Raw genomic sequence first — 56,112 nt, 5'->3', positions numbered from 1 at the left:
GTCGAAGGAACGCGCCAGCCGGAATGACAGCGCGGTCGCCGCGGCGACATCGAGCGCCATGTCGGCCAGCACGCGCTGCATAAGCGGTTGCTCGATCAGGTTGGTTCCGAACACCTGGCGATGGCGGGCATGATGGATCGCTTCGGCCAGCCCCGCCCGCATGATCGCCGAAGACGCCACCGCGCAGTCGAGCCGGGTCAACGTCACCATGTCCATGATCGTCTTGACGCCGGCGCCGGGCTCGCCGACCATCTCGCCGATGGCGTTGACGAACTCGACTTCGGAAGACGCGTTGGAGCGGTTGCCGAGCTTGTCCTTCAGCCGCTGGAAGCGAAAGCCATTGCCCGACCCGTCACCGAGCACACGTGGCACCAGGAAGCACGACAGCCCCTCCGGCGCCTGCGCCAGCACCAGGAAGGCATCCGACATCGGCGCCGACATGAACCATTTGTGTCCCGACAGGCGGTAGAACCCGCTTCCGACGCGTTCCGCCCTGGTCACATTGGCCCGCACATCCGTGCCGCCCTGCTTCTCGGTCATGCCCATGCCGAGCGTCAGTCCGGTCTTCTCGACCGGCGGCTTCTGGCTCTGGTCGTATTTGCGGGTCGTCACGCGCGGCGCCCATTCGCGAAACAGTTTTGGGCTGGCCATCAATGCCGCCAGCGAGGCGCTGGTCATGGTGATGGGGCACAGGTGCCCGGTCTCGAGTTCCGCCGTCAGGTAGAAACGGGCGGCCCGCACCTGATGGCGGCGGCCAATCTCGGCGTCGCCATTTTCCCAGACCGAGGAGTGCAGACCGTTGGCCACCGAACGGCGCATCAAGGCGTGGTAGGCCGGATGGAACTCGACCAGGTCGATGCGCCGTCCCTGGCGATCGTGCGTCCTGAGTTTTGGCGTCTCGACATTGGCCAGGCGGGCCAGTTCCTGCGCTTCTTGCGTGAGCACGAAACGGCCAAGCCCGTCGAGATCCTTGCGCACCGGATCGGAAAAGCGCTCGGCAAGCTGGATCAGCAACGGATCGCCTCGCCAGGCGTTGCCGCCCGTCAGCGGCGGCGGCTGGTTCGTTACGTCGTCGGTCACGCCCAATCCTTCTAGAAAGGCCTTATCGTCGGAAAGCCTCGAATCCGAGGCCATCGGCTAGATATAGCCAAGCGTTGCTGCGCGCGCGACGAAAATACCGGGGAGAACGGCGTCAATGCAAAGCGGGTGCTTGCGGGCGCGAAATCCGCACCCTATAGCAGCCCCTTGAGATGACCGACGCTTCGTCCCTGCCACTCTATCCTCACCGCCATCTTCTGGGCATCAGCGATCTTTCGCCCGCCGACATCGAGCTGTTGCTCGACAGGGCGGATCGAGCGGTCGCGATCTCGCGGCAGTCCGAGAAAAAAACCTCGACGCTGCGCGGCCGCACCCAGATCAACCTCTTCTACGAAGCCTCGACCCGCACGCAGTCCTCGTTCGAACTGGCTGGAAAGCGGCTTGGCGCCGATGTCATGAACATGTCGGTGGCGAGTTCCTCGGTGAAGAAGGGCGAGACGCTCATCGACACCGCGATGACGCTGAACGCCATGCGGCCCGACATATTGATCATCCGCCACCAGTCGGCGGGCGCCGCGGCCCTTCTGGCCCAGAAGGTCGGCTGTTCGGTTGTCAATGCCGGCGACGGCGCCCATGAACACCCTACACAGGCGCTGCTCGACGCGCTCACCATCCGCCGCGCCAAGGGTCCGTTGTCGAAGCTGATCGTGGCGATCTGCGGCGACATCCTGCATTCGCGCGTGGCGCGCTCCAACATCATGCTGCTCAACGCCCTTGGCGCACAGGTGCGGGTGGTGGCACCCTCGACGCTGCTGCCCTCGGGCATTGACAGGATGGGCGTGATCGTCTGCCGCTCGATGGCGGAAGGCCTGAAGGACGCGGATGTGGTGATGATGCTGCGCTTGCAGCGCGAGCGCATGGAAGGCGCCTTCGTGCCGTCGGTGCGCGAATATTTCCGCTATTTCGGCCTTGATGCCGAGAAGCTGAAGGCGGCCAAGGATGACGCGCTGGTCATGCATCCCGGCCCGATGAACCGAGGTGTCGAGATCGCCTCCGAAATCGCCGACGGCCCGCAAAGCGTCATCCAGGAACAGGTGGAAATGGGTGTCGCCGTGCGCATGGCGGTGATGGAAGCGCTGCTTGATCCCCGTCGCAATCAAGAGAGCCGCAATCAAGAGGGTCGCGGCGCATGAGCACGACTGTCTTTGAACGCGCCCGCATCGTCGACCCTTCGCGCGGCATCGACGAAGTCGGCTCCGTCATAGTCGATGGCAAGAAAATCGTTGCCGCGGGCAAGGCGGCGCTGAACCAGGGCGTCCCCGAAGGCGCCACGGCAATCGACTGCGCCGGCAAGGCGATCATGCCAGGTTTGATCGATGGCCGGGTCTTCATCGGCGAGCCGGGCGGCGAGCATCGCGAAACCATCGCTTCGGCGAGTGTCGCCGCGGCCGCCGGCGGAGTGACGTCGATCGTCATGATGCCCGACACCGACCCGGTGATCGACAATGTGGCGCTGGTCGAATTCGTGTTGCGCACCGCCAAGGATACGGCCGTCGTCAACATCTTTCCGGCCGCAGCCATCACCAAGGGCCTCCACGGGCGCGAGATGACGGAGTTCGGCCTGCTGCGCGAGGCCGGCGCGGTCGCCTTCACCGATGGCCGGCACACCATATCGAGCGCGCTGGTGATGCGCCGCGCGCTGACCTACGCGCGCGATTTCGGCGCCACCATCGTCCATGAAACGCAGGATGCCGACCTTGGGTCATCGGGCGTCATGAATGAAGGCCTGTATGCCAGTTGGCTCGGCCTTTCCGGCATTCCGCGTGAAGCCGAATCCATCCCGCTCGAGCGTGACCTTGCGCTGGCGCGGCTGACGCGGGGTTCGTACCATGCCGCGAAGATCTCGACGGCAATGGCGGCAAGCGCCATGGCACGGGCGAAGGCCGACGGAGCGGCAGTGACATCGGGCGTGTCGATCCACAATCTGTCGCTCAACGAAAACGACGTCGGCGAGTACCGCACCTTCTTTCGCCTGACGCCGCCGCTGCGCGCCGAGGAAGACCGGCTGGCTGTCATCGAGGCGGTCAGGGACGGTACGGTCGATGTCATCGTCTCCTCGCATGATCCGCAGGATGTCGACACCAAGCGCCTGCCTTTCGCCGACGCGGCAGCCGGTGCCATCGGACTCGAAACCCTGCTGGGCGCTGCCTTGCGCCTCTACCACAATGGCGATGTGCCTTTGCTCCGGCTGATCGAGACCTTGTCCACCGCGCCGGCGCGGCTGTTCGGATTGCCCGGCGGCACGCTGAAGCCAGGCGCGTTAGCCGATCTCGCGCTTGTCGATCTCGACGAGCCCTGGATCGTCAGTGAAAGCGGCATCCGCTCGCGCTCGAAAAACACCTGTTTCGAAGGCGCACGCCTGCAGGGCAAGGTCTTGCAAACGCTGGTGGCGGGCCGCACAGTGTTTTCCGCCTGAGCCGGCAATAGCCATGCGACATCGAGCATGGCCGGGGGAAATGCGGGGGAAACAATGACGTATGGCCTGATCCTGGCGTTGGTGTTCGGTTATCTGCTAGGCTCAATTCCGTTCGGCCTGCTGCTTACCCGCGCGGCCGGCCTCGGTGACGTGCGCAAGATCGGCTCCGGCAATATCGGCGCCACCAATGTGCTGCGCACCGGCAACAAGGGGCTTGCCGCCGCGACCTTGCTGCTTGACGCGCTGAAGGGCACGGCCGCCGTGCTGATAGCAGGCCATTTCGCGCCTGAAACAGCGGTCTGGGCCGGCCTTGGCGCTTTTCTGGGGCACCTGTTTCCGGCATGGCTGGGGTTCAAAGGAGGCAAGGGCGTCGCGACCTATCTCGGCGTGCTGATCGGCCTCGCCTGGCAGGTGGCGCTGATCTTTGCCGTTGTCTGGCTGGTGATGGCTTTTCTGTTTCGCTTCTCCTCGCTTGCAGCGCTTGCTGCAGCCGTCGTCGTCCCGATCGCCCTCTACGTCATGAGCACACCCCAGGTTGCAGCGCTGTTCGTGGTGATGAGCATCATCGTTTTCATCAAGCATAGGGCCAATATTTCGCGGCTGATGGCCGGCACCGAAGGCAAGATCGGAGCCAAGGGGTGAGCGAACCGGCCGCCGGGCCGCGTCTCACCGATCGCCAGCGGCTGAGCTGGTTGCGGCTGATCCGCACCCAGAATGTCGGCCCGGCCTCCTTTCGCGACCTGATCAACCGTTTCGGTTCGGCCGAGGTCGCGTTGGAAATGCTGCCGGAACTGATGATTTCCGGTGGCGCCAACCGGATCGTGCGCATCCCTTCGCTGGCCGAAGCCGAGGCCGAGATGGAGGCCGCGCGGCGGATCGGTGCACGCTTTGTCGGCATCGGCGAGGCAGACTATCCGCCGCTGCTGCGCAGCATGGACAATCCGCCGCCGCTGCTGGCGGTCAAGGGTAACGCCGCGGTGTTCCGGTTGCCGGGGATCGCGATCGTCGGCGCCCGCAACGCATCGCTTGCCGGCATCAAGATGGCGCGCATGCTGGCAGCCGATCTCGCAGGAGACGGCTATGGCATCATCTCCGGCCTGGCGCGCGGCATCGACACGGCGGCGCATCAGGGCAGTCTCTTGACCGGCACGGTCGGAGTGCTCGCCGGTGGCCTCGACCTGCCCTACCCGCCCGAAAATACCGGCCTGTGCGATGACATTACCGAGCGTGGCGCCATCATCTCGGAAATGCCGTTCGGCTGGCAGCCACGCGCCCAGGATTTCCCGCGCCGCAACCGCCTTGTCGCCGGTGCCGCCCTTGGATTGGTCGTGGTCGAGGCTGCGCAGCGCTCCGGCTCGCTGATCAGCGCCAGGCTTGCCGGCGACATGGGCCGACTGGTCTTTGCCGTGCCTGGCTCCCCGCTCGATCCACGCGCCGCCGGTACCAACGGCCTGCTCAAGGATGGAGCGACGCTGGTCACCGAGGCTTCGGACATCTCCAGGGCGATCCTTCCGCTGACCGGCATGCGAACACCTGATCCGCCGCCGTTTGAAGACCCGCCCGACTTTTCGGCCACGGCGCCACCAGGCGAGAGCGACCGGGCCAAGGTGATCGAAGCGCTGGGGCCGACGCCGGTGCCGGTCGACGAGATCATCCGTCACACCGGCCTGCACCCCGCCCAGGTTTTCATGGTGCTGCTTGAACTCGACCTCGCCGGCCGCCTTGAACGCCACGCCGGCGGCAATGTTTCGCTGGTTTTCGGGGACGGCTAACCCGCCCTCAGTGGCGGTCGGTCTTTTTATCCTCCGCCTCGGCGTGATCCTGTGTGTCGGCGCCAAAGAGATCCTTTTGGACAAACTGGCGCCAGACCTCGTCCGCGTCCCGCGGGCGCGACGGATCCAAACTCGGCTCGCTCTCGTGCGCATTCGGGACCGAGCGCCGGCGTAGCCAAGCAGGCATCATCTCCTGGATGAGACTGGTGAATTGGGTCATCGCCGACTCCTTCGGTTCAAGGGATGGATCAGACCGGTCGATCCATCCAAGTTGCTCTGGCTCACCGCACCCAGCCAAGCCAAAGCCTCGCCGACGTCGGCCAGCGCATGGCGCGCCGCTGTCGGTCCGCGCGGTTTTATCCGGATCGAAATGCCGTCCATCTCATTGACGGCCTCGAAACCATTCTCGTCGGATGTGTCGTCGCCCAGAAACACTGGCCGCCTCCCCTCGAAAGCTGGCAGATCCAAAAAGCGCCTGATTGCCGCTCCCTTCGCCGCCTCCAACGGCATCAATTCGACGCCGGCATTGCCGGCCAGCACCCGATACCCCACGGGCAACCTGTCCAGCGCCTGCTCGATCAGTTGCGTCGCGCGCTGCAACAAGTGCGGTGCCGCTCGTGTGTGGATTGCCAGGATCGGACCCTTGCGCTCGATATAGACGTCCGCACTATCCAGCTCCGCTTCGATCTCCTCGGCAAGTGCGGCGATGTCGGCGGGCTCTCCCGCCGCCTCGACCGGCCCATCACGCGCGAGCCTGTGCTCAAGACCGTAAAGCCCGGCGGCGCGCAATCTGAGGGGCTGGAAAAGATGATCGACAGCAGCGATCGACCGCCCCGTGATGAACGCCAGAGCTCCGTCCAATTGCAATTCGAGCCCCACCAACAGCGTCCGCAACTCATCGCCGACAACCACCGCATCGGGATGCGCGGCATGTTCGAGAAGCGTGCCGTCGATATCGAGGAACAAGGCCCACGCACCCTGCGGGACTTTGGGTACGGTCAAGTTTGACAATGTCAACATCACAGGGCCGCCACGCGCTTGCGGTCGAGCAGCGATATCACATTGCCGGGAGAACTGGGACCAGGAGAACGTGGGGCGGCGCTGACGGCACGATCGACCGCATCCCGCTTGCGCAGGCGCGCCGCATCGAACAGCATGCTGCCCGCCCATCGATAGACATTGTTTTCGCGCACGACCTCGCGCATGCGTCGCATGCGCTGACGTTGCTCTTCCGGTGACATGGTCAAGGCCTGCAGCAGGGCGTCGCCCATCATCGCCGCGTCGTAGGGATTGACGATCAGCGCCTCCAGCAATTCCTTCGACGCGCCGGCGAACATGCTGAGCATCAGCACGCCCTGTTCATCCTCGCGGGCCGCGACAAACTCCTTTGCAACCAGGTTCATGCCGTCGTGAAGGCTGGTGACCATGCAGACGTCGGCGGCCCGGTAAATCTCGTACACCTCCGTTTGCGAGTGATGTTCGGTCACCAGCACCACAGGGGTATAGTTTTCACGACCATGGCGCTCGTTGATATCCTCGGCATGGCGCAGACATTCCTCATACAATTGTTGATAGGCAGGCAAGGTGCCGCGGCTGGGCGCGGCGATCTGCAGGAACGCGACCTTGCCGATCCATTCCGGATGCAGTGTCAGCAGCTCATCGAGTGCGTTGAGACGATCGAGGATGCCCTTGGTGTAGTCGAGGCGTTCGACGCCGACGCACAGCCTGACGTTCTCGGCCAGGCCGAATTTCTCGCGAATGAGCTGGCGACATTCTGCAACGGCAGGCAGTTTGCTCAGATGCGGCGGCTCCCATTCGATTGAAATCGGATAGGCGTGAACCAGGCTGATCTGGCCGCCATAGGAGATGGCGGAATCCTCACGCTCGATCCTGCTCTCCAGGAAGCGGTCGACGCTGTCGATGAAGTTGTTGCAATGGAACTGGGTGTGAAAGCCGACGATTGAACTGCCCAGCAGTCCTTCGAGAATCTTCTCGCGCCATGGACAGATGCTGAACACCTCGGAATTCGGCCACGGAATGTGCCAGAAGGTGATGATGATCGCTTCCGGCAGGCGCTCCCGAATCATCCGCGGCAACAGCGCGAAGTGATAGTCCTGGACCAGCACGATGGGCCGCTCGTTGCGGGCCTCCGCCACGACGGTGTCGGCGAATTTGCGGTTGACCGTCTCATAGGCCTCCCAGTCGGAGGCGCGGAATATCGGCCGGGTGAAGGCTATGTGGCAGAGCGGCCAGAGCCCTTCATTGGCAAAGCCGAGATAATAGCCCTGCTGTTCTTCCTCGCTCAGCCAGACACGGCGCAACGTGTAGGAAGGGTTTTCAGGCGGCACCTCGACGCGGTCATTTTCATCGACGACAAGCGCATCGGCCGAACCGCCGCCATAGGCGATCCATGTGCCGGCGCAGGCGCGCGTAATCGGCTCCAGCGCTGAAACGAGCCCGCTGGCAGGCACGACCAGCTGGATATCGTCCCCCTTGCGGTTATGAATGTAGGGTTCGCGATTTGAAACCACGATCACCTGCGCATCGGGAAGTTCCTTCGCCAAAATGTGACGCAGAGTTTCCGGCGACCATTGGACGAGCGCGGCGGTCGCGGATTGCCCGTTCTTTTCGAATTCCGGCAATGGACCGCGAACGGGTCCTGGTTCGAGACTGGCGCGCTTCGTGTTTCTGGCCCGATGCGCCCGTGACACCACCACCGCAAGCGCGATGCATAAGATACCGACAATTGCGAGAATGAATAGCCACGGTGCGGCCGAAGGGACGACCAGGTACGAACTGTTGTCGGGCATTTCGAATTGATTACCTTTCAATGGGATGCGGCAGATCCACCGACAGGAACTCCGGCATCCTTGGCGTGGTGATCCAACGTTCCGCACACATGATGGTTCCGATTTTTCAACTCCTGACCACCAGAGGCACCAGTCCCTCATGCGCATCCGCAAGGAAGGCGCCGACACGATCTCCCACGCGTTGAAACGTCAGATCCACCGCCACATGTCCTACCGAGAGATGACGAATGACGAGATTGTCGATACCGATCGGCAAGCGCGGCTGGGTCACGTGAATTTCGTTCGTCCCACCATCGATCTGAAGGCCGAGGCAGGCCTGCATGAGCATGAAGGCGGAACCTGCGGACCAGGCCTGCGGCAGGCAAGCCACTGGATAGGCAATCGGCGCTTCGCCGGCCGCGCGCGTGAACCCACAGAACAGTTCGGGCAGCCGCATGTTGAAATGAACCGCGGATTCGAAAGTCCCGCTCATCAACCGCACCACGCTGTCGCGGATGCCGTAGCGCGCCAGTCCGGCGGCGCAGATCGCGGTGTCGTGCGGCCAGATGGACCCGTTGTGATACGACATCGGATTGAAGAAGATCGCGTCGTCAGCCAGCGTCCTCAGCCCCCAGCCGGAATGGAATGAAGCCGACAGCAGCTGGTCGGCGACCATGCGTGCGCGATCCGGATCGGGAAGGCCGACATACAGCAGGTGACCGGCGTTGGACGTGCGTACCTTGCAGGGTTGGCCATCGCCATCGATCGCCAGCGCATAGTAGCTGAGGTCCTCGATCCAGAAATGGCGTTCGACTTGTTGGCGAATGACATCGGCGCGCATTTCCCAATTTTCGGCCCGCTCCTCTTCGCCGCGCAGCCGTGCAAGCTTTGCCAATCCCTGGAACGCTGCAAAGACGTAGCCCTGCACCTCGACCAGAGCGATCGGTCCTTTCGGAATGCGGCCATCGGCATGGAAGACGGAATCGAAACTGTCCTTCCATCCCTGGTTGGCAAGGCCGGACTCGGCGGCGCGCTGGTAGGTAAGGAACCCTGTCGAACGACTGGCTGTCTCGATCCACTCGGCGGCGGCGCACAGCGATGGCCACAGGCCATCGATGAAAGCCGTGTCTCCCGTGCGGTCCGCATAGGCGCAGGCGAGATGGATGTAGAGCGGCGTCGTGTCGACGCCGCCATAATAGCGGCCGAACGGCAACTCACTCAGCGCCGCCATCTCGCCCTTGCGGGTCTCGTGCATGATCTTGCCGGGCTCGGAATCGCTGAAGGGGGAGGTCTCGGTCGCCTGGTGCTGGGCGAGAAAGGCAAGCACACCACGAGCCAGGCCGGGATTGAGCCAAAGCATCTGCAGAGCTGAAATCACGCCGTCCCGGCCGAAGGCGGTGGAGAACCATGGAATCCCGGCGTATGGGTAAGGGCCGGTCGCCAATTCCGTCGTGAGCAACGCCACATCGGCGCGGGCCCGCTCCATCCAATCATTGAAGACGCGGCCCGAACTGTGGAGTGTCGCCCCGTGCCGGCGCTTGGCGCGCATGCCGAAACGGGCGCGGGCGGCGGCAGCCCGGAACCGCCGGCTTTCGGGGCGGTCTGACGTCTCGCCGCCCACTTCCACGTAAAGCGTCTGGCTGCTTCGCTTGGTAATCGCGATGAAGAAATCCGCCCGCTCGGAGGTCAATTGATCGGGCGTCTGCGAAAACGATATCGCGGATGTTCGTACCACCTTGTCCAGGCCTTCGTAGCGGAGCACGACCGAGTTCCCGTCGATCTCGGCCGTGTGGGCGGTGCCGCGTTTGGACCGGGTCGAGCCCCGGACTTCGAACATGTCCCGAAAATCGGCACCAAAGCGCAGCGACACCAGGACCGTCGAATGCTCCCGACTGTAGTTGGAGAGCGTGATGCGTTCATACAGCCTTTCCTCCCACAGAAGCCTGGCGCGCTCGATATGGATCGCGCCCTGCGGAATCTGGCGGCTTGCGGTGCTCTCGATCGGCAGATTGGTCAGGTTGGTGGTGAACAGGACGTTGTCCTGGCTGAGCGATGCGCCAAGCAACGACAGCGACCGCCCGCCAACTGTCAGGCGAAATTCTGAAAGCACACGCGTGTCGTCGCGGAAGAAGCCGTCGCCGGCGCCACGTATGTCGCCATAGGCATCGGCGACGGCAAAGCAATCGCCATGCTTGAGAGCATAAAGCCGATGCGGCTCCCTGGGGGCGGTTTCGTCCAGCGAAGCCAGTGCTATTGCAGGATCGAGCTTTCGCTCGTCGAGTTGGGTAATGGTCAAGAAGATTGTCCCGTGCTGGTTTCCGAACGGGGTGACGGTCTACGAGGCTCTGCTCTCCTCGACGCCATTGGTCAGCCGCGAATACGCCGCGACATAATCCCTGGCCATTCTGTCGGCGGAAAACCGCCTTTCGAAGACCGTTCTTATTCTTCGCCTGTCGAGTTGCAGGAGATCGGGCATCGAGGCGACGGCATCTTCGATGGTTTCGACGACAAAGCCGGTGACCCCATAATCGATGATCTCGGGCATGGCCCCGCAACTCCAGGCCATGACTGGGGTTCCGCAGGCCATGGCCTCGATCACCGCAAGCCCGAAGGGTTCGGGCCAATCGATGGGAAACAGCAAAGCGGCCGCATTGCCCAGAAACCTGCTCTTCTGGTCCTCGCCGATCTCGCCGACAAACTCGACCCGGTCGCCATCGATCAGGGGCTGCACGACTTCCTCGAAATAGGCGCGGTCGCCATCGCCGACCTTGGCGGCGAGCTTCAGTTTCAGGCCGGTGCGGCGAGCGATCTCGATCGCCCGGTCCGGCCGCTTGTCGCGCGACATCCTGCCGAGGAACGCCAGATAGGCGCCATCCGTGCCTGCCTCGAAATCGGGCTCATAAAGCCCAAGCGGCAGCCCATGATGGATTGTCGCCAGCCAATTCGCGGACGCGAACCGCGCCCGCTGGCTGCGGGATATGGAAATCATGGGAAACCGCGGAAACCGGTCATAGGCCTGCGCGAGGTCCGCGTAATCCAGCCTGCCATGCGGCGTCGTCACGGTGCGCTGTGGAATATCGCGGAAAAAAGGAAAATGCAGGAAATGGCTGAGATGGAAATGGACGACGTCGAAGTCGTCGGCCCGTTTCCTCACTTCGTCGAGCATCGACAGATGCGCCGCGATCTCGGATTTCAGCGGACGGGGATCGAGACGAAGCGCCCTTTCGCGGCATGGCACCAGTTTGGCGGAAGTCTTCGTGTCGCCGCTGGCGAACAATGTCACGTCGTGGCCGAGGTCGACGAGCGCCTCGGTAAGATACGAGATGATGCGTTCGGTGCCCCCGTAGAGTCTTGGCGGCACCGACTCGTAAAGCGGTGCGACATGGGCAATCTTCATGTCCCGGCGTCCCTCAATGAGCTGGTCATAGAGCCAAAATGCATCAGCGCCGGGATCGTTCCTGAATCATTGGAAGATGCGTCGAATGAGCCGTCCCCTGTTTGATTCGACCGGCCGCTCTATTTCCTGTCGGTAATGCCGGCTTGCGCTTTACGGCAGCCGAAGGAGGTCCAGATGCAGCAACCCAGGGATATCGCAGCCCGGCGTCTGAGCATGATCGTCGAACAATATGTCGAGGCCAGAAAACGGCACTTTGGCTTTGTGTCGACGGACCAGGCTGCCCGGGTGATCCGCAGAACCCTGAAACCCGATCCTTCGGAGCCAGCACTTTCCGATCACGACCTTGACGACATGGTCGCCGCACTCGCCGTAAAGAACGGCCTGGCCGTCCTCTTCGATCGGGGCGTGCGGGGACCAGCCGGCGGCGCCGAGGCCGACTTGAACAGAAAGGAACCGATCATGCGAGCACCGACGGAAACCCCGGATGTTGCCGGCGCGGTGGACGCCATCCTGAGCGGTCGTACCGCCCAACTTTCGATGAGCGCGGTGATCTCCCTGCTGCGCGAACGGACCGGCACCAAGCGATCCGATGCGGATCTGGAAGGACTGATCGCCAAGAAAGCCGCCGTCTTGGACGTGCACCTGTCACGGAGCGTCTAAGGGGTCACTGCTCGTCGGGGCGTCGTCATCATAACGAAACCCCGTCACCCTAAGTCGGTTGATCGTCAGGACCACACGGCCAAGCTCGTCGCTTATAGCGCAAGTCCAGTCCTTGACCGCGATCACCTTCTTTCCGGCCATATGCCTCCGGGGGCTTTACGCGATCTGAAGCCGGTTCACGGAACCTTCGCCGGATATTACAACCAGCCGTGCAACGGCAAACGCGGCCAGAATTATGAAAAACGCCGTGATGTTCAAGAACATCGTTGCCGCAAAGATGCTCGCGCTTTGGTCATAGCAGCTTGCGAATTCCATGACGCTTTACCCCCTTCAAACCTGTTGCATCATGATCCTGCTTCAGAAGAAATTCAAGCAGATGCTAAAATACATGGACGGGGTTCAAATGCGCGACAGCCAATTGCTTGTCCCCCAGCGACTAGTGCAAGGCTGCACGGGGCGCTGACGGTCACAATGCCGTACGCCGTGGCCCCTCAGTCCCTGGTTAATGAAAAACCCGCCACAGGAGCGACCTGCGACGGGCTTTTGGAGTGGCTACATCCCTGAAGGAATCGACCGCTTGTAGTTCTATTGTGAACTGTGTGATCGCGTTAGCCTATGGTGTGATCGCGGAAAGCCTTGGGCCTGCCCGCCTCAATTTTGCGAACACCGAGCGGACACAGATTTACGGATACTGAGACCTGATTTGGTGAGCGCGATGGGATTCGAACCCATGACCTACTGATTAAAAGTCAGTTGCTCTACCGGCTGAGCTACGCGCTCCCGCGGGCTCGAAAAGGCCGCCCCCGAAATTGCGCGGAACATAGGGAGAGTGCCGCGACCGGTCAACCGGAAAAGATGGGTTTCAAACCCGCTCTTTGCCCTAAATCGCTGCCCCTTGCTTTTGTTCCCCGGGTCCAGGTGAGCAGCCCGCGGTTTCGGTTTCGGTCCGGCAACGGCTGCCAACACGGCGGAACAAATCCGAAGCACCATCGTTTTCCGCCAAAGGGACGTTCGCCAAACCTTCGAGGAGAAGACCAATGAATAGAGTGACAACGGGTCTGCTAGCCGCCACGCTCTCGGCCACATTCGTCGCGGCGGAGGTGGTGCCGGTCAACGCCCAGCCGGCCTACGTGCCATTGTCCCAGGCGACAACGTCGGACATGCAGACAGTGCAATACCGGGAATGGCGGAGAAACCGCTCCTTCGACCGCAATTTCTCGCGCAATCGCAGCTTCAGCCGCAACGGTGACATGTATTGGAATGGTCATCGCGGCTATCGGGAATATCGCCGCGGCTATCGCCGTCATGGGGATTACTGGTTCCCGCTCGCTGCCTTCGCGACTGGCGCCCTGATCACCGGCGCGATCGTCAATGAGAACAACCGCGTCTATGAAGGCAATGCCCATGTGCAGTGGTGCTACGATCATTATCGGAGCTACCGCGCTTCGGATAACACCTTCCAGCCGAACAATGGTCCTCGTCGGGAGTGCCGTTCGCCTTACTGAGTGAGTATGAGTGGCCTAAAAGTGTGTGAGCCGAAGGCCCGCGTTGGAAACGGCGCGGGCCTTTCCTTATGCGCTCAGTGTCCTGCGCACTGCATCACGCCAGCCTGCTAGTTTCGCAGTACGATTGGACGCGTCCATATCAGGCTTGAACCGCCGCTCGAGCGCCCAGCTTTTAGCGAACTCCTGCGCGGCGGGCCACACGCCCGCCTTCGAGCCGGCGAGCCAGGCCGCCCCCAGCGCGGTCGTCTCCAGGATTGTCGGCCGATCGACCGGCGCGTCGAGGATGTCGGCGAGGCGTTGCATGGTCCAGTCCGAAGCCACCATGCCGCCATCGACCCTGAGCACGGTCTTTGCCTTGGCGCCCTTCCAATCCTTGTGCATGGCGTCGAGCAGGTCGCGGGTCTGGTAAGCGACTGATTCCAAAGCCGCCCGGGCAAACTCGGCAGGACCGGAATTTCGGGTCAACCCGAAGATAGCACCCCGCGCCCCGGCATCCCAGTGCGGCGCGCCAAGTCCGACAAAAGCCGGCACAAGGTAGACGTTCTGCGTCGGATCGGCCTCGGCAGCCAGCTTGCCGCTCTGCTCGGCCTTGCCGATCACCTCGATGCCGTCCCGCAGCCATTGCACCGCGGCACCCGCAATGAAGATCGAGCCTTCCAGCGCATAGGTGGTCTTGCCGTTCAACCGGTAGGCGATGGTGGTCAACAGGCGGTTCTTCGAACGCACCAGATCGCTGCCGGTGTTGAGCAGCGCAAAACAGCCGGTGCCGTAGGTGGATTTCATCATACCCGGCTCGAAACAGGCCTGCCCGATGGTCGCGGCATGCTGGTCGCCGGCAACGCCGAGTATCCTTATCTCGGCGCCAAACAGGTTTTTCTCTGTGATTCCATAATCATCGGCGCAATCCTTTACCTCCGGCAGCATTGCGGCCGGGATGCGCAGGATGGAAAGCAGTTCGTCGTCCCAGGCATTCTTCTCGATATTGTAGACAAGCGTGCGTGAGGCGTTGGTGGCGTCGGTGGCATGAACCTTGCCGCCGGTCAGCCGCCAGATCAAAAAACTGTCGATGGTACCCGCCAGCAATTCGCCTCTCTCGGCGCGCCGCCTTGCCCCTTTCACCTTGTCCAGCATCCAGGCGATCTTGGTGCCCGAGAAATAGGGGTCGAGCAGCAGTCCTGTCTTGCGGGTGAATTTCTTCTCGAGCCCCTGCTTCTTGAGCTTCTGGCAGAGCGGTGCGGTGCGCCGATCCTGCCATACGATGGCGTTGTGGACCGGTTTGCCCGTCGCCCTGTCCCAGACAACGACGGTCTCGCGCTGGTTGGTGATGCCGATGGCCACGACATCAGCAGCCGTACGGCCGGCCTTTTTCAGTGCAGCCTTCACGGTGGTCACGACGCTTGCCCAGATCTCTTCCGGATCATGTTCGACCCAGCCGGAGGCCGGATAGCGCTGGGTGAATTCCTTCTGCCCGCTACCCACGACCTTCATCTGGCCATCGAACAGGATCGCCCGGGTCGATGTCGTTCCCTGGTCGATGGCCAGCACAAAACCACTCATTCCGCATCCTCCGCCTCGATACAAAGAAGGGAGACGGCAACGCGCCGCCTCCCTCAATTTCACACGGGCGCGAACGCCCGCATGGACAGTCTCACTTCTGCCAGCTCTTGACCAGTTCGTCGTAATTGATGGTCTGCGGCTTTTCCTTCTCGTTCTCGAGCTTCAGCTGAGGCGCGAGATTGCCGGCCTTGACCGCATCGGCGTTCCAATAGGCCAGGTCGTGCTCTTCGGCCATCTTCGGACCAATGTCACCCTGGACACCGGATTTCTCGATACGGCTCAGGACCTTTTCCTGGTCGGCACAAAGCGAATCCATGGCTTCCTGCGGCGTCTTGGCACCAGAGGACGCGTCGCCGATGTTCTGCCACCAAAGCTGCGCCAGCTTCGGATAGTCCGGCACGTTGGTACCGGTCGGCGTCCACTGCACGCGGGCCGGCGAGCGGTAGAACTCGATCAGGCCGCCGAGCTTCGGCGCACGTTCGGTGAAGCTCTTGTCATGGATGGTGGAGTCGCGAATGAAGGTCAGACCAACCTGGCTCTTCTTCACGTCGACGGTCTTCGAGGTGACGAACTGCGCATAAAGCCAGGCGGCCTTGGCGCGGTCGGTCGGTGTCGACTTCATCAGCGTCCAGGAACCGACATCCTGATAGCCGAGCTTCATGCCGTCTTTCCAGTAGGAGCCGTGCGGAGACGGCGCCATGCGCCATTTCGGCGTACCGTCGTCATTCATGACCGGGAGGCCCGGCTTGACCATGTCGGCGGTGAAGGCGGTATACCAGAAGATCTGTTGGGCAACATTGCCTTGCGACGGCACGGGGCCGGATTCGGAGAAGGTCATGCCCTGGGCTTCCGGCGGCGCATAGGCCTTCAGCCAATCCAGATACTTCTGGATGGCATAGACCGATGCTGGTCCATTGGTGTCGCCGCCTCGTGCCATGCACGAGCCTACAGGTCGCGAATTCGCATCGACCTTGATACCCCATTCGTCGACCGGCACGCCGTTCGGCAGGCCCTTGTCGCCGTTGCCGGCCATCGACAGCCAGGCGTCGGTGAACCGCCAGCCGAGCGACGGATCCTTCTTGCCGTAGTCCATGTGGCCATAGACCTTCTTGCCGTTGACGTCGCGGCCGGTGAAGAACGCGGCGATGTCCTCATAGGCCGACCAGTTGACCGGCACGCCGAGTTCGTAGCCATACTTGGCCTTGAAGTCGGCCTTGTTCTTCTCGTCGTTGAACCAGTCGTAGCGGAACCAGTAGAGGTTGGCGAACTGCTGGTCGGGAAGCTGGTAGAGCTTCTTGTCCGGCGCAGTGGTGAACTTGGTGCCGATGAAGTCGTCGACATCGAGCATCGGATCGGTGACATCCTTGCCTTCGCCCGCCATCCAGTCGGTCAGGTTGCGCACCTGCTGGTAGCGCCAGTGCGTGCCGATCAGATCCGAATCGTTGACCCAGCCGTCATAGATGTTCTGGCCGGTTTGCATCTGGGTCTGGATCTTCTCGACGACGTCGCCTTCCTGGATGACGTCATGCGTGACCTTGATGCCGGTGATGGCTGTAAAGGCCGGCGCCAGCACCTGAGACTCGTACTGATGGGTGGTCAAGGTTTCCGACACGACTTTGATGTCCATGCCGGCGAAGGGCTTGGCGGCGTCGATGAACCACTGCATCTGCTTTTCCTGGTCGGCGCGGGAAAGCGTCGACACGCCGCCTATCTCCTTGTCCAGAAAGGCTTTTGCTTCATCCATGCCGGCATAGGCATTGCCTACGCCGAGCAACAGGACAAGGGCCGTTGTTGATGTTAAAAATTGCCGTCGCATGTGTTTCCTCCACTGTTTTAGGTTTCAAGTGCGATCTGGAGCGACCGCCGGCACGCGGCCGCTCCAACAGTTTCCCCCTCTATACGTAGCGGAACACGCCGATGGCGTAGACCACGGAGAGAGCGAGAGCCCACCAGAGGCTCGGTCCGACAAGACCCAGCCAAGCGAGATGGATAAAGGCGCTGCCAAGCAGCGATAGAAACAGACGGTCGCCGCGCGTCGTCTCGAAGCGCAGCACGCCGACGCGCGGATTGCCACCCGGCGAAGCGTATTCCCAAACGCCCATGCCAAGCAGAAGCAGCGCGATGACGGTGAAGAACGCGGCCGTCGGCCAGGTCCACGCCATCCAGGAAAAGTCGAGGTTCATGTCACACCCTCCCCAGCGCAAAACCCTTGGCGATATAGTTGCGCACGAACCAGATCACGAGCGCGCCGGGGATCAGCGTCAAAACGCCGGCGGCTGCCAGCAGCCCCCAGTCCATGCCCGAGGCCGACACCGTACGCGTCATGGTCGCAGCGATCGGTTTGGCGTCGGTCGTGGTCAGCGTGCGGGCGATCAGCAGCTCGACCCATGAAAACATGAAGCAGAAGAAGCAGGCGACGCCGATGCCGCTGGCGATCAGCGGCATGAAGATCTTGAGGAAGAAGCGCGGGAACGAATAACCGTCGATATAGGCGGTCTCGTCGATTTCTTTCGGCACGCCCGACATGAAGCCTTCCAGGATCCACACCGCCAGCGGCACGTTGAACAGGCAGTGCGCCAGCGCCACCGCTATGTGCGTGTCGATGAGGCCGAAGGCCGAATAGAGCTGGAAGAACGGCAGCGCGAACACGGCCGGCGGCGCCATGCGGTTGGTCAGCAGCCAGAAGAACAGATGCTTGTCGCCAAGGAAACGATAGCGCGAGAAAGCGTAAGCCGCCGGCAGAGCCACCGATACCGAAATCACCATGTTCATGACGACATAGGTGATCGAGTTGATGTAGCCGGAATACCAGGCCTTCTGCGTGAAGATGGTGACGTAGTTGGCGATCGTCGGCGCGTGCGGATAAAGCGTCAGCGAGTTGACGATCTCGGCATTGGTCTTGAAGCTCATGTTGATGAGCCAGTAGATCGGCAGCAGAAGGACGATGATGTAGAGCGTCGGCACGATCCACCACCAGCGCGACTCCTCGCCGCGCCGGCGCATCCGCCTGTCGAGTTCGCTCTGTGACAGCGAACTGGCGAGCCCTTCGGTGGCGGCGGTCCCGTTCATTGCATTGCGCTCGGTGCGTTCGTTGGCGCCAGCCATGTCAGCGCTCCGCGTCGTAATTGGTCATCACGGTGTAGAACACCCATGACAACAACAGGATGATGAGGAAGTAGACCAGCGACATCGCCGCCGCCGGACCGAGGTCGAACTGGCCGAGTGCAGTCTTGACGAGGTCGATCGACAGGAACGTCGTCGAGTTGCCCGGACCGCCGCCGGTGACGACGAAGGGCTCGGTGTAGATCATGAACGAGTCCATGAAGCGCAGCAGCACGGCGATCAAAAGCACGCGCTGCATTTTCGGCAGCTGGATGTAGCGAAACACCGCCCAGCGCGAGGCGCCGTCGATCTTGGCCGCCTGGTAGAAGGCATCCGGGATCGAGACCAGTCCTGCATAGCAGAGCAGAACGACAAGGCTGGTCCAGTGCCAGACGTCCATGATGATGATCGTCACCCAGGCGTCGAACGGATCCTGCACGTAATTGTAGTCGATGCCGATCGCGTTGAGGTAATAGCCCATCAGACCTATGTCGTTGCGTCCGAACACTTGCCAGATGGTGCCGACCACGTTCCACGGTATCAGCAGCGGCAGCGACATCAGCACCAGGCAAACCGGCACGCCCCAGCCTTTTTTCGGCATGTTGAGCGCGATGAAGACGCCAAGCGGCACCTCGATAGCCAGGATGATGAAGGAGAAAGCGAGGTTGCGGACCATCGCTTCCCAGAAGCGGCTGGAGGAGAGCAATTCCTCGAACCATTCCGTGCCGGCCCAGGTGAAGACGTTGTTGCCGAACGTGTCCTGCACCGAATAGTTGACGACCGTCATCAGCGGGATGACGGCGGTGAAGGCCACCAGCACCAGCACCGGCAGCACCAGGAACCAGGCTTTGTTGTTCCAGGTCTTGTCCATCTATGCCCCCATCTCGACACGCCAGGAATCGGCATAGATGTTGATGCCGGCCGGGTCGAAACGAACTTTCGGTTCGGCCGGAACGGTCTCGTCCTCGCCGATGACGGCCGCGATCTCTCGGCCCTCCAGCTTGGCGCGCACCACCTTGTGGCGGCCGACATCCTCGACCTTACTGATTGAAACGGCCATGCCGTCGCGGCCGAGCCGTACATATTCCGGGCGGATGCCAAGCTCGACGGCCCCGGCGCTGGCCTTCGGCACCCCAGGCAATTCGATCCGTTGCGAGCCGAGCGTCGCCGTCCTGCCTTCGATTGCCACCGGCACGACATTCATGCCTGGCGAGCCGATGAAATAGCCGACAAAAGTGTGGCGCGGCCGTTCGAACAGTTCCGCCGGCGTGCCGATCTGCACGATGCCGCCATCATACATGACGACGACCTGGTCGGCGAAGGTCAGCGCCTCGGTCTGGTCGTGCGTGACATAGACCATCGTGTAGCCGAAGCGGCGATGAAGCTGCTTCAACTGCGAGCGCAGCACCCATTTCATGTGCGGATCGATAACGGTCAGCGGTTCGTCGAACAGGATGGCGTTGACGTCCGAGCGCACCAGGCCACGGCCGAGCGAGATCTTCTGCTTCTGGTCGGCGGTCAGGCCCCTCGCCTTCTTCTTCGCCCATGAGGCCAGGTCGATCATCTCCAGCGTCTCGCGCACCTTGCGGTCGACGTCGGCCTCCGGCACGCCGCGATTGCGCAGCGGGAACGCCAGATTGTCGTAGACCGTCATGGTGTCGTAGATGACCGGGAACTGGAACACCTGCGCGATGTTGCGCTCCTGCGTCGACAAATTGGTCACGTCCCTGCCGTTGAACAGCAACTGGCCATGCGAGGGATGAAGCAGCCCTGAAATGATGTTGAGCAGCGTGGTCTTGCCGCAGCCGGACGGCCCAAGCAGCGCATAGGCGCCACCATCCTCGAAGGTATGATGCACTTCGCGCAGCGCGAAATCGGCATCCGTGCGCGGGTTCTGCAGATAGGAATGCCTGACATGGTTGACGTCGATGCGTGCCATATCGCCCCTCCTAAGCCGCCAGCTTCGGCGCGGTCATAGCCCGGCCGTGCTCATCGAAGACCATGATGTGACGCGGATCGATGAACACTTCGACCACCGCGTCTGTCTCGAAATCCCTGATGCCGTGGGTCAACATCACCCAGCGGGCATCGGCAAAATCGAGATGGATGAAACTCTCGGACCCGGTGATTTCGGTGATGGTGACCTTTGCCCGCACCGGCACCGCGGAAGCATTGGGCCGGTCGAGCGAAAGATGGTGCGGCTGAAAGCCGATCGTATAGTTCGTATCGGCGATGCCGACGAGTTCGGCGGGCACCGGCAGCTTGACGCCGCCCTCGAGCAGAAAGTCCGCGCCCTTCTTGGCCAGCACGATGCTGTTGAGCGGCGGATCGGCGAAGGTCCTGGCCGTCACCAGATCAACCGGCTTGCGGAATACGTCGATGGTCGGCCCGAACTGGGTGATGCGGCCTTCCGACAGCGTTGCCGTGTTGCCGCCGAGCAGCAGGGCCTCATGCGGCTCGGTGGTGGCGTAGACGAAGATTGTGCCGGCAGCGGCAAAGATCCTCGGCAGTTCGGCCCGCAATTCCTCGCGCAGCTTGTAGTCGAGGTTGGCAAGCGGCTCGTCGAGCAGCACCAGGCTGGCATTCTTGACGATGGCGCGCGCCAGCGCGGTGCGCTGCTGCTGGCCGCCCGACAGGCTGAGCGGGGTGCGGTCGAGATAGGGTGTCAGCTTGAGGAGAGCTGCCGCCTCGCGCACCTGGCTGTCGATCTTGCCTTGCTCGACACCAGCCACCCTTAGCGGCGAGGCGATGTTGTCATAGACCGTCATCGCCGGATAGTTGATGAACTGCTGGTAGACCATGGCGATCTTGCGCTTCTGCACCGGCGTGCCGGTGACATTCTGGCCGTCGAACCAGACCGAGCCGGAAGTCGGCACATCGAGGCCGGCCATCAGCCGCATCAGGCTGGTCTTGCCGGAAAGCGTGGGCCCGAGCAAAACGTTGAGCGAGCCGTGCTGAAGCGTCAGCGACACGTCGCGGATGTGCTCGACCGCACCGACCGTCTTGGTGACGTTCCTCAGTTCCAGCATGACGCCTCCTCCCAGGCTTTCCGCATCAGCTCAAAACCTCTTCATTCGGCGGCCGCGACATGTTGCCGGCTTATGCCACGCATGAATTCATCGAGTGCCGAGACCTGCTCGCGGCTAAGATGCAGACCGCGCTTGGTCCGTCGCCACAGCACATCTTCCGCCGTGACGGCCCATTCGTTTTCAACGAGATAGCGCACCTCGGCCTCGTGCAGATCGCCGCCGAAATTGCGGCCGAGATCGGCAATCGACTTGGCCAAGCCGAGCAGAACCTGCGCACGCGTCCCGTAAAGCCTGGTCAACCGGCGCGCCAAACGCTGGTCGAGGAAAGGGTAGGCGCTTTTCAGCTTCGCCACCTGCGCATCGAAACCGGTGGCCGGAAAATCGCCGCCCGGCAGCGGCGCATCAGATGTCCACGGCTTGCCGCGCTTGCCGAGAAAACCTTCGATCTTCTCCAGCATTGATTCCGCCAGCCGGCGGTAGGTGGTGATCTTGCCGCCAAACGCGTTGACCAGCGGTGCGGCGCCCTCGCCGCCATCGGCCTTCAGCACGTAGTCGCGCGTCGCTTCCTGCGCCTTGGAGGCGCCGTCATCATAGAGCGGACGCACGGCCGAATAGGTCCAGACAATGTCCGAACGCTTGACGGGAACCGCGAAATACTCGCTCGCCGCGGCACAGAGATAGTCGATTTCGGTGTCGCTGATCTTCACATCGTGCGGATCGCCGGGATAATCCCGGTCGGTGGTGCCGATCAGCGTGAACTCGTCCTCGTAGGGAATAGCGAAGATGATGCGGCCATCCCTGTTCTGGAAGAAATAGGCGCGCGGATCGTCGAACTTCTTGGCGATGACGATGTGGCTGCCCTGCACGAGGCGGACGTTGTGAACGTCATTCTGCCCGACGACGCCGGACAGCACGTGGTCTACCCAGGGCCCCGCCGCATTGACCAGCAACCGTGCCTTGACCTCTTCGGTCTCGCCGGTTTGCAGGTTCTCGATCTTTATCGTCCAGATCCCGCCTTCGCGGCGGGCTCCAACCACTTTCGTGCGGGTCCGGATGGTTGCGCCCCGGTCAGCAGCGTCACGTGCATTCAGCGCCACCAGCCGCGCATCGTTGACCCAGCCATCGGAATATTCGAAGGCCTTTTTGAACAGCGGCTTCAAAGGCTTGCCCGCCGGGTCGCTTGCCATGTCGAGCGTCCTGGTCGCCGGCAGCAATTTGCGCCCGCCAATGTGATCGTAAAGGAACAGGCCAAGCCGGATCAGCCAGGCGGGTCGCAGGCCCCTGGCGTAGGGCAGCACGAAGCGCATCGGCCAGATAATGTGCGGTGCGTTCTTCCACAGAACCTCGCGCTCCATGAGCGCCTCGCGCACCAGGCGGAATTCGTAGAATTCGAGATAGCGCAGCCCGCCATGGATCAGCTTGGTCGAACCGGACGAGGTTCCGCTGGCGAGGTCATTCATCTCGGCGAGAAAGACCGAAAACCCGCGGCCAACGGCATCACGGGCGATTCCGCAGCCGTTAATACCGCCGCCTATGACGAAAATGTCCCGGACTGAAGATGGGTCCACTTAATTCCTCCACGATTTCGCACTGCACCATTTTGGGTCTTTTGCGAAACCGTAGCGGAATTATTTCGAACTCATAACGAATGTCAAACGAAATATCACAAGCCGGTGAACAAGCCGGCGAGAAGACGATAAAAGACCTCAGGCGGGCGACGTCTCGATCAGCTGAACCTCGGCTTCCTGGCAGATCTTGCGCACCGAATCGATCTCGCAGCGATCGGTGATGAAGGTGTTGACCTGCGACAGATGACCGATGCGTACCGGCGCCGTACGCTCGAATTTGGTCTGGTCGGATACCAGGATGACATGCCTGGCATTGGCGATGATCGCTTGCGCCACCTTCACCTCGCGAAAATCGAAGTCGAGCAGCGCTCCATCATGATCGATCGCGGAGGCACCGATGACAGCATAATCGACCTTGAACTGCCTGATGAAATCGACCGCCGCCTCACCGACGACACCCCCGTCCGAGCCGCGCACCACACCACCGGCAATCACCACCTCGATCGAAGGATAGATGCGCATCCTATTGGCAACATTGATGTTATTGGTGATAACCATCAGGCCGTTATGATCGAGCAACGCCTTGCTGACCGCCTCCGTCGTGGTGCCGATGTTGATGAACAGCGAGGCGTTGTCGGGGATCAGCCTCGCCGCCGCACGGCCAATCGCTTCCTTCTCGTCGGCCGCGATCTTGCGCCTGGCTTCATACTCCATGTTCTCGATGCCGGAAGGGAACAAGGCGCCGCCATGGATGCGCGAAAGCAGCCGCTGGTCGCACAAATCGTTGAGGTCCTTGCGTATGGTCTGCGGCGTCACATTGAAATGCGTGGCCAGATCGTCGACCAGCACGCGGCCGTTGTCCTTAGCCATCTGGATGATCTCGGCATGGCGCGGCGACAGATACATCAAGCAAGCTCCCGTTTTCGTTTTTCTTGCTTATAGTCGAAAACGAAACCGATGAAAAGGCACAAGCCGGCTAACGAAATCCGATGATTGTAGGGGAACCTCGGCGCGACCTTGATCCAGCCTTTTTCAGGCCACGGCGCGTGCAATTTCGGTAATGGCGGTGAAAGCCGCGTCGACGTCTTCCGCCGTCGCATCGAACTGGCCCACCTGGAAGCGGATCGCCACCCTTCCATCGACTTTCGTTTGCGTCAGGTAGATGCGGCCATCGTCGTTGATCGCATTGACCAGCCGCAGATTGTGCTCGTCGGCATCGGTGTCCGAAGCCGTCTTGTGCCGGAACGAAAACAGCGACAGCATCGGCTCGCTGACGATCTCGAAATCCACCTCCCTTGCCAGACGCGTGGCGAGGCCTTCGCTCCAGGCGACATGGTTGCGGATCATGGTTCGCAGGTTTTCCAGTCCATGGGCGCGCAGCAGGAACCACAGTTTCAGCGCGCGGAAGCGCCGGCCGAGCGGCACCGACCATTCCGAGTAGTTGATGATGCCGTCATGGCCGTGCGTCTTGAGATAGTCGGGCTTGATGGCCAGCGTCCTGACATGGCTCGAGGGGTCGCGCAGGAACTGGATCGAACAATCGAACTGCGCGCCCAGCCATTTGTGCGGATTGAAGACGATCGAATCGGCGCCTTCGACGCCAGACCAGAAATGCCGGTATTCCGGGCAGATCATCGCCGACCCGGCCCAGGCGGCATCGACATGCAGGTAGAGCCCGTGCCGCCTGGCAACCTCCGCAACCGCTGCAATATCGTCCGTGCCACCGGTGCTGGTGCCGCCGACACAGGCGATAATACCAGCAGGCAGCATGCCGGCTTTCCGGTCGGCAATGATGGCTGCTTCCAGGGCTGCCGTGTCCATGGCGCGAAAACGGCCGGTGACCGGAACGCGCACGAGATTGTCCTCGCCGATGCCCGAGACCCAGATCGCCCGGTCGATCGATGTGTGCACCTGGTCGGAAGAATAGATGCGCAACCGCCCCTGCCCGGCCAAACCCTTTTTGTTGCCTTGCCAGCCGAGCGCCCGCTCGCGCATGGTCAGCACGGCGTTGAGTGTCGCCGACGAGGCCGAATCCTGGATCACGCCGGAAAAGCCCTCTGGCAGGCCGAGCGCCTGGCGCATCCAGTCGACGGTGCGGGTTTCAAGCTCGGTCGCCGCCGGTGACGTTTGCCAAAGCATGCATTGCGCGGCCATCGCCGACACCAGGTATTCCGCGACGACCGAAACCGGCGCCGCGTTGGCCGGGAAATAGGCGAAGAAGCGGGGGTGCTGCCAATGTGTCATCCCCGGCACGATCTTGGCTTCGAAATCGGCGAAGATTCTGTCCATCGGTTCGGCGTCTTCGGGCGGCGACACCTCGATGCTCCTGAAAATGTCGCCCGGCTCGACCAATGGCCGCACCGGCCGCTCACGCAAATTGTTGCGATAGTCGGCACCCCAGTCGGCGGCGCGTTGCGACCATTGCCGGAAATCGTCATTGTTCATCTTGTCTTCCCGACATGATCTTTCGTGGCCGGCGGCAGCCGCCCGATCTTCAAGATCATATTAATTAACATGTGAAATATTTGCAACCACCGTCGAATGGCGAGATAGGCAAAACTAGCCGGGGAAATCCGGCAGGCTGGCGAACGCCGTCTTCAGGGCATTCGACCATCCATCGGAGATCGTGCGGTAATACTGATCGTCCTGGCCGATCCGCTTTTTCAGGCCGACCTGAAAGGCGTCCCGTTCCAGGAAAAGCAGGTCGAGCGGCAAGCCGACCGACAGATTCGATTTCAACGTCGAATCGAACGACACCAGCAAGAGTTTAACCGTCTCGGCGAGGCTCATCGTCTTTTCATAGGCGCGGATGATGATCGGCTTGCCGTATTTGGTCTCGCCGATCTGGAAGAACGGCGTGTCGTCGGTCGACTCGATGAAATTGCCTTCGGGATAGATCATGAACAGGCGTGGCGGGCTGCCCTTGATCTGCCCACCGAGGATGAAGGAGGCATTGAAATAGGAATCGGCCTTCTCGCCGGCGGGCGACGATTGCGCGATCACCTCTTTCACCGTGTCGCCGACCAGCCGCACCGTCTGGTACATGGATGGCGTTTCGAGCAGCTTCTCATGGCGGTCGGTCACCGCCTTGGTGCGCTCGTCGAGTAGGCTGACCACGGCCTGTGTCGTCGCCAGATTGCCGGCCGACATCAAGACGATGACGCGCTCGCCCGGCTGCTCCCACACATGCATCTTCTTGAAGGTCGAGATCGAATCCATGCCGGCATTGGTGCGCGTGTCCGACATGAACACGAGCCCGCGATCGATCTTGAGGCCGACGCAATAGGTCATAGAATCTCTTGAGGCAGCAATCCTGGGGGGGATTACTGCTCTACCGTGACGGTGACCGCAAGCAGTTCTTCCGCCTGTCCCATCCGAATTCCCGACACCGGCGAAGCGTCACGGTAGTCGCGGCCGGTAGCCACCTTCACATAGCGTTCATCGGGAGAAATACCGTTGGCGGGATCGAAGGCAACCCAGCCGAGGCCCGCGACATGGGCTTCGGCCCAGGCGTGGCTCGCCGCCTGCTCCACCGCCGCATCCATCATCAGATAGCCACTGACATAGCGGGCCGGAAATCCCATGGCGCGCGCGGCGGCGGCAAAGATGTGGCTATGGTCCTGGCAAACGCCGGTCTTCAGCGCCAAGGCTTCCTCGGCCGCGGTCGTCGCATTGGTGGCGCCGGGCGTGTAGGCGACGCGCTCACCGATGGCGGCCATCAACCTGTGCAGCCTTTCGAGGTCGGTGCCCTTGCCGACCGCCTCGGTAAGATCACGAATGCCGCCGCCTATGGTGGTCAAGGCAGTCTCCTGCGCGAACAACCAGAGCGGCGCGAAGCCTTGATGCGGCCCGCAAACGCCTGATGTATCGCGCGTCACCACCTCGCCCAAGGCCTCGACGGTGATGAAATCGTGGTCACCTTCGACGCTCAACAGCCTGTTATCGTTGCCGTAATGGTCGGTAAATCGCACTTCCTCGCGCGCGCCTTCGACCTTCAGCGCCCAGGACAGCACTGTCTGTGTCGGCCCGCTCATGGGAAGCAGCCGCAGCCTCTGAAGTAGATATTGCACCGGCGCGTCATAGCGATATTCGGTCCGGTGAGTGATTTTCAGCCGCATGGCTTCCTCAATAAAACCTGTAGTCCTGCGCGATCTCGTCGCCGAGCCTGGTGTTGTCGCGAATGAACCCGGCCAGGAACTCGTGCAGGCCCGCGTCGAATATGTCCTTGATCGATCCCGCGCGCAGCATCGTCTGGGTCTTCTCCGCGGTCGCGTGGCAGGCATGACGCTCGCCATAGTCGTCGCCGAGGAACTTCAGATGCTCGGCCAGGAAGCGATAGCAGAAGGTCAGCGACCTCGGCATGCGCACATTGAGGATCAGGTAGTCGGCGATGTTGGTGGGCTTGTAGTCGGCATCGTAGACCCAGCGATAGGAGCGATGCGCCGACACCGAACGCAGGATCGATTCCCACTGGTAGTTGTCCAGACTCGATCCGACCCATGAAATCGACGGCAACAGCACGTAGTATTTCACGTCGAGAATGCGCGCCGTGTTGTCGGCGCGCTCGACATAGGTGCCGAGCTGCGAGAAGTCGAAAATCTCGTTGCGCAGCATGGTGCCGTAGAACGAGCCACGGATCAGCGCTGTCTCGCGCTTGATCGCATCGAGCACATTGGGCAGGTCGCGCTCGTCGATCGGCCTCGCCAGCATCCGTTTCAGCGCCATCCAGGCTTCGTTGATGCTCTCCCAGGTCTCGCGCGTCAGCGCGGTGCGCACCATGCGCGCATTGTTGCGGGCGGTCTCGATCGACGACATCGTGCTTGAAGGGTTCGACGTGTCGCGCAGCAGGAAATCAGCGACATTCGCCGCCGAATAGTCCGAATACTTCTGCGTGAAGGCAGCGTCGGAGCCGGCGCTGAGCAGCACGGAGTTCCACTCCTCCGAGGCGCTTTGAGTGCGGGTCAGCGCCATGCGCAGGCCGGCATCGACCAACCGCGCCATGTTTTCGGCCCGCTCGATATAGCGGTTCATCCAGTAGAGCCCGTTGGCGGTGCGGCCGAGAAGCATGGAATGGCCCTTCGGGCTAGTGAGCAGGGAATAGCGAGTAGGGAATGGCAAGCGACTGAATCTCAACGGAATATGGCATTTCCCTGTCCCCTCTGCTTCCACTATTCACGACTGACTATCCCCTACTCACCCATCTCAATCATCCAGCACCCAGGTGTCCTTGGTGCCGCCGCCTTGCGAGGAATTCACCACCAGCGAGCCTTCCTTCAGCGCAACGCGCGTCAGCCCACCAGGCACGATCTGGATGCGATCGGAAACCAGCACATAAGGCCGCAAGTCGACGTGGCGCGGCGCCAGGCCCTTGTCAGTCAGGATCGGACAGGTCGAGAGCGCTAGCGTCGGTTGGGCGATGTAATTAGACGGCTTGGCCTGCAGCTTCTTGGCAAAATCCTGGCATTCCTTCTTGGTTGCAGCCGGGCCGACCAGCATGCCGTAGCCGCCGGAACCGTGCACTTCCTTGATGACGAGCTCATCAATGTGTTCGAGCACATATTTCAGGCTGTCCGGTTCCGAACAGCGCCAGGTCGGGATGTTGCCGAGGATCGCCTTGCGGCCGGTGTAGAATTCGACGATCTCCGGCATGTAGGAATAGATCGCCTTGTCGTCGGCAATGCCGGTTCCCGGCGCATTGGCGATGGTGATGTTCCCGGCGCGGTAGACATCCATGATGCCGGGTATGCCAAGAGCTGAATCCGGCCTGAAGGTCAGCGGGTCCAGGAAAGAATCATCCACGCGGCGGTAGAGAACGTCGATCTGCTTGTAGCCTTCGGTCGTACGCATCGCGACATGGCCGTCGACGACGCGCAGATCCTGTCCCTCCACAAGCTGCACCCCCATCTGGTCGGCAAGGAAGGCGTGTTCGAAATAGGCAGAATTGAAACTGCCGGGCGTCAGCACCGCGATGGTCGGCGCCCCCTTGGTGCCTTGCGGCCGCACCGCCGCCAGCGACTGGCGCAGCAGCTGCGGGTAGTTCTCCACCGGCCGCACCTTGATCTTCTGGAACAGCTCGGGGAACAGTTGCATCATCGTTTCGCGGTTCTCCAACATGTAGGAGACACCGGACGGCGTGCGTGCATTGTCTTCCAGCACGTAGAACTCGTCCTCGCTGATGCGCACGATGTCGACGCCGATAATGTGGGTGTAGACGCCGGCCGGTGGCCGCACGCCGATCATTTCCGGCAGGAAAGCCTCGTTCTTGGCAATCAAGTCCCTTGGGACGCGGCCGGCGCGAAGGATTTCCTGGCGATGGTAGATGTCGTCGAGGAAGGCGTTCAGCGCCTGTACGCGCTGCTCGATGCCTTGCGTCAGGCGGCGCCACTCATTGCCTGAAATGATGCGGGGAACGATGTCGAACGGGATCAATCGCTCAGATGCTTCCTGCTCGCCATAAACGGCAAAAGTGATGCCGGTCTTGCGAAAGACGCGTTCGGCGTCCTGCATCTTTTCGGTAAGTCTGGCTGGATCCTGCTCCTTCAGCCAGCGATCGTAAGCCGAATACGGTCTTCTAAGTCCGGAGACCTCCGGAAGCATTTCATCGAACGCTGCCAATCGCATACTCCCCTGTGACGCCATTTCACTGGCGTCGCCGGAGAAAATCAAGCGCAATCGGCGATTTGGAAGAACCTGACGATGAGTATGTCGCGGCTGCCTAAAATTGAGGCAGCTGAAATATGCGCTTGATCAGGCTTTGCCTCGTGCCCGGGCAAATCCGCTTCGCGACTAGAAGGCGCGGAAGGTGACGACGGTGAAGGTGTCCTTGATGCCGGGAAGAATCTGCACCTTCTCGTTGACGAAATGGCCGACGTCTTCCTCATCATCGACATAGAATTTGGCGAGCAGATCGTAATTGCCGGCGGTGGAGTAGATTTCCGAAGCAATCTCGGCGTCGGCAAGCGCGCTGGCAACCTCGTAGGATTTGCCCAGCTCGCATTTGATCTGCACGAAAAACGCCTTCATGGCTTCGTCCCGCTAAACGTCCACGTTCAAGCGGCCCTTCTGGCAGACTGGAGGCGGGCTTTCAAGCGCTGGAATGCGCACTTAGCCGGCGCGGGCCTTGGCCACGGCCTCGCGCATCTTCGCAACCGGCATGCCGCGCTCGAGGAATCCGCCTAGCCGGGACGAATATTGGCGGCCGCTGAAACCGTGAAGCGCCGTCACCCGTATGTTAGGATGCCTCCGCAACAGCTTTTCTGGAGGCGGCTTTTCGAGGGACGGTGGAGACAGGCCATGCGCCGCGGCTTTTTCGCATTCGCGTTCGTTTCGCTCATGCTGGCTTCCCAGGCGTTTGCCGGCGATGCCGAGATCAAGGCTGGCCAAGCCGTCATCGACGGTCAATTGAAGGCCCTCATCGCCGATGACGGCGCCAAGGCCTACAGCTTCGCCGCTCCGAACGTGAAGCAGGTATTCCCGACCGTCGATGCTTTCATGAACATGGTGACCAACGGCTACCCGCCTGTGCGCAAGCCACGGTCCTACTCTTTCGGCAAGGTCGAGCAGACGGGCCCGGGTTCGATCGTCCAGCAGGTGCTGATCATTGGCCCCGACGGCAAGGACTATGAGGCGGTCTACACGCTTCAGCAGCAGCCCGACGGCACATTCCAGATCACCGGCTGCAGCCTGCGCGCCTCGAATTCGCTGAGCTCCTGAACCAGTTCGCTCACTTCAATCCTGGCGTTGATAGAGCGTCCAGCCCTGCCCCGACAGTCCCCAACTCGTCGAGGCATCGACGCGATCATAGGTCAACAGGCAGCCGGACGGGGCGGCGACATGCTCCGGCTGCTGGTCCACGGCGCCCTCGAGGATCAGCCAGGACGGACGCTCGTCACATATCTTGTCGGCCGCGACGAGCAATGACTGGCGTCCCAGCCGTTTGGCAAAATAGTTGACAATCACCGCGATCCGAAAATCTTGATTGCTGGCGTAGCTCGTTGCGCCATTGCGCGTCATCTCCTCAACGATGACAGCATAGGATCCGCGTCCCTTTTCGTAGAATGGCAACAGAAACGTCATCGTGCCGGCTAGGATTGCCACCAGCCCCCCGACGGCAACAAGCCGATATATGCCAGCGGCGGCGAACCCGAGCGCAAGCAACTCGCCCGCGCAAAGCAACAGCAATGTTGCACTGACAAGAAAGTAGCGCGGGAAATCGAGGGTCGGCAGCTGTGCTGCCGCCATCAGAATAGGCAGTCCGATAATCCCGATGACATAGAGACTGGCCCGCCGATCGCGCCGAATACCGGCAAAGACGCAGACAAGGCCGCAGGCCAAGGCAATACAGGCCAAGTTGCTGATCCAAGGCGGCAAGCCGAACAGACAGCGGATCATTCCGCCGTAGCCTTGGACGAAGGCCTGGAGCGAGAACGGCGAAACGCCGCCGACCTTGAAGCCAAACGTCTGGCTGCCGATCGTTACGCAGGCGGCTAGCGGCAGCAAAGCAAGGAATGCCGGCGTGAAAATCTGCCCCAGTTCGACATTGACGCGACCCAGACTGCCGGTGCGCCGCCAGATGAGCCAGGCGCTCCAGGCCACCAGAACCACCACCGTTTCTACCATCGTGAGGTGGGACAAAAACCCGAGAAGGACGATGACCGCGAATGCGATGCCTGAACGGCCTGTGTCGAACCGGCGTTCCAGGAACACGACCGAGAGGAGCGTGAACAGCACCAGCCCGGCATAGCCTCTCGCCTCGGAGCCGTAATGGACCATCGGATAGCTCACCGCAAACAGCATGCTTGTGATGACACCAGCCCATCGGCCTTGCGCAGCCACGGCTGCGGCAATGATTGTGCCGACGCCGAGCGCAATCGACAAGCCGCGCTGAAGCAATGGCGAGGCATAAGGACCGATCAGGTACAGGTAGATCGAATTGAGGAAATGATTGTTGTCGTGGTTTACGCGCCAGAATATCTGATCGATCGAGGTAAGCGGCTCGAGCAGCAAGAAGCTCCAGATCTCGTCCAGCCAGAGATCGCCGCGCGCACCCATCAATCGCAAGAAAAGGCCGATTGCTGCGATCGCGGCAATCGCCGGGCCGACACCACGATGCTTGCGCGTTGCCAAACGCAGGACACTAGCATGCGAATTATGCAGTGCTAATTTAGAATTGTCGACAGATGGGTCTGCTGTTGCGGACAGTTTCTTGCCCCTTGCCTGAATATAGCTCGGAACAATTACTCTTGGTTATGTTTAGAAAGAGTGTGCTCGGATCCCAATTCAAAGTACGGGCAGGTCGCCTTTGGCCCAACCCTCGGATATCTCGCCCGAGCGCAGTTCGAAGGTGCCGCTCTCGATCGCGGCCCGGATGTCCTGCATCAGCTTCTGGTAGTAGGAAAGATTGTTCCAGGTCAGCAGCATCGCCCCGAGCGCCTCCTGCGAACGCACCAGATGGTGCAGATAAGCGCGCGAATAGTCGCGCGCAGCGGGGCAATCACTCTCTTCGTCGAGCGGGCGCGGATCGTCAGCGTGACGGGCGTTGCGCAGATTGACCTTGCCGCGCCTGGTATAGGCAAGACCATGCCGGCCGGCTCGCGTCGGCATCACGCAGTCGAACATGTCGATGCCGCGCGCCACCGATTTCAGGATATCGTCCGGCGTGCCCACGCCCATCAGGTAGCGCGGCTTTTTGTCAGGCAGTTCCGGGCACGTGATGTCGAGCATGTCGAGCATCACCGCTTGCGGCTCGCCGACAGCCAGGCCGCCGACGGCATAACCCTTGAGGTTCATCGCGCTCAGCGCCTGCGCCGAACGCACCCTGAGCGCGGCGTTGTCGCCACCTTGCACGATGCCGAACATCGCCTTGCCGGGCTGGTCGCCGAACGCCGTCTTGCAGCGCTCCGCCCAGCGCAGCGACAGGTCCATTGCGCGCTCGATCTCTTTCAACTCGGCCGGCAGCGCCGTGCATTCGTCAAGCTGCATCTGAATATCGGAATCGAGCAGGCCTTGAATCTCGATCGAACGCTCGGGTGACATCTCATAAGCCGCGCCATCGATGTGCGAACGGAAGGTGACGCCTTTCTCTGTCAGCTTCCTCAGCTTCGACAGCGACATCACCTGGAATCCGCCGCTGTCGGTCAGGATCGGGTGCGGCCAGCGGGCGAATTCGTGCAGACCGCCAAGCCGCGCGACACGTTCGGCGCCAGGGCGAAGCATCAGGTGATAGGTGTTGCCCAGGATGATGTCGGCGCCGACGCCGCGCACCTGGTCCATGTACATGGCCTTCACGGTGCCACCGGTGCCGACCGGCATGAAGGCCGGCGTGCGGATTTCGCCGCGCGGCATGTCGATCAGGCCGCGCCGCGCCTTGCCATCGGTCGCCAGCACCTTGAAGGTGAACGTCTCAGCCATTGAATTCCTTGTCGTGGACCGGCGCACCCGGCGCCTGCCTGTCGAGCGACTGGCGGTATTGGATGCAGCCGCGCATGAATTTGGGCCAGGGTGGCACGGCGATCGCCGGCTCGGTCTTTTCAGGCAGCAGATCCCACAGATCGGGGTGATGCCAGCACAGATCATGGCCTGATGTATCGCGGTGCGCGCGAATACCGGCGCGCAGCTTTTTCACTTCCGCGACGAGGCTTTCGCGATCGAGGGTTTGCAGATCATCGTCCATCGCTCATCTCCGCTCGGTAAAGCAGGCTTGCGTCGCCATAGGAGTAGAACCTGTAACGGTTCGCAATGGCATGCGCATAGGCGGCACGCATCGTATCGAGACCGCTGAAGGCCGAAACCAGCATGAACAGTGTCGAGCGCGGCAGATGGAAATTGGTCATCAGCATGTCGGCGGTGCGAAAGCGGTAGCCGGGCGTGATGAAGATGTCGGTCGGTCCGGACCATGGCGCCACCGTACCGTCGTCACGCGCCGCGCTTTCCAGCAGACGCAGCGAGGTGGTGCCGACGGCAATGATGCGCCCACCCCTCGCCTTCGCGGCGTTGAGCGCGCTGGCGGTCGCCTCGCTGACCGAGCCGATCTCGGCATGCATCTTGTGGTCGGCGGTGTCGTCCGCCTTCACCGGCAGGAACGTGCCGGCGCCGACATGCAGCGTGACGAAGCGGCGCTCGATCCCCTTGGCGTCCAACGCCGCAAAAAGCTCGGGCGTGAAATGCAGGCCAGCGGTGGGCGCCGCTACCGCACCTTCTTCCCGGGCATAGATGGTCTGGTAATCGGCATGGTCGCGCTCGTCGTCATCGCGCTTCGAGGCGATGTAGGGCGGCAACGGAATGTGGCCGACCGCGTGCAGCGCCTCGTCGAGGAAGGGCCCGGATAGATCAAAGCCGAGCAACGCTTCGCCGCCCTCGCCCTTTTCGATCACCGTGGCATCGAGCTGGCCAAGGAAACAGGAATTGCCGTCATGACCGAAATGGATGCGGTCACCGGCGGCGATGCGCTTTCCCGGCCGCATGAACGCCAGCCAGCGGTCTGGAGCCATGCGCATGTGCAGCGTGGCCTCGACCTGCGCAGCCGCTTCACCGCGCCGCCTGATGCCTTTCAGTTGCGCTGGAATGACCTTGGTGTCGTTGAAGACCAGCACGTCGCCGGCGCGGAGCAACGACGGCAGATCGCCAACCGTCCGGTCCTCCAGCCCCTTGCCCGGCTCGACGACGAGCATTTTGGCGCTGTCGCGCGGCTCTGCCGGGCGAAGCGCGATGCGCTCTTCCGGCAGGTCGAAATCAAAGAGGTCGACGCGCATCGGGAATCAAAACAGCCGAACGAGCAGCGCTCCGGCCAGCAGAAGCACGGCGCCGGCGATGCGGCCGAGCGAGATTTCACGCACCGCGACACCGAGGAAGCCGACGCGGTCGATGAGCATGCCGGCGAGCAACTGACCGGCCACCAGGAACGCCATAAGGGCGGCGGCGCCGATGCGTGGCGTCAAGATGGTGGAGAGCGTGACATAGAAGCCGCCGAGCATGCCCCCGGCGACGAACAGCCACGGCGCCGGCGCCTTCCAGTCAAGCGAAATGCCTTGCAGCTTCACCACCGTTACCGAGATGATGCCGAGCACGACCGCGCCCGACAGGAACGAAAACGCGGCCGCCGCGACCGGGAGACCCAGGCCGCGCGCCAGCTGCGAATTGATCGGCGCCTGAATCGCAATGAAGGCGCCGGACAGGATGCCGAGAAGCGACCAGACGACGCCCATCATTGTCGTTTCGCCTTACTTGACGTCTGCCGCGACCTTCAGCGACACGATCTTGTCGGGATCCTGCACCGGCTCGCCGCGCTTGATCTTGTCGACATTCTCCATGCCTTCGATGACCTGGCCCCAGACCGTGTACTGGCGGTTGAGGAACGCGGCATCGTCGAAACAGATGAAGAACTGCGAATTGGCCGAGTTCGGGTTCTGCGAACGGGCCATCGAGCAGGTGCCGCGACCGTGGTTCGCGTTGGAGAACTCTGCCTTCAGGTCAGGCTTTTCCGAGCCGCCCATGCCCGCGCGGGAAGGCGCGAACGAGGGCTTGCTCGAGTTGCCGAACTTGACGTCGCCGGTCTGCGCCATGAAGCCTTCGATGACGCGGTGGAAGACGACGCCATCATAGGCGCCTTCGCGCGCCAGTTCCTTGATGCGGGCGACATGGCCGGGGGCCAAATCGGGAAACAGTTCGATGACGACCTCGCCCTTGGTCGTTTCCATGATGAGCGCGTTCTCGCGGTCCTTGATCTCAGCCATGTCAGATATCCTTTTGTAAAATGGAACTATTTGTCGGCGGCAATGCGCACTTTGATCATCCGGTCGGGATCGGCAACCGTGCCATTGTCCGCCTCGTCGCCCTTCTTGATCTTGTCCACCAGCTCCATGCCGCTGACGACATTGCCGACGATGGTATATTGGCCATCGAGCGGCGGTGCCGGTGCGAACATGATGAAGAACTGCGAATTGGCGGAGTTCGGATCCTGCGAGCGGGCCATGCCGACCACGCCACGCTTGTAGCGCTCGGTCTGAGAGAATTCGGCCGGCAGGTCGGGCAGGTCCGAGCCGCCGGTGCCGACGGCCTGGGCGTTAAATCCCTTTTCCATGTTGCCGAACTTGACGTCGCCGGTCTGCGCCATGAAGCCGTCGATGACGCGATGGAAAGCCACATTGTCATAGGCATGATCGCGCACCAGCTTCTTGATCTGCGCGACATGCTTGGGTGCCAGATCGGGGCGCAACGCTATGGTGACGTCGCCCCCCTTCAGCGTGATGATCATGGTGTTTTCCGGGTCTGCAGCATAGGCGGAAACGGACGCGGTCAAGAGACCGGCGAGCACAACAAGGAATGAGGCGAGCCTTTTGAGCTGCATGAGGATTTTCTCCGAGCTTATTTCGCGAATTTTGCGGTGAGCGCACCGGCCACGGCCGCCGGCACGAAGGGGCGGATGTCGCCGCCCATCGAGGCTATCTGGCGCACAAGTGTGGCGGTAATGGTTCGCACCGACGGGCTGGCGGGCAGGAAAACCGTCTGCAACTCCGGCGCCATGGTTTCGTTCATGCCCGCCATCTGCATTTCGTAGTCGAGGTCGGTGCCATCGCGCAGACCGCGGATCATGATCGAGGCGCCTTCCCTTCTGGCGGCATCGATCACCAGCCCATCGAAAGCGACCACTTTGATGCGGGCGCCATCGCGGCCGAATTCGGCTTTCGTGGCGGCTTCAATCAACCGCACCCGCTCGTCGAAGGAGAACAGCGGCTTCTTGCCCGGATGAATGCCAATCGCCGCATAGACAGTGTCGGCAACCGCCAGTGACGCTTTCAGCACATCGAGATGGCCGTTGGTCAGCGGGTCGAAGGAGCCGGCGTAAAGGGCGATGCGTTCGGTCATGCCGGAGCTTCTAGCGAGCCTCTCTCACAAAGGCAAATCCGATCGGCAGGCGGCCCGTGAACCTTTTCCGGCACATGAACGACAGATGAATACGCTGATCACGAAGCCTTCACGCAGCGTTCACTAGGTTGCACCCTTAATAAGATGAAACCAAAGCCCCATATATCCGTTGTAAGGCGCAGGAGAACACGCACATGCTGATCTACATGCTCGCCACCGCAATGACCGTCGCCATGCTGATCGCCACAGTATTCGGGCTGCATCAGGAGGCGCAGCGCATTCGCGTCAAGGCAACCACCAAACGCTTCGAAGGCTTCGGCCTGCGCAAGCCGTATCGTCACTACTAAGCTATTGTCGACTTGCTGCCGCGCCGGCCACAGGCCGGCGTTACTATGCTAACCAACGACTATTCGCTGTTATCCGGACTGCCGTCAGGCGTCGAACCGGGCTCCGCGCCACCCTCGACCTCTTCCGCTTCCTCGTCCGCTTGTGGCTCCGAAATCCGTTCGACCGAAACCACCTTTTCACCTTCAGCCGTGTTGAAGATGGTCACGCCCTTGGTGGCGCGGCTAGCGAAACGGATGCCATTGACGGGCACACGAATGACGGTGCCGCCGTCCGACACCAGCATGATCTGATCGTCATTGCCGACCGGGAAAGTTGCCACCAGACGGCCGATTTCGGCCGTCTTCGACACGTCTGTGGCGCGGATGCCCTTGCCGCCGCGTCCAGTCAGGCGGAAATCATAGGACGAAGAGCGCTTACCGTAACCGTATTCGGTGACCGTCAGCACGTACTGCTCATGCGCCTTGAGGAACTCGTAGCGCTCGTCGGAAAGCTCCGTCTCCTCGCCGACCTCTTCATTGGTCAGCGCGATCTCTTCCTCTTCACCGGCGGCGATGCCCGCGGCAAGCCGCCGTTCGGCCGCGGCACGCTTAAGGTAGGCGGCGCGTTCAGCCGGCGGCGCATCGACATTCTCGATCACCGACATTGAGATGATGCGGTCGGTGTCAGCCATGGTGATGCCGCGCACGCCGACCGAGTTTCGGCTCTGGAAGACGCGCACGTCACCGACCGAGAAGCGGATGCACTGTCCCGAGCTGGCGGTCAAAAGCACGTCGTCATTGTCGGTGCAGGTCTCGACGCCGAGGATCTCGTCGCCCTCCTCCTCCAGCTTCATGGCGATCTTGCCGTTGCGGTTGACCTGGACGAAGTCGGAAAGCTTGTTGCGGCGCACGGTGCCCCGCGTGGTGGCGAACATCACATCGAGTTCGCCCCAGCTCGTCTCGTCCTCGGGCAGCGGCATGATCGTGGTGATGCGCTCGCCCTGCTCCAGCGGGAGCATATTGATCAGTGCCTTGCCGCGTGACTGCGGGTTGCCGATCGGCAGGCGCCAGACCTTTTCCTTGTAGACGATGCCGCGCGAGGAGAAGAACAGCACCGGCGTGTGCGTGTTGGCGACGAACAGCCGGGTGACGAAATCCTCTTCCTTGGTCGACATGCCGGAGCGACCCTTGCCGCCGCGGCGCTGCGCCCGGTAGAGCGAAAGCGGCACGCGCTTGATGTAGCCGGAATGGCTCACCGTCACGACCATGTCCTCGCGCTGGATCAGGTCCTCGTCTTCCATGTCCGCGCCACCGTCGGTGAGCTCGGTGCGGCGTGGCGTGCCGAACTCGTCGCGCACGGCGGCGAGTTCGTCCTTGACGATCTGCTGAATACGCGCGCGAGACGACAGGATGTCGAGGTAGTCCTTGATCTCGTCGCCGATCGTGTTCAACTCATCGGCGATTTCGTCGCGGCCCAGCGCTGTCAGGCGCTGCAGGCGCAGTTCGAGGATGGCGCGCGCCTGTTCCTCGGACAGATTGTAGGTGCCGTCCTCGTTGATGCGATGGCGTGGATCGTCGATCAGCAGGATCAGCGATTCAACGTCACCCGCGGGCCAGCGCCGCTCCATCAACTGCTCGCGCGCCGACTGCGGATCCGGCGCGGTGCGGATAAGCTTGATCACTTCGTCGATGTTGGCGACGGCGATGGCTAGACCAACCAGCACATGGGCGCGGTCGCGCGCCTTGCGGAGCAGGAACTTAGTCCGCCGGCTGATCACCTCCTCGCGGAAGGTGACGAATGCCGTCAGCATGTCGGTCAGGTTCAGCAGTTCCGGCTTGCCGCCGTTCAGAGCCACCATATTGGCGCCGAAAGACGTCTGCAGCGGCGTGAACCGGTAGAGCTGGTTGAGGACGACGTCGGCAACGGCGTCACGTTTGAGTTCGATGACGACGCGATAACCCTGACGGTCGCTTTCGTCACGAATGTCGGAAATGCCCTCGATGCGCTTGTCGCGCACCAGTTCGGCCATCTTCTCGATCATCGAGGCCTTGTTCACCTGATAGGGAACCTCGGTGATGATGATCGATTCACGGTCATTGCCGCGCTGTTCGATGTTGACCTTGCCGCGCATGACGATTGAGCCACGGCCGGTGGAATAGGCGCTGTAGATGCCGGAGCGGCCAAGCACGATGCCGCCGGTCGGGAAATCAGGGCCCGGAATGATCTCCATCAGCGCCGGCAGGTCGATCGCCGGATTGTCGATGACGGCAATGGCGGCGTTGCAGACCTCACCGAGATTGTGCGGCGGGATGTTGGTCGCCATGCCGACGGCAATGCCGCCCGAGCCGTTGACCAGCAGATTGGGAAAGCGCGCCGGCAGAACCTTCGGCTCGGTGTCCGACGCATCATAAGTGTCCTGGAAATCGACGGTGTCCTTGTCGATATCCTCCAGAAGCTCATGCGCGACCTTGGTCAGGCGCGATTCGGTATAGCGCATCGCCGCCGGCGGATCGCCGTCAATCGAGCCGAAATTGCCTTGCCCGTCGATCAAGGGCACACGCAGCGACCAGTCCTGCGCCATGCGCACCAAGGCGTCATAGATCGAGGCATCGCCATGCGGATGGTATTTACCCATCACGTCGGCGACAGGACGCGCCGACTTCACGTATTTGCGGTTCCAGTGGTAGCCGCTCTCATGCGCCGCGTAGAGAATGCGGCGGTGCACGGGCTTCAGGCCATCGCGCACATCTGGCAACGCACGGCTGACGATCACGCTCATGGCGTAAGAGAGATAGGAACTCTGCATCTCCTCGATGATGGAGATGGGTTCGATGCCGGTGGGGCCGCCGTCGGCGCCGCGCGGTGTCTTTTGGTCGGTCAAATCGGATCACAATCTAATCAGGAATCACTGACCGCTTATATAGGAAGCACGGCCGAAACTCCAATGTTCACGGCACTTTTCCAGTGTCATTTTTAGTGGTAATTTCAAAAGGATACCGCTAATTGCGACGATATGGCCGTTACGCTTTTCGCCGCCACCAAGGCAAAAGCCTGTAATGGACCAACTCCCCAAGCAAAAGCCGCGATCACCATGAATTGGAGCTCATGGCTGCCTTTGCGGGCGCTGCACGGTTGGACGCCCCGGGATTTCAATGGCGATCTGATCGCGGGCGTGACACTGGCCGCGATCGCCATTCCCGAGCAGATGGCGACAGCCAGGCTCGGCGGCTTTGCGCCCGAGGTTGGATTTTTCGCCTTTGTCGCCGGTTCGGTGGCGTTTGCGCTGTTCGGCGCCAATCGCCACCTTTCGTCCGGCGCGGATTCGACCATCACGCCTTTGTTTGCCGGCAGCCTGGCGCTGCTCGCATCATCAGGCTCACCGCATTATCTGGCGCTGGCCGCCACGCTGGCGCTGATGGTCGGGCTGATCGTGATGCTGAGCGGCGTCTTTCGCCTCGGCTGGATTGCCGACCTGCTCTCGGTGCCGGTCACGACTGGCTTTCTGGCAGGCATCGCCGTCCATATCATCGTTTCACAATTGCCTGGACTGCTCGGCCTGCCGGCGGAAAGCGGCGAAACCGTGCAGCGCATCGGCGAAATCGCCAGCAGCCTCCATCTCACCAACCCCTGGAGCCTGACGCTCGGCCTTGGGGTATTCGCAATCGTGTTGTTTTCCGAGCTTATCAGCGCCCGCATCCCCGGCGCGCTGATCGGCATGGTGCTTGCCACGACAGCGGTCGCCATTTTCGGCCTCAAGGATCATGGCGTCGAGGTGCTTGGTGCCTTGCCGAATGGCCTGCCGCGGGCAGGGTTGCCACTGGCCGGTCTCGACGACGTGCAGGCGCTCGTTCCGCTGGCATTGCTGATCGCCATCGTCGTCATGGTGCAGACGGCCGCCACGTCCCGTTCCTTCGCTCCGCAGGGCGACGCGCCCGACGTCAATCGCGATTTCGTTGGTGCCGGCGCCGGCAGCATCGCGTCGAGCCTGTTCGGCGCCTTCGCCGTCAACGCCAGCCCACCACGCACGGCAATCGTCTCCCAGTCGGGCGGCCGCTCGCAACTCTCGAGCCTCATTGCCGCGGCGCTCGTTGTGGCGCTGGGCGCCTTTGGCGGCGGCCTGCTCGCCGATGTTCCGCAGGCCGCCCTCGCCGGGGTCCTGATGTTCGTCGCCCAGCACATTCTGCGCTGGAAGGTTTTCGCCAGTGTCTACCGGCAAGCGCCGGTCGAATTCGCATTGATCCTGATCACCATGGCGGCCATCGTCGTGCTGCCCATCGAGACCGGCGTGGCGGTCGGCATCGGCCTGTCGCTGCTGCACGGAATCTGGAGCGCGACCCAGACGCTGCCGATCGAACTTGAACAGGTCCCGGGAACCTCCGTCTGGTGGCCGCCGGGCAAGCCGAGCGCTGGCGAACAACTCCCCGGCGTGCTGGTCGCGGCGTTCCAGGCGCCATTGTCCTTCGTCAATGCCGACGGTTTCAAACGCGGCTTTTGTGATCTGGTCGACGCCCGCAAGGGCGATGTGAAACTCGTCGTGCTGGAGGCCAGTAACATTGTCGAAATCGACTACACCGCCGCCCAGGCATTGATCGAAACCATCACCCATTGCCGCAATGCGGGCGCAATATTCGCCATTGCTCGGATGGAATCGGTGCGTGCCCAGGCAGCCCTTGCGCGGTTCGGCATCATCGATCTCGTCGGCCCGCAGCGGATCTTCCACAGCGTCGATGCCGCCATCAGGGCTCTGCATTCCGGCCCGCCGGAAAACCAGGAGAGTACACCATGATCGTCCTGAGAGAGCCGCTGGTGACCCCGGTCCCGGTCAAGGAACTGCGGCCAACGCAAATTACGGTCGGGATGCGCGAGGTGGATCTCAAGCGCCAGCTGGTCCGCTCGCAGAGCGCCGCGAACACAGGCGCCTTTCTGGGCAAGCACATGATCCCGGTCGTGTTGGGCCCGAAAAACCGCAACTACGTCACCGATCACCATCATCTCGCCCGCGCCCTGATCGAGGAAGGCGTCAAGGATGTGCTCGTGACGGTGATCAGCGACCTGTCGGCACTGGACAAGGACGCGTTCCTTTTCATGCTCGACAACCGCGGCTGGATGCATCCATTCGATGAAAACGGCCAGCGCCGGGCTTATGCCGCCCTGCCGAAGACCATCGGCGAACTGGTCGACGACCCTTACCGGAGCATGGCTGGCGAACTGCGCCGGCTGGGTGGCTACGCCAAGGACACCACGCCGTTCAGCGAATTCCTGTGGGCGGATTTCCTGCGCCGCGCATCGACAAAGGCGCGGTGGCGAAAAATTTCGACCAGGCGATGAAGGATGCACTCGTGCTGGCCAGGGGCAAGGACGCCGACTATCTGCCCGGCTGGTGCGGGCCGACCATGGACTGATGCCACGGGTGGTGACGCAACTTTTCAGCCGCTGCCCGCGCGCATGGCGCGATAGCGGCCCGGGGTCTCGCCCATGACCCGCCGAAACCGGCGGTTGAAGGTCGACAGATCGTTGAAGCCGGTCTCGAAAGCAATTGCCGAGATGGCATCGTTCGACGTGCGCAATCGCACTGCCGCGCGATGCAACCGGGTCCTGAGCAGGTACTGATAGGGCGTCATGCCGGCGACCTGCCGGAAGGTGCGCAGGAAATGATAGGGGCTGGTCGCGCTCTCATCCGCCAACGCTGGAAGCGAGATCGGTCCGTCGGCACCCAGTTCGATCCGCCGCACCGCCTCGGCAACCCTTTTCTGATCGCGGCGGCTTGGGCCGCACCCGGCATGCGCGGCGCCGGAGATTGTAGCCATGGCGGCACCCGCGATGCGCAAGGCGAGTTCCTCGAAGGCGTCCGCGTCGGCCAGGTCGCGTGCGGCTTCCGCCTCGGCCAGCAACGGCGCCAGGGCCGGTAACGGCGGCAGGCGTGGCGCCGCGAAGGTGAGCGTCCTGGCGCCCGGCACATCAGCCACGATCCGGTCCATATAGGCCGGCCCGAAATGGAAGGAGAGGCAACGGTCGCCGCTGCCATGCTCGTGCCCGCATTCGTAGCAGGTGCCGGAATTGCCGAGCAGGAGACTGCCTGGCGCGAGCATTGCCGTGCCTTGCTGCGCGCGGTAGCGGAACGAGCCGCCGGTGACCGCCGCGACGCAAAAATCCCGATGTGCTTCCTCGAACGGCCGATCGCCGGCGCTGGCCGTGCAGATGACATCCGCCACATGCCAGTCAGGTCCGGATGCAAGGGTATTCGCGGTCGCCGTCATGACCGAAATATAGCAACTTTTCCCAAGCCCAGAACCCTGCCAGCGCCTATTCCTCGCGGTCTCCTGACAAGAAGAGGCCGCAGCCATGGTCGACCAATCCTCATTTGCCGAAGCCTTGCACAGTCCCGGACCGATCGAAGGGCTCGCTGAAAAACTGGCCCTCTACGGCCGCTTCGTCGGTGCCTGGACATTTGACGCCTCTCGGCATCTCGAGGGCGGCACGGTGCTGACCGGCCGCGGCGAGGTGCATTTCGGCTGGGTGCTGGAAGGCCGGGCGATCCAGGATGTCTGGATCCTGCCCGCGCGCGACGCCGGCCCCTCGCCTTCGCTCGGCAAATGGACTTTTTACGGCACGACATTGCGGGTCTATGACCCAAGCGCCGATGCCTGGCACATTTTCTGGAGCGACCCGCGCAACCAGTATTACAGCCGCCAGCTTGGCCGCGCCGAGGGCGACACCATCGTACAAGTGGGCGCCGACGGCACCGGGTCATCGGTGCGCTGGAGCTTTTCGCGGATCACCGAGAATTCCTTCCGCTGGCTCGGCGAGCGCTCGCACGATGGCGCGGACTGGCACCTCGAGGTCGAATTCCTGGCGCGGCGAGTAACTACAAGCTGAAGCAGCACATCATTGTAAGAATGGAGAAAAACATGTTCGATCATGTCTCGATCGGCATCCGCGACGCCCAATGTGCCGGATGCGAAACGGCCTCGTGACAATGGCCATTTCTTCGTTTCTCACTGCTCTCGTATCCGAGGCTCCCCCAGCCGACCGAGCGAAAGACATGGACCTCTATGGATGGTTGATCGGAAGCTGGGAAATGGACACGGTCCACCACTTTGACGACGGCACGATCCAGAAATGGACCGGAGAATGCCATTTCGGCTGGGTACTCGAAGGCCGCGCGATTCAGGACATCTGGATCAGGCCCAGGCGCCCTGCGCGGTCCACCATGTATGGCACGACTTTGCGCATCTTCGATCCTGGGATCGGTGGCTGGCACATCATCTGGAATGATCCGCTCAACCAAGATTACTCGCGCCAGATCGGGCGGGCCGAGGGTAAGGACATTGTCCAGATCGGCGATGACTCGCGCGGTCTGCAAACTCGATGGCGTTTCACCGAGATCACTGCCAACAGCTTCCATTGGATCGGCGAGGAAAGACCTTCCGAGAGCCACCCCTGGCAAATCACCTATGAACATTTAGCCCACCGGACAAAGCGCGTCGCCTGAATCCGTTTCGCCGCGACGCGCCCTACCGCATCGAAGTCTCCGGCCCCTCCGACAGTTCCCATCGACCGGGCTTTGCGCTACCAATATCGGAGTGCGGGCTCGGCCCGGCGGGAGGGGTCAGCGATGCCGAGTTTCGACAGCCTGTTCAATGCCTTCGTCACCATTCTCGTGACCATCGATCCGCCCGGGCTGGCACCGCTGTTCCTCGCCGTGACACGCGGCATGAATCGCGACGAGCGCCAGCAGGTCTCCGTACGCGCCTCGATCATCGGCTTCCTGGTGATGGCGCTGTTCGCGATCGCAGGTGCCTCGATCCTGTCGGTGTTCGGCATCACGCTGCCGGCCTTCCGCGTAGCAGGTGGTTTTCTGCTGTTCTTCATCGCCTTCGAAATGGTGTTCGAGCGCCGCCAGGACCGCAAGGAGAAGATCGGCGACGTCGCCATCACTAAGGACATGATCCACAACATCGCCGCCTTCCCGCTGGCAATCCCGCTGATCGCCGGTCCCGGTGCGATTTCGGCGACTGTGCTGCTCTCCGGCTCGTTTCAGGGCTTTGCCGCACAGGCGGCGCTGGTCGGCATCATCTTCGTCTGCCTCGCCATCACCTATCTGGTGTTCGTGCTGTCGGAGCGCATCGACCGCATCCTCGGCCAGACCGGCCGCTCGATCCTGACCCGCCTGCTCGGCGTTATTCTGGCGGCGCTGGCGGTGCAGTTCGTCGCCGACGGCATCAAGGCGCTGATGGCTAGTTGAACGGTATCCCTGCGGCCCTACTGCGCTGTCGTATCGACGATCTCGAAGTCATGCGTAAGCGTGGCCGTCTTGGCCATCATGGCGGAAGCCGAGCAATATTTGTCGATCGACAGATCGATCGCCCGCTTGACCTTGTCGCGCGACAGCGCGCGGCCCTTGACGATGAAATGCATGTGGATGCGGGTGAACACCTTCGGGTCGGTCTCGGCCCGGTCGGCGTCGAGTTCTACGACACAGTCCTCGATCGCCTCGCGTCCCTTTTCAAGGATGTGGACGACATCATAGGCCGAACAGCCGCCGGTGCCGATCAGCACCAGTTCCATCGGGCTCGGCCCCGGGGTCTTGCCGTCCGGGCTGGACGCGGTTCCCAATACGACCTTGTGGCCGCTGCCGGATTCGCCGACGAAGGTGCGCTCCTCGACCCATTTTACCCGTGCCTTCATCGCCCTGTCCTTTCAGTCCTTTGTTCCCAAATCAACAATGCAAAACCCCGAAAGTCCATGCAGGACCCTCGGGGCATATCAAGCACAAGCATTCGCCGTTTGGTGCGGCTCCCGATCAGAACGGAATTTCGTCGTCCAGTTCGCGCGACGAACCGCCGCCACCGCCGCCCCTGGGAGCATTGCCGCCACCGCGGTTGAACCCTTCATTCGGGCTCGACTGGCCAAAATCCGACCCGCGGCTGCTGCCGCCACCGCTGTAGCCGCCGACCTGGCCGCCCTCACCCTGGCCGCGCGCGTCAAGCATCTGCAGCTCGCCACGGAATTTCTGCAGCACGACTTCGGTCGTGTATTTGTCGGCGCCGGTCTGGTCCTGCCATTTGCGGGTCTGCAACTGGCCCTCGACATAGACCTTCATGCCCTTCTTCAGATATTGCTCCGCCACCTTGGCGATGCCCTCATTGAAGATGACGACGTTATGCCACTCGGTCTTTTCCTTGCGCTCGCCGGAATTCTTGTCGCGCCAGCTTTCCGAGGTGGCGATGCGGATGTTGACGACCGGCTCGCCCGAATTCAGGCGGCGGATTTCAGGGTCCGCGCCGAGATTGCCGACCAGAATGACCTTATTGACGCTACCCGCCATGATATTTCTCCGCGCTCATCCGAAACAAATTTTTGTCGCAGCACCTTACAGGCTACGGACGTCAGCCGCCTGCCAAGGCTGGCTTTTCCCACAAGGTTTTTGTTCCCTTTTCGTTCCTATATGCACCGCCGCTGATTGTCAAGGAATGGCAGCAATGGCCAAGGCCTTCATATGGGTTGCAAAACAGCGCTTGCCAAATCAATAAGTATCGACTTATGCTTTTGCCATGATCGAAGCAGAGATTTTCCGCGCCCTGGCCGACCCGACACGCCGTGCCGTCTTCGAGCGGCTCGCGACAAGCGAGATGAGCGTGTCGGAACTGCGCTGCGGCCTGACTGTGTCGCAGCCGGCCGTGTCCCAGCACTTGGCGGTGCTGCGCGGTGCCGGTCTCGTGGTCGAGCGGCGGGCCGGCCGCAACGCCTATTACCGCGCCGATCCGCAGGGGCTTGCCCCGCTGCTCTCCTGGATTGAACGCTACCGGACGTTCTGGCCGGAGCGCATCGAAAGGCTGAAGACGGTTTTGAAGGACATGGATCAATGAAGAGCCAACGCGAAGTCGCACCGGATGCGATCGAATTCGAATATGACCTAGCCGAGCCGCCGGAAAAGGTGTGGCGGGCGCTGACCGTGCCGGAACTGCTCGCCGCCTGGATGATGCCGAATGATATCAGGCCACAGACCGGCAGCCGCTTTGCCTTCGCCGGGCCCGACGCGGCGATCGAGTGCGAGATCCTCGACGCCGAGCCTGAGCGTCTGCTGCGCTATTCCTGGCGGGAACAGTCGGACGATGCGGCGCGACAGCACCCGCTCGACAGCACCGTCACCTTCACACTCGCCCGCACCGTTTCGGGCGGCACGCATCTGCGCATCGTCCATGACGGCTTTGCTCGCAAGGCGGCCGTTACCATGACGAGCGCCGGCTGCCGGCTTTCGCTGCGCGGAGCCGGAAAGCTCATCGCCGCGAGCAACACGCCGCATCTTCTGCTGCGCACGGCCTGAACACGGAAATTGGAGAAGAAAAATGAGCGGTGTTGCCAGTCTTGTGCCGATGGTGATCGAGCAATCGAGCCGCGGCGAACGTGCATTTGACATTTTTTCGCGGCTGCTGCGCGAGCGCATCGTCTTCATCAACGGCGAGATCAACGACGGCGTCTCAGCGCTAGTCTGCGCGCAGCTTTTGTCGCTGGAGTCGGACAATCCCGAGAAGGAGATTTCGCTCTACATCAACTCGCCGGGTGGCATGGTGACCAGCGGCTTCGCCATTTACGACACGATGCAATATATCAGTTGCCCGGTGTCGACCGTGTGCATGGGCTTTGCCGCGTCGATGGGATCGTTCCTGCTGATGGCGGGCACGGCCGGGCGCCGGATCGCGCTGCCCAATGCCACCATCCTGCTGCATCAGCCGCTCGGCGGCTTCCAGGGCCAAGCTTCCGACATCCAGCGGCATGCCGAACGCATCGGCCAGACCAAGCGCCACATGACCGAACTCTACGCCCAGCATTGCGGCCGCAGCTATGAAGAGGTCGAACGCACGCTCGACCGCGACCATTTCATGACGGCCCGCGAGGCCCAGGCATGGGGCCTTGTCGACCATGTTTTCGACACCCGCAAAAAGGCGGCGTGACCCGAGAACGAAGATTTGACGATACCGGTCTGGTTCAAGTGGCGGCAGGTCCCTATAACAGGGGGATGACCGACGCACATCGATCAAGACCATTGCACCGTGTCACAGCCACCATGGTGCTCGCCATCGTCGGCCTTTTCTCCTGTGCGGCACTTGCCGACGGCGCCTCGTCGTCGGCTCGGAAAGGCGCCCTGCCCGGCGTGAGCGGCGACTATCGCATCGCCAAGCCAGCCCCGGTGCCCGAACCCGACGACGCATTCCCTAGCAGCGGCAACGGGCAGTTCAAGATCGGCGATACGGATGTCAGGATTTCCGGCAGCATCACGGTCGATGTCGGGGTTGGCGGGATCAAGCCGCCCAGGTAGGGCAAAAGATCGGTCCTGCAAACTCGAGCCCGCCCAAAAGAATAGCCCCGCCGTGCCTGGGGCAAACGGACGGGGCTTTTCTGGATCTCAAATCCATTTTTTGCCGGGAGTGTACTGCCGGCGTTGGATTTCGGATGCTTCGCGGCATTCAGCCGACGATCCGACTAACAGTCTCTAATTTTGGGGGATATGGCAGGTCACGGTTTGTCTGGTGGCGCAAACGCTATACCCTGGCACTTATGCCTGCCTCGGCTCCAACGAGACGTGGAGCCCTGGGGGACTGTCCGGTGGCGTCATGCTCCGCTCCTTTTGTCCGTTGCGACATTGCCATCGCGAAGCGCAAATCGCAAATGCCTGCGGCGTCTCGCAGCCCGCCTTGGGGCGGCGAGGCCATCGAAAGACGGCCGGCTTCGCTGACCTCTGGAGACTGCCCCCGTGAGCCGGTCGCGTCAACCATCAATAGCCGGTTACGGAAAAATGTGATCGCCGGGAGGTTACGTCAGGGTCAGTTTCCGCACAGCTTTGTCAGGAGCGTGTTCGGTCTTTGTTCTTTGCGCTTGCCCCTTCGCGCGAAAGACGGTTAAACGACTTCTGTCGGGAGTTGTGGCGTCTCTCGACGTGGCGGCAAAAAGACCTACATAGAGGATGGCCGGGAAAAACCCGCCAATCCCATGAATTCCAGATCTGAGGCGGCGACCGGCGATGGCCGACCATAAATTCCTTTCCATTCGCGGGGCGCGCGAACACAATCTGAAGAATGTCGATCTCGACCTGCCGCGTGACAGCCTGATCGTCATGACCGGCCTGTCGGGCTCCGGCAAATCATCGCTCGCCTTCGACACCATCTATGCCGAGGGCCAGCGCCGCTATGTCGAGAGCCTCTCGGCCTATGCACGGCAATTCCTCGAAATGATGCAGAAGCCCGACGTCGACCAGATCGACGGCCTTTCGCCGGCCATCTCCATCGAGCAGAAGACCACCTCGAAGAACCCGCGTTCGACGGTCGGCACCGTCACCGAGATCTACGACTATATGCGGCTTCTGTTTGCCCGTGTCGGCGTGCCCTATTCGCCGGCCACCGGCCTGCCGATCGAGAGCCAGACGGTCAGCCAGATGGTCGACCGGGTACTGGCGGTCGAGGAAGGCACGCGCCTGTTCCTGCTGGCGCCCATCGTGCGCGGCCGCAAGGGCGAATACCGCAAGGAACTGCTGGAGTTGCAGAAGAAGGGGTTCCAGCGCGTCAAGGTCGACGGCGTCTTCTATGAAATCGCCGACGTGCCGGCGCTGGACAAGAAATACAAGCACGACATCGACGTCGTCGTCGACCGCATCGTCGTGCGCGGCGACCTTGCCACGCGTCTCGCCGACTCCATCGAGACGGCATTGAAGCTGGCCGAGGGGCTGGCGGTGGCCGAGTTCGCCGACAAGCCGCTCGACGCCAGCCAGACCGGCGAGGATTCGGTCAACAAATCCAAGAACGAGACGCATGAGCGCATCCTGTTCTCGGAAAAATTTGCCTGTCCGGTGTCCGGCTTCACCATTCCGGAGATCGAACCCAGGCTGTTCTCCTTCAACAACCCGTTCGGCGCCTGCCCGACCTGCGACGGTCTCGGCAGCCAGCGCGCCATCGATCCCAACCTCGTCGTGCCCGACGAGAACGTGTCGCTGCGCGACGGCGCCGTCAGCCCGTGGGCGAAGTCGACCTCGCCCTATTACTCGCAGACGCTCGAGGCATTGGGCAAGGCCTACAACTTCAAGCTCGGCGACAAGTTCAAGGATCTTTCCGCCGAGGCCCAGGAGGCGATCCTGCGCGGCACCGGCGAGCGCGAAATCACCTTCCAATATGATGACGGCCTGCGCTCCTACAAGACGACCAAGACCTTCGAAGGCGTCATCCCCAATCTCGAGCGACGCTGGAAGGAAACCGAATCCGCCTGGATGCGCGAGGAGATCGAGCGCTTCATGTCGGCAACGCCCTGCCCGGCCTGCAAGGGCTATCGGCTGAAGCCTGAAGCGCTGGCGGTGAAGATCGGCGGCAAGCATATCGGCGAAGTGACGGAACAGTCGATCCGCAATGCCGATCGCTGGTTTACCGACCTGCCGGCGCAGCTCAACGACAAGCAGAATGAGATCGCTGTCCGCGTCTTGAAGGAAATCCGGGAGCGCCTGCGCTTCCTCAACGATGTCGGTCTCGACTATCTCACTTTGTCGCGCAATTCCGGCACGCTGTCGGGCGGCGAAAGCCAGCGCATCCGGCTGGCCTCGCAGATCGGCTCGGGCCTCACCGGCGTGCTCTACGTTCTGGACGAGCCGTCGATCGGCCTGCACCAGCGCGACAACACGCGTCTGCTCGACACGCTCAAGCATTTGCGCGACATCGGCAACACGGTGATCGTCGTCGAGCATGACGAGGACGCCATCCTGCATGCCGACTATGTCGTCGACATGGGTCCGGCCGCCGGCATCCATGGCGGCGAGATCATCGCCCAGGGCACGCCGCAGCAGGTGATGGCCAACCCCAATTCGATCACCGGCAAATATTTGTCGGGTGCGCTCGAAGTAGCGACGCCCGGCGTGCGTCGCGAGGCGAAGAAGAACCGGCGCCTGAAGGTTGTCGGCGCGCGCGGCAACAATCTGAAGAACGTCACCGCCGAAATCCCGCTCGGCACCTTCACCGCCGTCACCGGCGTGTCGGGCGGCGGCAAGTCGACCTTCCTGATCGAGACGCTGTTCAAGGCGGCCTCGCGCCGCATCATGGGTTCGCGCGAGCATCCGGCCGAACACGACCGCATCGAGGGGCTGGAATTCCTCGACAAGGTCATCGACATCGACCAGTCGCCCATCGGGCGGACGCCGCGTTCGAACCCCGCTACCTATACCGGCGCCTTCACGCCGATCCGCGACTGGTTCGCCGGCCTGCCGGAAGCCAAGGCGCGCGGCTACCAGCCGGGACGTTTCTCGTTCAACGTCAAGGGCGGCCGCTGCGAGGCCTGCCAGGGCGACGGCGTCATCAAGATCGAGATGCACTTCTTGCCCGACGTCTACGTCACCTGCGATGTCTGCCACGGCAAGCGCTACAATAGGGAGACGCTCGACGTCCTGTTCAAGGGCAAGTCGATCGCCGACGTGCTCGACATGACCGTCGAGGAAGGCGTCGATTTCTTCGCCGCCGTGCCTGGCGTGCGCGACAAGCTCGACACGCTGAAGCAGGTCGGCCTCGGCTACATCCATATCGGCCAGCAGGCGACGACGCTGTCGGGCGGCGAGGCGCAACGCATCAAGCTGGCCAAGGAACTGTCGCGCAAGGCGACGGGCAAGACGCTCTACATCCTCGACGAGCCGACCACTGGCCTGCATTTCCACGACGTCGCCAAGCTGTTGGAAGTGCTGCACGAATTGGTCGACCAGGGCAACACGGTGGTGGTCATCGAGCACAATCTCGAAGTGATCAAGACCGCCGACTGGGTGCTCGACCTCGGTCCCGAAGGCGGTGATGGCGGCGGCGAGCTGGTCGCGTCTGGAACGCCGGAAGCAATCGTGCGGGAGAAGCGCAGCTACACCGGCCAGTTCCTCAAGGAGCTTCTGGAACGGCGCCCGGGGGGCAAGCGCGAAGCGGCGGAGTGATGGGTAGGGATGGTCGCATCACGGTCCAGAGCAGCTTTGGCGTGAGGCTTGCCCGCCCAGAAGATCTCGCCGCGATCGTCGCGCTGACTCAAGCGGCCTATGCCCCCTACAACGCGATACTCGACGCGCCACCGATCCCGGTTACCGAGGACTACGCACCGCGCGTCGCCCAGGGCGAGGTCTGGCTGCTGGAGAGGGACGCCACGCTTGCCGGGCTAATCACGCTGGAGCGCCATCCCGACCACGTCATGATCTTCTCCGTCGCGGTCGCCCCCGGCTCCCAAGGCAAGGGATTTGGCATCGCGTTACTCAATCACGCGGATGAACAGGCAAGTCTGTGGGGCCTGCCGGAGGTGCGGCTCTACACCAACGCCAAGATGGAACGGAACATCGCGCTCTATCTCGCCTATGGTTTTCACGAAACGGGTCGCCGACCCAATCCCTATCGGCCAGGGTGGGTACTGGTCGACATGGCCAAACCCGTCGACAGGCCCACCGCGGCTTGATCGCTTTTAGAAATCTGGGAGGACGACGATGAGCAAATCGGGAACAATCCGCGCCGGCATGGGCGGCTGGACCTTCGAGCCTTGGGACACGTCCTTCTATCCGGACAAGTTGTCGAAGGCCAAGCAACTGAACTACGCCAGCCGGCAAGTGCCGAGCATCGAGGTCAACGGCACCTATTATTCGAGCTTCAAGGAGCCGACCTTCGTCAAATGGGCCAACGAGGCGCCAGACGGTTTCGTCTATTCGCTGAAAGGCAACCGCTTCGTCACCAATCGGCGTGTGCTGGGCGAAGCCGGTGAATCGATGATGCGTTTCCTCGGTTCCGGCGTGGCCGCGCTCGGCGACAAGCTCGGCCCGATCCTGTGGCAGTTCGCGCCGACCAAGAAATTCGACCCTGACGATTTCGAGGCGTTTCTGAAACTGCTGCCGGAAAAGCAGGACGGCGTCGCGCTGCGCCACGCGCTCGAAGTGCGCAACGACAGCTTCATCGTGCCGGAGTTCGCCGCACTCGCGCGCAAATACAAGGCGGCGATCGTCTATGCCGACCATGCCAAATATCCTGACATCGCCGATATCACCGGCGATTTCGTCTATGCGCGGTTGCAGACCGGCAGCGACGACAATCCCGACTGCTACACGCCAAAGGGCATCGACGAATGGGCGGCGCGCGCAAAAATCTGGGCGGAAGGCAAGCAGCCGGCCGATCTGCGGCGCGCCGACCCCGCTACCGACGCCCCGGTCCAGCCGCGCGACGTCTTCCTCTACTTCATCACCGAGGGCAAGGTGCGCGCGCCGTTCGGGGCAATGGCGCTGATGAAGCGCGTAAGCGACTGAAAAAGCATCAGTCGGTTTCCAGCACCCACTATAGTGCGTCGCCCATGCGTTTTGGGCGCAGCAAAGCGCCTATTCCTGGGCATCTTCGCCGTGATCGTAACCTTATCGACACTTCCTTGCCGCATGAATACTCCGACGCCAAGCTGCAGAGCTGGAGCCGTCGCCGGCAGGGAAAGAGGGGCATGTCGCTCGACTACACTTCACTTCTGCTCGCTGTCGGTTTCTCCGCCGCTTGCCTCAGCCTGACGCTGTTCGGCATGTGGCTGACCGCCCGCTCGGAAAAGTTCCTGCTGACATGGGCGATCAGCCTGGTGTTCGTGGTTGGCGATATTTTCATCTATGACGCCTATATCGACATGCCCGGGCGCCTGCTCGGCATCGCCACCTCGGCGTTCCTGCTGATCGGCTTTTCGGCCATGCTGGGTGCCGCCTATCAGTTCCGCACCGGCGGCTCGCCGCTGCCGCGGGCGCTGTGGGGTTGCGTTTCCCTGGCGATAGCGCTGCCTCCCATGGCTTTGGGCTATGACGGCCTCGGCTTCATGTTCGAGAACATGTTCGCCGCCTTGCTCCTGTTCGCCACGGCGTTCGAATATTGGAGAGGCCGCGATGAGGCGCCCGCCTTGACGATCGGCATCACCACGCTCTATTCGGCCACGGCCACGTCCTTCTCGCTCTGCGCCATGGTTCTCGCCTGGGACGGAAAACTAGTGCTCGGCCACGCGCCAAGCAATTGGGCGGAAGAGCTCAGCCTGATCGTGGTGATCGCCAGCATGACGGGTATTGGGGCACTTTCGCTTGCCCTCAACCAGGGGCGTCTGGCGCGGCACCACCACCGCAACGCCCTGACGGATCCCCTGACCGGCCTGCTCAACCGGCGCGCCCTGTTCGACATGCATGGCCATATTCCGGTCGGCGCCTTTACCGCCGTGGTCGTCTTCGACCTCGACAATTTCAAAGCCATCAACGACGAATTCGGCCACGCGGCGGGCGACGAGGTGCTGAAGGTGTTCGCCAGAGAGTTGGCAGCCAACCTTCGATCGGCCGACGTCGCCGCGCGCATGGGCGGCGAGGAATTCGCACTGGTGCTGAGGCGCACTCTGCCGGAGACGGTCGAGGAATCAGCTGAGCGCATCCGGGCGGCTTTCGCGATGCGGTTGATAGAAACCGAAACCGGCTCGCTCACCTGCACGGTCAGCGCCGGATTTGCGTTTGGCAGCAAGGAGGGCCTCAGCTTGGACAAGGTGCTCAGCGCCGCCGACAAGGCGCTCTACGACGCCAAGCGCGGAGGCCGCAACCGCGTCATCGCCTCGCCATTCCGGCGCGCGAGCTAATCACTCGCATCATGGCGAGTCTGTGATCGAAGACTGCCCCTAGGCGGCCATGACGATTTCATTGAAGGCATCGAGGTCGACGTAGAAGACCTTGGTGATCTCCTCGATCAGATCATCGTAGTCGCAGCCCTGTGACCTCAAGATATTGATGGCGGCAATGATGTCGACACGTTCGGTAAGCCGCCGCTTCTGGTAGTCCTCGACGTAACGTTCCATGGCTGTCCCTTAGCCTGTGTGCCCAAACGCGTTTGAACGACAGAGATCGGGAAGCTAGGAAGCCTTGCTTGCGTGGAACTTGCAGAACCTTCGCCGCGCCTCGATCTGCGATAACCAGACTGATACGGAAGCGGCCGACTCACAAAGCCTGGAAAAGACTAGCATGCGACATCGCGTGTGCCAGAGACGCGGATGATGGATGGAAGAAATATTGGACTTGCCAAGAACTTCAAATCTTCAACTGAAGTCCAGTGCCGATTCTAGACCGTGAGGAATTTGCGAACATCAGCCCGGTCTAAATCTTGCGCCGGGCCGGTGTGGACGATCTGGCCGCGATCCATGATGTTGACCTCGTCGGCAAGCTCTCGGCAGAAGTCGAGATACTGTTCGACCAGCAACACAGCGATGCCGGCCTGGTCGCGCAGATAACGTATGGCGCGGCCGATGTCCTTGATAACGGAGGGCTGGATGCCTTCGGTCGGCTCGTCGAGCACCAGCAGCTTCGGCCGCATTACCAGCGCCCTGCCGATGGCCAACTGCTGCTGTTGACCGCCGGAAAGATCGCCGCCACGGCGGCCAAGCATCTGCCTCAGCACCGGAAACAGCTCGAAGACGTGCGCCGGCACGTCGCGGTCGGCGCGCCTCAAGGGCGCGAAGCCGGATTCGAGGTTTTCGCGCACGCTGAGCAGCGGAAAGATCTCCCTGCCCTGCGGCACGAATGCGATGCCCGACCGGGCGCGGTCATACGCCGCGCTCCGGTCGAGCGCCTTCCCCTCGAAGGCAACGCTTCCGCTCGTCAGCCGGTGATGGCCGACGATCGATCTCATCAAACTTGTCTTGCCGACGCCGTTGCGGCCGAGCACGCAGGTGATCTGGCCGGCAGCCGCCTTCAGCGACACGCCACGCAGCGCCTGGGCGGCGCCGTAATGGAGCGTGGCATTGGAAACTTCGAGCATGTCAGCGCCTTCTCCAGAACCGAAGAAACGACATGTCGAAGTGATGGAATTGCACCCGCCAGACCATGCTCATCTCCCCAGATAGACTTCGACGACGCGCTCGTCGGCCGATACGAAATCGAGCGTCCCTTCGGAGAGCACCGAGCCCTCATGCAGGCAGGTGACCTTGACGCCGAGTTCGCGCACGAAATGCATGTCGTGCTCGACGACGATGACCGAATGGTCACGGGCGATGTCCCTG

Annotated in this window: 56 protein-coding genes, 1 tRNA gene and 1 pseudogene (2 of these 58 only partly in view); 21 read left to right on the top strand and 37 right to left on the bottom strand. The window is 62.0% G+C overall.

Going from position 1 to position 56,112, the window contains the following annotated elements; all coding sequences use genetic code 11:
- Positions 1-1,080, bottom strand: the 5' portion of a protein-coding gene (locus EN824_RS06460; RefSeq protein ID WP_127278351.1) for a DNA alkylation response protein. 549 nt of this gene lie to the left of the window's left edge; 1,080 of the gene's 1,629 nt are visible here — the first part of the coding sequence; its start codon is at positions 1,078-1,080; the stop codon falls past the left edge of the window.
- 170 nt (positions 1,081-1,250) lie between these two features.
- Between EN824_RS06460 and EN824_RS06455 the strand changes: the two genes are divergently transcribed.
- The 4 genes from EN824_RS06455 to dprA are packed head-to-tail and all read left to right on the top strand — an operon-like array spanning position 1,251 to position 5,286.
- On the top strand, positions 1,251-2,231 hold the full coding sequence (locus EN824_RS06455) for an aspartate carbamoyltransferase catalytic subunit (protein ID WP_127278352.1): 981 nt from the start codon (positions 1,251-1,253) through the stop codon (positions 2,229-2,231).
- Positions 2,228-3,514, top strand: coding sequence for a dihydroorotase (locus tag EN824_RS06450; RefSeq protein ID WP_127278353.1), 1,287 nt, complete (start codon positions 2,228-2,230; stop codon positions 3,512-3,514). Before EN824_RS06455 ends, EN824_RS06450 begins: the two co-directional genes overlap by 4 nt.
- A gap of 54 nt (positions 3,515-3,568) precedes the next feature.
- Entirely contained in the window at positions 3,569-4,156 is a 588-nt protein-coding gene (plsY, locus tag EN824_RS06445) for a glycerol-3-phosphate 1-O-acyltransferase PlsY (protein WP_127278354.1), read from the top strand.
- The gene (gene dprA, locus EN824_RS06440) at positions 4,153-5,286 is read left to right on the top strand and encodes a DNA-processing protein DprA (RefSeq protein WP_127278355.1); all 1,134 of its coding nucleotides are present in this window, start codon (positions 4,153-4,155) and stop codon (positions 5,284-5,286) included. The genes plsY and dprA overlap by 4 nt, the downstream gene beginning before the upstream one ends.
- Before the next feature lie 7 nt (positions 5,287-5,293).
- Here the strand turns inward: dprA and EN824_RS06435 are convergent, their stop codons facing one another.
- The 5 genes from EN824_RS06435 to EN824_RS06415 form a co-directional block, all read right to left on the bottom strand.
- On the bottom strand, positions 5,294-5,506 hold the full coding sequence (locus EN824_RS06435) for a hypothetical protein (protein WP_127278356.1): 213 nt from the start codon (positions 5,504-5,506) through the stop codon (positions 5,294-5,296).
- Entirely contained in the window at positions 5,503-6,306 is an 804-nt protein-coding gene (gene otsB, locus EN824_RS06430; protein WP_135932128.1) for a trehalose-phosphatase, read from the bottom strand. Before otsB ends, EN824_RS06435 begins: the two co-directional genes overlap by 4 nt.
- Entirely contained in the window at positions 6,306-8,096 is a 1,791-nt protein-coding gene (locus EN824_RS06425) for a trehalose-6-phosphate synthase (protein ID WP_127872511.1), read from the bottom strand. Before EN824_RS06425 ends, otsB begins: the two co-directional genes overlap by 1 nt.
- Positions 8,097-8,202: 106 nt before the next feature.
- Positions 8,203-10,365, bottom strand: coding sequence for an amylo-alpha-1,6-glucosidase (locus EN824_RS06420; protein WP_127278680.1), 2,163 nt, complete (start codon positions 10,363-10,365; stop codon positions 8,203-8,205).
- Positions 10,366-10,410: 45 nt separating this feature from the next.
- Complete coding sequence (locus tag EN824_RS06415; protein ID WP_127278678.1) at positions 10,411-11,472, bottom strand: glycosyltransferase family 4 protein; 1,062 nt, start codon at positions 11,470-11,472, stop codon at positions 10,411-10,413.
- A gap of 174 nt (positions 11,473-11,646) precedes the next feature.
- Here EN824_RS06415 and EN824_RS35105 point away from each other — a divergent pair, with 174 nt between their 5' ends.
- A complete protein-coding gene (locus EN824_RS35105; RefSeq protein ID WP_189522127.1) occupies positions 11,647-12,132 on the top strand; it encodes a hypothetical protein in 486 nt (161 codons plus the stop codon).
- Between the two features lie 704 nt (positions 12,133-12,836).
- Here the strand turns inward: EN824_RS35105 and EN824_RS06400 are convergent.
- A tRNA-Lys gene (locus EN824_RS06400) sits at positions 12,837-12,912 on the bottom strand.
- A gap of 257 nt (positions 12,913-13,169) precedes the next feature.
- Between EN824_RS06400 and EN824_RS06395 the strand changes: the two genes are divergently transcribed.
- Positions 13,170-13,637: a BA14K family protein gene (locus EN824_RS06395; RefSeq protein WP_127278376.1), complete on the top strand. Its 468-nt coding sequence runs from the start codon at positions 13,170-13,172 to the stop codon at positions 13,635-13,637.
- Between the two features lie 66 nt (positions 13,638-13,703).
- Here the strand turns inward: EN824_RS06395 and glpK are convergent, their stop codons facing one another.
- The 15 genes from glpK to EN824_RS06320 form a co-directional block, all read right to left on the bottom strand.
- On the bottom strand, positions 13,704-15,194 hold the full coding sequence (gene glpK / locus EN824_RS06390; protein WP_127872512.1) for a glycerol kinase GlpK: 1,491 nt from the start codon (positions 15,192-15,194) through the stop codon (positions 13,704-13,706).
- Between the two features lie 91 nt (positions 15,195-15,285).
- Entirely contained in the window at positions 15,286-17,010 is a 1,725-nt protein-coding gene (locus tag EN824_RS06385; RefSeq protein ID WP_127872513.1) for an ABC transporter substrate-binding protein, read from the bottom strand.
- A 79-nt stretch (positions 17,011-17,089) separates the two neighbouring features.
- Complete coding sequence (locus tag EN824_RS06380; RefSeq protein WP_127872514.1) at positions 17,090-17,377, bottom strand: DUF2160 domain-containing protein; 288 nt, start codon at positions 17,375-17,377, stop codon at positions 17,090-17,092.
- A 1-nt stretch (position 17,378) separates the two neighbouring features.
- Entirely contained in the window at positions 17,379-18,299 is a 921-nt protein-coding gene (locus tag EN824_RS06375) for a carbohydrate ABC transporter permease (protein ID WP_127872515.1), read from the bottom strand.
- 1 nt (position 18,300) lies between these two features.
- The gene (locus EN824_RS06370) at positions 18,301-19,167 is read right to left on the bottom strand and encodes a sugar ABC transporter permease (RefSeq protein ID WP_127872516.1); all 867 of its coding nucleotides are present in this window, start codon (positions 19,165-19,167) and stop codon (positions 18,301-18,303) included.
- On the bottom strand, positions 19,168-20,235 hold the full coding sequence (locus EN824_RS06365) for an ABC transporter ATP-binding protein (RefSeq protein WP_127872517.1): 1,068 nt from the start codon (positions 20,233-20,235) through the stop codon (positions 19,168-19,170). It lies immediately after the preceding gene.
- A 10-nt stretch (positions 20,236-20,245) separates the two neighbouring features.
- Positions 20,246-21,325 (bottom strand): ABC transporter ATP-binding protein, encoded by a 1,080-nt coding sequence (locus EN824_RS06360; RefSeq protein WP_135915860.1) that lies wholly within the window; start codon positions 21,323-21,325, stop codon positions 20,246-20,248.
- A gap of 41 nt (positions 21,326-21,366) precedes the next feature.
- Positions 21,367-22,893, bottom strand: coding sequence for a glycerol-3-phosphate dehydrogenase (gene glpD / locus EN824_RS06355; protein ID WP_127872519.1), 1,527 nt, complete (start codon positions 22,891-22,893; stop codon positions 21,367-21,369).
- A gap of 138 nt (positions 22,894-23,031) precedes the next feature.
- Entirely contained in the window at positions 23,032-23,799 is a 768-nt protein-coding gene (locus EN824_RS06350) for a DeoR/GlpR family DNA-binding transcription regulator (protein WP_135915859.1), read from the bottom strand.
- Positions 23,800-23,925: 126 nt separating this feature from the next.
- On the bottom strand, positions 23,926-25,338 hold the full coding sequence (locus tag EN824_RS06345; protein WP_135931989.1) for an aspartate aminotransferase family protein: 1,413 nt from the start codon (positions 25,336-25,338) through the stop codon (positions 23,926-23,928).
- Positions 25,339-25,452: 114 nt separating this feature from the next.
- Positions 25,453-26,184, bottom strand: coding sequence for a peptidase (locus tag EN824_RS06340; protein WP_127280448.1), 732 nt, complete (start codon positions 26,182-26,184; stop codon positions 25,453-25,455).
- A gap of 32 nt (positions 26,185-26,216) precedes the next feature.
- On the bottom strand, positions 26,217-27,011 hold the full coding sequence (locus EN824_RS06335; protein WP_135931988.1) for a transglutaminase family protein: 795 nt from the start codon (positions 27,009-27,011) through the stop codon (positions 26,217-26,219).
- 7 nt (positions 27,012-27,018) lie between these two features.
- Positions 27,019-27,960 (bottom strand): alpha-E domain-containing protein, encoded by a 942-nt coding sequence (locus EN824_RS06330; protein WP_127280446.1) that lies wholly within the window; start codon positions 27,958-27,960, stop codon positions 27,019-27,021.
- A gap of 135 nt (positions 27,961-28,095) precedes the next feature.
- Complete coding sequence (locus EN824_RS06325; RefSeq protein ID WP_167531426.1) at positions 28,096-29,508, bottom strand: circularly permuted type 2 ATP-grasp protein; 1,413 nt, start codon at positions 29,506-29,508, stop codon at positions 28,096-28,098.
- 171 nt (positions 29,509-29,679) lie between these two features.
- Positions 29,680-29,916, bottom strand: coding sequence for an Lrp/AsnC family transcriptional regulator (locus EN824_RS06320; protein ID WP_010909609.1), 237 nt, complete (start codon positions 29,914-29,916; stop codon positions 29,680-29,682).
- Between the two features lie 270 nt (positions 29,917-30,186).
- On the opposite strand from EN824_RS06320, the gene EN824_RS06315 reads away from it, so the two are divergent.
- Positions 30,187-30,606: a DUF4864 domain-containing protein gene (locus EN824_RS06315; protein WP_127872524.1), complete on the top strand. Its 420-nt coding sequence runs from the start codon at positions 30,187-30,189 to the stop codon at positions 30,604-30,606.
- Positions 30,607-30,621: 15 nt separating this feature from the next.
- Here EN824_RS06315 and EN824_RS06310 read toward each other — a convergent pair whose 3' ends face one another.
- The 8 genes from EN824_RS06310 to coaD form a co-directional block, all read right to left on the bottom strand.
- Positions 30,622-32,019, bottom strand: a complete 1,398-nt coding sequence (locus EN824_RS06310) for a hypothetical protein (protein WP_127872525.1) — start codon at positions 32,017-32,019, stop codon at positions 30,622-30,624.
- 153 nt (positions 32,020-32,172) lie between these two features.
- The gene (tgt, locus tag EN824_RS06305) at positions 32,173-33,303 is read right to left on the bottom strand and encodes a tRNA guanosine(34) transglycosylase Tgt (protein WP_127279993.1); all 1,131 of its coding nucleotides are present in this window, start codon (positions 33,301-33,303) and stop codon (positions 32,173-32,175) included.
- On the bottom strand, positions 33,296-33,565 hold the full coding sequence (locus EN824_RS06300; RefSeq protein ID WP_127872526.1) for a hypothetical protein: 270 nt from the start codon (positions 33,563-33,565) through the stop codon (positions 33,296-33,298). Before EN824_RS06300 ends, tgt begins: the two co-directional genes overlap by 8 nt.
- Complete coding sequence (gene queA, locus EN824_RS06295) at positions 33,555-34,643, bottom strand: tRNA preQ1(34) S-adenosylmethionine ribosyltransferase-isomerase QueA (RefSeq protein WP_127872527.1); 1,089 nt, start codon at positions 34,641-34,643, stop codon at positions 33,555-33,557. Before queA ends, EN824_RS06300 begins: the two co-directional genes overlap by 11 nt.
- A gap of 6 nt (positions 34,644-34,649) precedes the next feature.
- Complete coding sequence (locus EN824_RS06290; RefSeq protein ID WP_127872528.1) at positions 34,650-35,099, bottom strand: DMT family transporter; 450 nt, start codon at positions 35,097-35,099, stop codon at positions 34,650-34,652.
- Positions 35,100-35,111: 12 nt separating this feature from the next.
- Positions 35,112-35,624, bottom strand: a complete 513-nt coding sequence (locus tag EN824_RS06285; RefSeq protein ID WP_135864486.1) for a peptidylprolyl isomerase — start codon at positions 35,622-35,624, stop codon at positions 35,112-35,114.
- A 26-nt stretch (positions 35,625-35,650) separates the two neighbouring features.
- Positions 35,651-36,238 (bottom strand): peptidylprolyl isomerase, encoded by a 588-nt coding sequence (locus EN824_RS06280; protein WP_135864483.1) that lies wholly within the window; start codon positions 36,236-36,238, stop codon positions 35,651-35,653.
- Positions 36,239-36,255: 17 nt separating this feature from the next.
- On the bottom strand, positions 36,256-36,756 hold the full coding sequence (coaD, locus tag EN824_RS06275; RefSeq protein WP_127872530.1) for a pantetheine-phosphate adenylyltransferase: 501 nt from the start codon (positions 36,754-36,756) through the stop codon (positions 36,256-36,258).
- A gap of 194 nt (positions 36,757-36,950) precedes the next feature.
- On the opposite strand from coaD, the gene EN824_RS06270 reads away from it, so the two are divergent.
- Positions 36,951-37,103: a hypothetical protein gene (locus EN824_RS06270; protein ID WP_015317717.1), complete on the top strand. Its 153-nt coding sequence runs from the start codon at positions 36,951-36,953 to the stop codon at positions 37,101-37,103.
- A 59-nt stretch (positions 37,104-37,162) separates the two neighbouring features.
- Here the strand turns inward: EN824_RS06270 and gyrA are convergent, their stop codons facing one another.
- Complete coding sequence (gene gyrA / locus EN824_RS06265; protein WP_135864480.1) at positions 37,163-39,964, bottom strand: DNA gyrase subunit A; 2,802 nt, start codon at positions 39,962-39,964, stop codon at positions 37,163-37,165.
- Between the two features lie 210 nt (positions 39,965-40,174).
- Between gyrA and EN824_RS06260 the strand changes: the two genes are divergently transcribed.
- Both EN824_RS06260 and EN824_RS06255 read left to right on the top strand, forming a co-directional pair.
- A complete protein-coding gene (locus EN824_RS06260) occupies positions 40,175-41,869 on the top strand; it encodes a SulP family inorganic anion transporter (RefSeq protein WP_245512043.1) in 1,695 nt (564 codons plus the stop codon).
- Positions 41,866-42,485 (top strand): annotated as a pseudogene (locus tag EN824_RS06255) (ParB-like protein). The gene EN824_RS06260 and the pseudogene EN824_RS06255 overlap by 4 nt, the downstream one beginning before the upstream one ends.
- 24 nt (positions 42,486-42,509) lie before the next feature.
- Here EN824_RS06255 and EN824_RS06250 read toward each other — a convergent pair.
- Positions 42,510-43,340: an AraC family transcriptional regulator gene (locus EN824_RS06250; RefSeq protein ID WP_135864474.1), complete on the bottom strand. Its 831-nt coding sequence runs from the start codon at positions 43,338-43,340 to the stop codon at positions 42,510-42,512.
- 85 nt (positions 43,341-43,425) lie between these two features.
- On the opposite strand from EN824_RS06250, the gene EN824_RS06245 reads away from it, so the two are divergent.
- The 3 genes from EN824_RS06245 (at position 43,426) to EN824_RS06235 (ending at position 45,328) form a co-directional block, all read left to right on the top strand.
- On the top strand, positions 43,426-43,959 hold the full coding sequence (locus EN824_RS06245) for a hypothetical protein (RefSeq protein ID WP_135864472.1): 534 nt from the start codon (positions 43,426-43,428) through the stop codon (positions 43,957-43,959).
- 166 nt (positions 43,960-44,125) lie between these two features.
- A complete protein-coding gene (locus EN824_RS06240; RefSeq protein WP_135864470.1) occupies positions 44,126-44,575 on the top strand; it encodes a hypothetical protein in 450 nt (149 codons plus the stop codon).
- Positions 44,576-44,698: 123 nt separating this feature from the next.
- Positions 44,699-45,328: a MarC family protein gene (locus EN824_RS06235; protein ID WP_127280359.1), complete on the top strand. Its 630-nt coding sequence runs from the start codon at positions 44,699-44,701 to the stop codon at positions 45,326-45,328.
- Positions 45,329-45,345: 17 nt separating this feature from the next.
- On the opposite strand, the gene EN824_RS06230 is transcribed toward EN824_RS06235, so the two are convergent.
- A complete protein-coding gene (locus EN824_RS06230; RefSeq protein ID WP_135864468.1) occupies positions 45,346-45,771 on the bottom strand; it encodes an OsmC family protein in 426 nt (141 codons plus the stop codon).
- A 115-nt stretch (positions 45,772-45,886) separates the two neighbouring features.
- The gene (locus EN824_RS06225; protein ID WP_023773877.1) at positions 45,887-46,411 is read right to left on the bottom strand and encodes a single-stranded DNA-binding protein; all 525 of its coding nucleotides are present in this window, start codon (positions 46,409-46,411) and stop codon (positions 45,887-45,889) included.
- Positions 46,412-46,637: 226 nt separating this feature from the next.
- Between EN824_RS06225 and EN824_RS06220 the strand changes: the two genes are divergently transcribed.
- The 8 genes from EN824_RS06220 (at position 46,638) to EN824_RS06185 (ending at position 54,699) form a co-directional block, all read left to right on the top strand.
- The gene (locus EN824_RS06220) at positions 46,638-46,952 is read left to right on the top strand and encodes a metalloregulator ArsR/SmtB family transcription factor (protein WP_135864466.1); all 315 of its coding nucleotides are present in this window, start codon (positions 46,638-46,640) and stop codon (positions 46,950-46,952) included.
- A complete protein-coding gene (locus EN824_RS06215) occupies positions 46,949-47,410 on the top strand; it encodes an SRPBCC domain-containing protein (protein ID WP_135931987.1) in 462 nt (153 codons plus the stop codon). Before EN824_RS06220 ends, EN824_RS06215 begins: the two co-directional genes overlap by 4 nt.
- A gap of 22 nt (positions 47,411-47,432) precedes the next feature.
- The gene (locus tag EN824_RS06210) at positions 47,433-48,038 is read left to right on the top strand and encodes an ATP-dependent Clp protease proteolytic subunit (protein WP_135864461.1); all 606 of its coding nucleotides are present in this window, start codon (positions 47,433-47,435) and stop codon (positions 48,036-48,038) included.
- A 113-nt stretch (positions 48,039-48,151) separates the two neighbouring features.
- Positions 48,152-48,403 (top strand): hypothetical protein, encoded by a 252-nt coding sequence (locus EN824_RS06205; RefSeq protein WP_245512065.1) that lies wholly within the window; start codon positions 48,152-48,154, stop codon positions 48,401-48,403.
- Positions 48,404-49,105: 702 nt separating this feature from the next.
- Positions 49,106-52,027 carry an excinuclease ABC subunit UvrA gene (uvrA, locus tag EN824_RS06200; RefSeq protein WP_127872539.1) on the top strand — a complete coding sequence of 974 codons (2,922 nt, stop codon included), beginning with the start codon at positions 49,106-49,108 and terminating at the stop codon, positions 52,025-52,027.
- A complete protein-coding gene (locus EN824_RS06195) occupies positions 52,027-52,533 on the top strand; it encodes a GNAT family N-acetyltransferase (protein ID WP_135864456.1) in 507 nt (168 codons plus the stop codon). Before uvrA ends, EN824_RS06195 begins: the two co-directional genes overlap by 1 nt.
- Positions 52,534-52,561: 28 nt before the next feature.
- Positions 52,562-53,368, top strand: a complete 807-nt coding sequence (locus tag EN824_RS06190; RefSeq protein WP_127872541.1) for a DUF72 domain-containing protein — start codon at positions 52,562-52,564, stop codon at positions 53,366-53,368.
- Positions 53,369-53,550: 182 nt separating this feature from the next.
- A complete protein-coding gene (locus EN824_RS06185; protein ID WP_127278251.1) occupies positions 53,551-54,699 on the top strand; it encodes a GGDEF domain-containing protein in 1,149 nt (382 codons plus the stop codon).
- Between the two features lie 39 nt (positions 54,700-54,738).
- Here EN824_RS06185 and EN824_RS06180 read toward each other — a convergent pair whose 3' ends face one another.
- The 3 genes from EN824_RS06180 to urtD form a co-directional block, all read right to left on the bottom strand.
- Entirely contained in the window at positions 54,739-54,915 is a 177-nt protein-coding gene (locus EN824_RS06180; RefSeq protein WP_084636783.1) for a hypothetical protein, read from the bottom strand.
- A gap of 260 nt (positions 54,916-55,175) precedes the next feature.
- On the bottom strand, positions 55,176-55,871 hold the full coding sequence (urtE, locus tag EN824_RS06175; protein WP_127278250.1) for an urea ABC transporter ATP-binding subunit UrtE: 696 nt from the start codon (positions 55,869-55,871) through the stop codon (positions 55,176-55,178).
- Between the two features lie 69 nt (positions 55,872-55,940).
- On the bottom strand, positions 55,941-56,112 hold the end of the coding sequence (urtD, locus tag EN824_RS06170) for an urea ABC transporter ATP-binding protein UrtD (RefSeq protein ID WP_135864454.1). 575 nt of this gene lie beyond the right edge of the window; the window shows 172 of its 747 coding nt (coding positions 576-747); its start codon lies off the right edge, out of view — the gene reads right to left on this strand; it ends in the stop codon at positions 55,941-55,943.

This window comes from Mesorhizobium sp. M8A.F.Ca.ET.181.01.1.1 (assembly GCF_004792025.1).
Classification (GTDB): Bacteria; Pseudomonadota; Alphaproteobacteria; order Rhizobiales; family Rhizobiaceae; genus Mesorhizobium.
The sequence above is the reverse complement of the archived record's forward strand: the minus strand, read 5'-3'. Positions and strand labels throughout refer to the sequence as shown.

Bases quoted from the DNA above. Each gene is read 5' to 3' on its own strand.
- EN824_RS06425 (WP_127872511.1), bottom strand. From the start codon at position 8,096: ATGCCCGACAACAGTTCGTACCTGGTCGTCCCTTCGGCCGCACCGTGG.
- queA (WP_127872527.1), bottom strand. From the start codon at position 34,643: ATGCGCGTCGACCTCTTTGATTTCGACCTGCCGGAAGAGCGCATCGCG.
- EN824_RS06415 (WP_127278678.1), bottom strand. From the start codon at position 11,472: ATGAAGATTGCCCATGTCGCACCGCTTTACGAGTCGGTGCCGCCAAGA.
- otsB (WP_135932128.1), bottom strand. From the start codon at position 6,306: ATGTTGACATTGTCAAACTTGACCGTACCCAAAGTCCCGCAGGGTGCG.
- EN824_RS06210 (WP_135864461.1), top strand. From the start codon at position 47,433: ATGAGCGGTGTTGCCAGTCTTGTGCCGATGGTGATCGAGCAATCGAGC.
- EN824_RS06180 (WP_084636783.1), bottom strand. From the start codon at position 54,915: ATGGAACGTTACGTCGAGGACTACCAGAAGCGGCGGCTTACCGAACGT.
- EN824_RS06395 (WP_127278376.1), top strand. From the start codon at position 13,170: ATGAATAGAGTGACAACGGGTCTGCTAGCCGCCACGCTCTCGGCCACA.
- EN824_RS06360 (WP_135915860.1), bottom strand. From the start codon at position 21,325: ATGCTGGAACTGAGGAACGTCACCAAGACGGTCGGTGCGGTCGAGCAC.
- EN824_RS06365 (WP_127872517.1), bottom strand. From the start codon at position 20,235: ATGGCACGCATCGACGTCAACCATGTCAGGCATTCCTATCTGCAGAAC.
- EN824_RS06280 (WP_135864483.1), bottom strand. From the start codon at position 36,238: ATGCAGCTCAAAAGGCTCGCCTCATTCCTTGTTGTGCTCGCCGGTCTC.
- EN824_RS06290 (WP_127872528.1), bottom strand. From the start codon at position 35,099: ATGATGGGCGTCGTCTGGTCGCTTCTCGGCATCCTGTCCGGCGCCTTC.
- EN824_RS06235 (WP_127280359.1), top strand. From the start codon at position 44,699: ATGCCGAGTTTCGACAGCCTGTTCAATGCCTTCGTCACCATTCTCGTG.
- EN824_RS06260 (WP_245512043.1), top strand. From the start codon at position 40,175: ATGAATTGGAGCTCATGGCTGCCTTTGCGGGCGCTGCACGGTTGGACG.
- EN824_RS06375 (WP_127872515.1), bottom strand. From the start codon at position 18,299: ATGGCTGGCGCCAACGAACGCACCGAGCGCAATGCAATGAACGGGACC.
- EN824_RS06380 (WP_127872514.1), bottom strand. From the start codon at position 17,377: ATGAACCTCGACTTTTCCTGGATGGCGTGGACCTGGCCGACGGCCGCG.
- urtE (WP_127278250.1), bottom strand. From the start codon at position 55,871: ATGCTCGAAGTTTCCAATGCCACGCTCCATTACGGCGCCGCCCAGGCG.
- EN824_RS06215 (WP_135931987.1), top strand. From the start codon at position 46,949: ATGAAGAGCCAACGCGAAGTCGCACCGGATGCGATCGAATTCGAATAT.
- EN824_RS06230 (WP_135864468.1), bottom strand. From the start codon at position 45,771: ATGAAGGCACGGGTAAAATGGGTCGAGGAGCGCACCTTCGTCGGCGAA.
- EN824_RS06315 (WP_127872524.1), top strand. From the start codon at position 30,187: ATGCGCCGCGGCTTTTTCGCATTCGCGTTCGTTTCGCTCATGCTGGCT.
- EN824_RS35105 (WP_189522127.1), top strand. From the start codon at position 11,647: ATGCAGCAACCCAGGGATATCGCAGCCCGGCGTCTGAGCATGATCGTC.
- EN824_RS06270 (WP_015317717.1), top strand. From the start codon at position 36,951: ATGCTGATCTACATGCTCGCCACCGCAATGACCGTCGCCATGCTGATC.
- EN824_RS06185 (WP_127278251.1), top strand. From the start codon at position 53,551: ATGTCGCTCGACTACACTTCACTTCTGCTCGCTGTCGGTTTCTCCGCC.
- tgt (WP_127279993.1), bottom strand. From the start codon at position 33,303: ATGGCTGAGACGTTCACCTTCAAGGTGCTGGCGACCGATGGCAAGGCG.
- plsY (WP_127278354.1), top strand. From the start codon at position 3,569: ATGACGTATGGCCTGATCCTGGCGTTGGTGTTCGGTTATCTGCTAGGC.
- EN824_RS06245 (WP_135864472.1), top strand. From the start codon at position 43,426: ATGGTCGACCAATCCTCATTTGCCGAAGCCTTGCACAGTCCCGGACCG.
- EN824_RS06205 (WP_245512065.1), top strand. From the start codon at position 48,152: ATGGTGCTCGCCATCGTCGGCCTTTTCTCCTGTGCGGCACTTGCCGAC.
- EN824_RS06370 (WP_127872516.1), bottom strand. From the start codon at position 19,167: ATGGACAAGACCTGGAACAACAAAGCCTGGTTCCTGGTGCTGCCGGTG.
- EN824_RS06385 (WP_127872513.1), bottom strand. From the start codon at position 17,010: ATGCGACGGCAATTTTTAACATCAACAACGGCCCTTGTCCTGTTGCTC.
- uvrA (WP_127872539.1), top strand. From the start codon at position 49,106: ATGGCCGACCATAAATTCCTTTCCATTCGCGGGGCGCGCGAACACAAT.
- EN824_RS06345 (WP_135931989.1), bottom strand. From the start codon at position 25,338: ATGAACAATGACGATTTCCGGCAATGGTCGCAACGCGCCGCCGACTGG.
- EN824_RS06330 (WP_127280446.1), bottom strand. From the start codon at position 27,960: ATGCTTCTCGGCCGCACCGCCAACGGGCTCTACTGGATGAACCGCTAT.
- EN824_RS06335 (WP_135931988.1), bottom strand. From the start codon at position 27,011: ATGCGGCTGAAAATCACTCACCGGACCGAATATCGCTATGACGCGCCG.
- EN824_RS06220 (WP_135864466.1), top strand. From the start codon at position 46,638: ATGATCGAAGCAGAGATTTTCCGCGCCCTGGCCGACCCGACACGCCGT.
- EN824_RS06250 (WP_135864474.1), bottom strand. From the start codon at position 43,340: ATGACGGCGACCGCGAATACCCTTGCATCCGGACCTGACTGGCATGTG.
- EN824_RS06450 (WP_127278353.1), top strand. From the start codon at position 2,228: ATGAGCACGACTGTCTTTGAACGCGCCCGCATCGTCGACCCTTCGCGC.
- EN824_RS06435 (WP_127278356.1), bottom strand. From the start codon at position 5,506: ATGACCCAATTCACCAGTCTCATCCAGGAGATGATGCCTGCTTGGCTA.
- EN824_RS06300 (WP_127872526.1), bottom strand. From the start codon at position 33,565: ATGGACGATGATCTGCAAACCCTCGATCGCGAAAGCCTCGTCGCGGAA.
- EN824_RS06195 (WP_135864456.1), top strand. From the start codon at position 52,027: ATGGGTAGGGATGGTCGCATCACGGTCCAGAGCAGCTTTGGCGTGAGG.
- EN824_RS06285 (WP_135864486.1), bottom strand. From the start codon at position 35,624: ATGGCTGAGATCAAGGACCGCGAGAACGCGCTCATCATGGAAACGACC.
- coaD (WP_127872530.1), bottom strand. From the start codon at position 36,756: ATGACCGAACGCATCGCCCTTTACGCCGGCTCCTTCGACCCGCTGACC.
- EN824_RS06455 (WP_127278352.1), top strand. From the start codon at position 1,251: ATGACCGACGCTTCGTCCCTGCCACTCTATCCTCACCGCCATCTTCTG.
- glpK (WP_127872512.1), bottom strand. From the start codon at position 15,194: ATGAGTGGTTTTGTGCTGGCCATCGACCAGGGAACGACATCGACCCGG.
- EN824_RS06320 (WP_010909609.1), bottom strand. From the start codon at position 29,916: ATGAAGGCGTTTTTCGTGCAGATCAAATGCGAGCTGGGCAAATCCTAC.
- EN824_RS06340 (WP_127280448.1), bottom strand. From the start codon at position 26,184: ATGACCTATTGCGTCGGCCTCAAGATCGATCGCGGGCTCGTGTTCATG.
- EN824_RS06240 (WP_135864470.1), top strand. From the start codon at position 44,126: ATGGACCTCTATGGATGGTTGATCGGAAGCTGGGAAATGGACACGGTC.
- EN824_RS06225 (WP_023773877.1), bottom strand. From the start codon at position 46,411: ATGGCGGGTAGCGTCAATAAGGTCATTCTGGTCGGCAATCTCGGCGCG.
- EN824_RS06350 (WP_135915859.1), bottom strand. From the start codon at position 23,799: ATGTATCTGTCGCCGCGCCATGCCGAGATCATCCAGATGGCTAAGGAC.
- EN824_RS06190 (WP_127872541.1), top strand. From the start codon at position 52,562: ATGAGCAAATCGGGAACAATCCGCGCCGGCATGGGCGGCTGGACCTTC.